Genomic DNA, 43,135 nt, shown 5'->3' on the forward strand with positions numbered 1-43,135 from the left:
TTATTACAATAACGATAGAATCAAGTCTAATTTAAACAAAATGAGCCCGATACAATATCGAGCTCATTATTATCAAAATTAATTATAAATTTGTCTAAACTTTTGGGTGCAGTCTAAGATAACAAGACGGCTTTTTCTATAATTCTCTAAAGATCTAGTTTTCTAACAATCTAATCTCTTCTACTTCCGCCCATATAAATGGAAACGTAATACAACAGCGTTGCGATAGATCCCAAAGCAGCCACGACATACGTTCTGGCAGCCCATTTAAGCGAATCTTTCGCTCCAGCTTGTTCTTGTTGCGTCAGCATTCTTTTGTTTTCTAACCAAGCCAATGCACGATTACTCGCGTCATATTCGACCGGTAATGTAACTATCGAAAACAAAGTGGTTGCTGCAAAAATGATGATTCCAATCAACAATAATGATGGAAAAGTTTTCATCATTAAAATTCCGGCAAGCAAAATCCATTGCATGTACGTTGACGCCACATTCACTACGGGCACTAATTTAGAACGCATCGTCAGCCATTGATATCCTACAGCGTGTTGCACGGCGTGACCACATTCGTGCGCAGCAACAGCAGCCGCAGCGGCATTGCGTTGGTTGTAAACTGCCTCACTTAGATTCACGGTTTTATCTACCGGATTGTAATGATCCGTCAAACGTCCCGGAGTAGAGATAACTCTCACATCACGAATTCCATTATCGGCAAGCATTTTCTCAGCGATTTCAGCGCCTGACATTCCGTTTTGTAATTGTAATTTAGAATAATGTTCAAATTTGCTTTTTAGTCTTGAACTAACTAACCAGCTGAAAAGCATAATTGCTCCGGCAAGAATCAAATAACCCATTCCCATATTTTTGTTTTTTAATTGTATCGTTAAAGTTATAAAAGAATCATCAAAATCTGAACCAATTTTTTACAATGTCAATTTGGCATTCTTGAAATGGAACACGGATTACACCGATTAAACTAATTGGCACGGATTTTAATAAATTTAAAAAAAAAATCCAAATCCCAAAAATGATTTTGGAATTTGGATTTTAGAATATTTGTAAATTCGGTTTTACCCCACCAAATTGATAATTTTTCCCGGAACAATAATCACCTTGTTTGGCGTTTTTCCTTCTAATTGTTTGATGGTTCTTTCGTCTTTCATTACAATTTCCTCGATTTGTTCCTTGGTTAAATCCAAAGGTAAAACCAACGTGAAACGCATTTTTCCGTTGAAAGAAACCGGGTATTCTTTACTGCTTTCTACTAAATGTTCTGGTTCGAATATTGGAAAAGCAACTGTTGCAATTGAACCTGTATTTCCTAATAACGACCATAATTCCTCAGCGATGTGTGGCGCATACGGCGAAATCACAATCGCTAATGGTTCCAGAATTGCACGCGAATGACAGTTTTGAGTAGACAATTCATTCACACAAATCATAAACTGAGAAACCGAAGTATTGAAAGAGAAACCTTCAATATCTTCCGCTACTTTCTTGATGGTTTTGTGTAATGATTTTAAGTTGTCTTTGGTTGGTGCGTCATTGGTCACAATCAAACCATTATCATCAAAATACAAACGACACAGTTTTTTCAAGAATCCAAAAACTCCTGAAATTCCCGCAGTGTTCCAAGGCTTGGCTTGTTCCAAAGGCCCTAAAAACATTTCGTACAAACGTAAGGTATCGGCTCCGTATTCGTTACAAATATCATCCGGCGTTACGACATTGTATTTGGATTTCGACATTTTTTCGATTTCGCGCACAACACAAAACTTGTCATCTTTTTCGTATATTGGTTTAGCATGCAAAAACTCAGGTTGCCATTTTCTAAACTTATCAATATCAAGTTCATCAGATGAATTTACAAAACTAACATCTACGTGAATCTTACTAAATGTTGGAGTTGAAGTACCTGTTAGATTTAATATTTTTTCTACTACCTCATCATGCTTCTCAGGATTAAAGAAATCTTCTACAATACCTTTTGACACATATACATCAGTTCTTTGATCAACTCTATACGCAAACGCACTCATTCCCAAAATCATTCCCTGATTAATCAGTTTTTTGAATGGTTCTTCGGTTGGCGCAAAACCTTTGTCTTTTAGGAATTTATTCCAAAAACGAGAATACAATAAGTGCCCAGTTGCGTGTTCGCTTCCGCCAATGTATAAATCCACGCTTTCCCAATACGCCAATGCGTCTTTGCTTGCAAATTCATTCTCATTGTGTGCATCCATATAACGCATCCAATACCAAGAACTTCCCGCCCAACCTGGCATCGTGTTCAATTCTAAAGGAAATATTGTCACATTATCTACTAACTGAGTACTAACTACTGAACACTGAACACTATCCCAAGCCCACGTAGTTGCATTTCCTAAAGGCGGCAAACCTTCTTCGGTTGGTAAATATTTCTCTACTTCCGGCAAAATAATTGGCAAATGTTGCGCATCAATCATTTGCGGCAAACCATTCACATAATATACTGGAAACGGTTCTCCCCAATAACGCTGGCGAGAGAAAACGGCATCACGCAAACGGTAATTCGTTTTTCCTTTTCCTTGGTTTAATTTTTCTAATTCTTCAATTACTTTTTGAGTTCCTTTTTTGTAACCTAATCCATTTAGAAAATCAGAATCTACCAATTGGAAACCTTCTTTGGCTCCAAAAGCACCTTCAGATATATCTTTATCAAAAATGTTTTTGATTTCCTGCATTCCGTTTTGACCTTTGAAGAAATTCGCAAAAGCATAATCTCTTTCGTCGCCACATGGAACTGCCATAACCGCGCCTGTTCCGTAACCTGCCAAAACATAATCCCCAATCCAAACCGGAATAGGTTCTTTCGTAAACGGATGTTCCGCATACGCACCCGTAAAGACACCTGAAATGGTTTTTACATCAGCCATACGTTCTCTTTCGGAACGTTTTGACGTTTTTTCTATATAAGCATCTACTTCTGCTTTTTGTTCTGCAGTTGTAATTTGAGAAACTAATTCGTGTTCCGGAGCCAATGTCATGAACGTAACTCCAAAAATAGTATCAGGACGTGTTGTGAAAACATCTATATATTGTTGCTCACTTTCGACTTTTGACTTTTGACTTTCGACTTTAAAAGAAACAGTCGCTCCAACGGATTTTCCAATCCAGTTTCTTTGGCTTTCCTTGATGCTTTCGCTCCAGTCAATGTCATTCAACCCTTGTAACAAACGTTCCGCATAAGCCGAGATTCGCATGCTCCATTGCGTCATTTTTTTACGAACAACCGTAAAACCACCACGCTCAGAAACACCATTTACGATTTCGTCATTAGCCAAAACCGTTCCTAATCCCGGACACCAGTTCACCTCAGTCTCGGCTAAATAAGTCAATCTATATTGCAGCAAAATTTTCTCCTGCTGTTCTTTTGCGAAAGCGTTCCATTCATTTGCTGAAAAAGCCTCTATATTTTCATCGCAAACCGCATTGACATTTGCATTTCCTTCTTTTTGGAAAATCGAAACCAAAGTCGAAATATCTTCTGCTTTATCGCTGTTTTTGTTGTACCAAGAATTGAATAATTGGATGAAAATCCATTGCGTATGCTTGTAATAATCCGAATTTGAAGTACGGACTTCTCTACTCCAATCGAAGGAAAATCCAATTTTGTCCAATTGTTTTCTGTAGCCGGCAATTTTATTTCCTTCTTTATCCATTCCCCCGTCAATATTTACCGAAGTCGTATCCTCAGGACGTTGCCCCGTTTGTATCGCATATTGTTCCGCAGGCAATCCAAAACTGTCATAGCCCATTGGGTGCAACACATTAAAACCTTGGTGCCTTTTGTATCTTGAATACACATCAGAGGCGATATATCCCAGAGGGTGTCCTACGTGTAATCCCGCTCCAGATGGATAAGGAAACATATCAAGTACGTAATATTTAGGTTTTTCTGAGTTGTTTTCGGCTTTAAACGTTTCGTTGTCTAACCAATATTTCTGCCATTTGGCCTCTATTTCGTTCGGATTGTATTTCATTCCTTTTTTTATTATTTTTTTAATGGAGTCATGCTGTCGCACACTCAAGTCATATTGTTAGATTCAAAGTAACTCGGTTACTAAGTTGCTGTATTATATTTGGAGAAATGATTATTTCAAGGTGCCAAATTTACGTTTATTGTACGAAAGTTGAAACTTTGAGCGTTATTAACTTTAAATAAAGAAATTCTTTATTATTTTTACCCAATAATTTCAGTAAACTATGAGTTCTTCCTTTGATAAATTTCAAAAACGCAGATTAATTTCCTCTTATTTTTCAGTAGTGCTAAGTGTATTCTTGGTTTTATTTTTATTGGGTGTATTGGGTCTTTTTATCATAAATTCTAAAAAACTGGCTGACGATTTCAAAGAAAATATTGCCATGACCGTTTTTTTCAAGAACGAAGCGAATGACAGTATTTTGAAGGCTTTTGGAACTGAATTAAAATCGAGCCGTTTTGCAAAATCATACGATTATGTAACTAAAGAAGCTGCCGCAAAACAACATACGGATATTATAGGAGAAGATTTCATGGAATTTCTTGGTGAAAATCCACTTCAAAACTCTTACGATATTCACCTGAAAGCCGATTATGTAATCAAGGACAGTATAGCAAAAATAGAAACCCGCTTGCGCAAAAATGCTATGGTTTCGGATATTGTGTATGACAAGCAATTAGTGAATCTAGTGAATGACAACATCAAAAAAGTAAGTATGTGGATTCTAGTAATCAGCGGATTTTTGGCCGTGATTGCTGTATTGCTAATTAATAGTTCATTGCGTTTATCCATACATTCCAACCGATTTATCATTAAAACAATGCAAATGGTAGGCGCAACCAAAGCTTTTATCAGAAAACCATTTGTGGTACGAAGTATAAAACTGGGAATGATTGGCGCAGGACTTGCAATTATTGCATTAATTGGCGTTTTGATTTACGTTCAAACTAATTTTCCAAATCTTGGTATACTTGACGATAAAGCTTTAATTGCATTGGTATTATTAGCTGTTTTAGGAATTGGAATATTGATTACCTGGTTAAGCACGTATTTTGCAACACAACGTTTCTTGAATTTAAGAACGGACGACCTTTATTAATTGAAGATAAAAAAAAGCATTATCATTCAGCATTTTTAGATGCTGAACTAAATTCAGCATAAATGAAAAATAACGAACAGCAACCAGAATTTCTTTTTGACAAAATAAATTATAAAATTCTATTACTTGGAATTGGAGTAATTGCCTTAGGATTTATTCTAATGGCTGGCGGAGGAAGTGATGACCCAAATGTTTTCAATGAAGACATCTTCAATTTCAGAAGAATTCGATTGGCACCAACTACCGTTTTAATCGGTTTTGGAATTACCGTTTATGCCATTCTTAAGAATCCAAAAAAATAGTAAACAGTGACTAGTAATAAGTTGCAGTATAAAGCAAACTATATCAACTGAACACTAAAAACTGAACACCGATCACTATATAATGAATACATTACAAGCATTTTTAATTGCTGTTATCGAAGGATTAACAGAATATCTTCCTGTTTCTTCAACAGCTCACATGGTTTTTCTAAGTTCATATTTTGGAATTCAAGAAGATGATTTTGTGAAACTATTCCAGGTTTCCATTCAATTTGGAGCCATTCTGGCCGTTGTCGCTTTGTATTGGAAGAAATTTTTCGATTTCTCTTCAAAAAGTGTTGCTATCAATTTTTACATAAAACTTATTTGCGCCGTAATTCCAGCTTTGGTTTTAGGGAAATTATTCGATGATAAAATCGAAGCGGTTCTTGGAGACCCTATTCCTATTGCGATTGTCTTAATTTTAGGCGGAATCATTTTATTATTTATAGACAGTCGTTTTCAAAGTCCTACGGTTCTTCAAGAAGAAGACATTACTATTAAAAAAGCAGTAACTATTGGTTTTTGGCAATGCTTAGCCATGATGCCCGGAACAAGTCGTTCTGCCGCTTCCATAATTGGTGGTATGCAACAAGGGTTAACGCGTCACGCTGCAGCAGAATTCTCATTCTTTTTAGCGGTTCCAACGATGATGGCAGTAACATGCTACTCTGTATTCTTGAAAACCTACGAAACGTCACAAATGAAAGGCTACGAATTGATTTTAAAGTCAAACGAAAACATTCAATTGTTCTTAATAGGAAATGTTGTTGCTTTTATTGTTGCCGTTATTGCCATTAAATTCTTCATTGAAATCATCAAAAAATACGGTTTCAAACCTTGGGGATGGTACCGAATAATAGTAGGTATTTTTTTATTGATCTATTTTTCATACTTAAAATAATTCCCATTGAAAACAGCCGAAGATTTCCAAAACGGACAAATTTTACTCATTGACAAACCCTTGAATTGGACTTCTTTTCAGGCGGTAAATAAAATGAAATGGGCTTTAATCAGTAAAGTTAATCTTCCAAAAAAATTCAAGATTGGTCATGCCGGAACTTTAGATCCTTTGGCAAGCGGATTATTGTTAGTTTGTACCGGAAAATTCACCAAAAGAATCACCGAGCTTCAAGGTCAAGCCAAAGAATACACAGGAACGTTCTATATTGGAGCCACGACGCCTTCCTATGATTTAGAAACCGAAATCGACCAAACTTTCCCAACAGAACATATTGACGAAGCTTTGATTCAAGAAACCGTAAAACAGTTTTTAGGAGAAATAGACCAGAAACCACCCATTTTTTCGGCTATAAAAAAAGATGGCGTACGCTTATACGAACATGCTCGCGCTGGAGAAACAATAGAAATTGCGAGTAGAAAAACAACCATTCACGAATTTGAAATCACTCGAATTGCTCTTCCAGAAATAGATTTCAGAGTCGTTTGCAGCAAAGGAACTTACATTCGTTCCCTGGCTTTTGATTTTGGAAAAGCCATGAATTCAGGCTCCCACTTAACCGTTTTGCGCAGAACAAAAATTGGCGATTATAATGTGGCAGATGCAATGGACGTTACTTTATTTGAGGATAGTCTTACTTCAGAATAATACCAAAAGCAAAAACACATGACAAATCCAATATTAAAATTGAATTTGCGATGTGTTTTTTCTAAAGTTAAAGTAGTTTTAATCCATACTCTATTTGTCTACGAGGCTCACGCCGATTGTTTAATAATTAGTTGCTTTTTTACCCCCAAATAGTAAATGTGACAAATAATCATAAAACTTTTCAAATCGATTTTTCATGATGATGTTTTTTAAGTTGTGAAACAATATTTAAACACCATTAAAAAAGTAAATTAACAATAGACCTGGTTGGCAGTCACCAATTTACAAATTTTTTTTCGATACACAAAAAAATTAACAAAAAATAAACTTAATTATTTTACCCCAATAAATACTGAACCTCAGGTGACTTTGCATTGAAAATTTTGCTTCAAAACAATGATTTCTTGCTCTATACTAAAGCATTTTTCGGCAATTATAATGCATCCAAAGTTATGAATATTGCCGCTTTTTAAAATTCTATTGTTCCAAATCAAGCATCAAGTTAACCAACTCATTTTGGGTACTGATTCCTTTATCATGCAAATACCACAATTGCAAGTTGGTTTTTGCCGTTTCATCAATAACCCCAAATTCTTTTTTATAATCCGTGATTAAATTGGTTGCACCTATGGGTCTTGGCCCCCACTTTCCTAGAACACTTCCTGTTGCTTTCTCTACGACAATCACTATTGGAATTGATTTCTTTTTATTGGTCAAAAACAACTTCATCAACTCCTCATTTTCATCACGCAGAACAATTTTCAATTCTATTTTACCGGAATCGATCGCCATTTTATTGATAATTGGCAGGAGTTGGGCAGCATCACCACACCAACCTTCGGAAATTACTAACCAAATATATTCGCTTTTTAAGCTCTTTAATTTCAGACTATTTTCATCGGTAATTTTCATCGTTTTGTCCAAACGATTCATTCGGGTTTCATTCAACTCAGTGTAATGGGTTAAATTTTCCGATTGTTCATTACCTGTTGATTTTCCTTCAAGTAATAAATCTGAAACTAGCTTTCTATACTCCGCATAAGAGTGACTATTAAACAACGCTTTAGCTACTGGAATTTTCATAATGAATTATTTGTTTTTACAAAGTTACCATAAAATTGGAGCATAAATATGACATATGTCACTTTCAATTCCACAAAAAGAGTAATTTTATCACAAATAAAAAAGATGGATTTAAAAACAAAATCAATAGGATTAGTACTTTCCGGTGGAGGTTCTAAAGGTATAGCCCATGCTGGTGTGATTAAATTTTTAGAAGAGAAAAACATTCGTCCGTCTCAAATGGCAGGAACAAGCGCAGGCTCAATTGTTGGTGCCATGTATGCTTGGGGAAAAACTCCCGAAGAAATTCTGGAATTTTTCAAATCGATATATCTTTTTCACTGGAAGCATTTAACCTTCAAAAAAGCCGGATTGATTGATTCCGAATCTTTCAAATCTTATTTTCACACTATTTTTAAGGATGCTACATTAGGTGATTTGAAAATCCCGATTCAAATTACGGCTACTGATATGGTTCGTGGAAAATTAAAAATATTTGGTCCGGAAACAAAGATCATCGATGCCATTTTAGCTTCTTCTGCATTTCCCGGGATTTTGTCTCCGTATGAAATTAAAGGAAAAATATACAGTGACGGCGGGATATTGAATCATTTTCCCACTGATATTTTACAAGGACAATGCGACACATTAATAGGTGTTTATGTGAGTCCGATTCAAAAAATTGAAGCCAAAGATTTAAGTTCAATCAAAGCAGTAACTACACGAGCCTTTGATATCCTTTCGGCAAATTCAAATCTGCATAAATTCAATATTTGTGATTGGGTTATAGAACCCAAGGATTTATGTCTCTATAGTACCTTTGAAACCAACAAAGTAAAGATGGATGCCGTGTTCAACATTGGCTATCAAGCCGCAAAAAAAGCGTACGAAAAACTTAATTTATAAAATTTCAGCAACATTATTTTAAAAAAAAAGAAAATTCTATATTTGCACCAATCAACTCAACACACACATGAAATACAAAAGAATTCTTCTAAAATTAAGTGGTGAAGCTTTAATGGGCGACCTGCAATACGGAATTGACCCAAAAAGATTAGCTGAATATGCTGACGAAATCAAGCAAATTCATGATAAAGGAGTAGAAATAGCCATTGTAATAGGTGGTGGAAATATTTTTAGAGGAGTTGCTGGAGCTAGTGCAGGAATGGACAGAGTGCAAGGCGATTATATGGGAATGCTAGCAACCGTTATCAATGGTATGGCGTTACAAGGCGCTCTAGAAGAAAAAGGTATGAAAACCCGTTTGCAAACGGCGTTGAAAATGGAATCTATTGCAGAACCTTACATCAAAAGAAGAGCCGATCGTCATCTTGAAAAAGGGAGAATCGTAATTTTTGGAGCAGGTACTGGAAATCCATATTTCACTACAGACACTGCTGCAGTATTGCGTGGTATAGAAATCAATGCCGATGTAATCCTAAAAGGAACTCGCGTAGATGGTGTGTATGACTGTGACCCAGAAAAAAATGCATCAGCAGTGAAATTTGATTTTATTTCTTTTGAAGATGTTCTTAAAAAGGGATTAAATGTAATGGACACCACAGCATTTACATTAAGCCAAGAAAATAAATTACCAATCGTAGTTTTCGACATGAACAAAGTAGGAAACTTATTGAAAATCTGCGATGGAGAAAATATAGGAACCGAAGTAAATATATAAATAGACAAATTAGATTGTTAGACTTTTAGATTGTCAGACAGTCTAAAGATCTAAAAATCTAAAAATCCAAAGATCTAAATTATGACTGAAGAAATTGAATTTATATTAGATAGTACTAAAGAATCTATGACAGGTTCTATTGCGCATTTAGAAAAAGAATTTTTGAATATTCGTGCAGGAAAAGCATCTCCGGCAATGTTAGGGAGTGTTTTTGTGGATTATTACGGATCTGCGACGCCGCTTTCTCAAGTATCAAAAATTAGTGTTCCTGATGCCAGAACAATCACATTGCAACCTTTTGAAAAAAATATGCTGCAAGTAATTGAAAAAGCAATTATGGTGGCAAACATTGGTTTTAATCCAATGAATAACGGTGATGTAATTATCATTAGCGTTCCCGCACTAACTGAAGAAAGAAGACGTGATCTTGCCAAACAAGCCAAAGTAGAAGCTGAAGACGCCAAAGTGGGGATTCGAAATGCAAGAAAAGATGCTAATACTGAAATCAAGAAATTAGAAAGAGAAGGAACATCAGAAGACATTTGTAAAAGTGCTGAAGAAGAAGTTCAAAACTTAACCAATACTTTCATCAGAAAAATAGATGAGCTTTTGGTGGTGAAAGAAGCTGAAATCATGAAGGTGTAACTCCTTTTCAAATTATATTAAAAATCCGTCTCGTTAGTTTTACGAGACGGATTTTTTTATTGTTATTTTTGCCATACCAAAACGAGATTATACCCGTTTTGCAGTAAACCCTATTTATGAAGCAATTGTGTTTGTTCTTCTTTTTTTTAACGCTTTCGCTACAGGCGCAATTTCAGGTAAATGGAATTGTGAAAGAATCTAACACCAACAAACCGTTGCCGTTTGCCACCATTACTACAAATAATGGCCTAAATACCATCTCTGATGTAGATGGAAAGTTTAGTCTCGCAACAGCAATTCCCTTTACAGCTTTTGATATTTCTTATATTGGTTTCACCAAGGCTAGGATTGCCATTGAAAAAAACAAAAATTATTATGTGGTTGTTCTTTCCCAAAAAACGGATAATTTGAATGAAGTGAGAATTTCAAATGAAAACCCGGCTTTGGCAATTATCCGGAAGGCAATCAAAAATAAGAATAACAACAATCCACAGAAAAAACTTCGCAGTTTTGAATTTAAATCCTACAATAAACTCATTGTAACCGCTAATCCTGACTCTATTGATGGAAGAATCGATTCCGTTTTTGTCCAAAAATCTATTGGAAAACAATTCTCGAAAATTGACTCTTCTGATTATAAATTTAAAGACGTCATACGCCAACAGCATCTTTTTCAAACCGAAAAAGTGTCACAATATCAATTTGCCAATAGTACATTAAAAGAAACCATATTAGGTACTAAAATGGCTGGTTTTAAGCAACCCGTTTATGAAATCATTGCTTTTAACTTACAGTCCTTCTCTATTTACGATTCCAGTTACGAGCTTTTTGAAACCAAATACAACAGTCCTATTGCCAATGATGCGCTAAAAGATTACAACTATAAACTCTTGGATTCACTTATCATTGACGGCAGAAACACCTATATGATTTACTTCAAAAACAAGAAAAAAAGAAAAGCATCAGGACTGGAAGGTGTACTTTATATTGACCAAAATAATTTTGCTGTTGCCAAAGCGGTAATGCGCATAAAAGGCGTTCTTGACATTAGCGGAATTCATGATTTTAAGTACATTCCTACTGAAAAATTATGGTTTCCAACGGACAAAACGTTTAAAATTGTAAAGGGCAAAAATGATGACGATATAAAAATTCTTGGCGGAACGATTCAATTTGATGGCGATGTAGAACAAGATTTTAAAGAACGAAAAAAAGTTGCTTCAGACTTTACTTATTTGCTTTCGCACACGAATAATTTTGAAATTCAATATAACATTCCGATACAAATTAAAAAATCGGCGATTTATATCGAAATCAAAGACGATGCGATTAACAAACCAGGACATTTTTGGAACACTTACAGAAAAGACAGTTTAGACAGTCGAAGCCAAAAAACCTATTTGGCACTAGATAGTATTTCAGTTAAAAAACGAATTGAAAGCCGCATCCGTTTTGGACGAAAAATCATCAACGGATATTTACCAATAGGAAAATTCGATTTAGACTTACGTAAATTATTCAGTTATAATAATTACGAAGGATTCAGATTGGGAATTGGCGGAGTCACCAATGAACAATTTTCAAAAAAATTCAGAATCGAAGGCTACACCGCTTATGGAACTAAGGATGGGAATTTCAAATACAATTTAGGAATGGCGACTCGGGTTGGCAAATTTTCCAATTCCTGGATTGGCGTTTCCTATACCGATGATGTTCGGGAAATTGCAAGCACCGTGTTTACAATTGATAAAAAAGCGTTCAAAATCTATGATCCAAGACCAATAAACATCAGTACATTTTACAATTATGTGAGTTGGAAAACATTTATAGAGACAAAAATCATTCCGAAAACAGAAAGTTTCTGGGAACTTTCCCGTGCCGCAATAGAACCAAAATTCAATTATATATTCAACCTAAACGAGAAATTATACTCGAGTTATGTAATGACAACCGCAATGGTTTCTTTGCGTTGGAATCCATTCAGCGATTACATGCAAACGCCTACGGGACGAATTGAAGTAGAAAAACGTTTCCCGAAATTCACTTTTCAATACACACAATCCCTGCCTAAGATTATGCAAAATGATTTTGAATTCAGCAAATTTGATTTCAAAACAGAGTATGAAAAGAAATATTTAAACGGGCAAAAAACAAGTCTACTTTTCGAAGCCGGTTATGCTCTTGGTGATGTACCGCTGACACATTTATACAATACGTCTCCTAATAATATTACCAAAGAAACCATCATGCAGAGAATCACTTTTGCAGGAAAAAACAGTTTTGAAACCATGTTTTTCAATGAATTTTTCTCCAGTGAATACGCTTATTTTCAATTCAAACATGGCTTTAGCCGCGTAACATTATTCAAAAAAGTAAAACCTTCCTTAGTTCTTGTTTCCAGAATGGCTTGGGGAAATTTACGCAAACCGGAACAACATGTTGGATTGGATTACAAAACCTTGGACAAAGGTTATTTCGAATCTGGAATAGAGTTAAACCAAATTTATAATGGCTTAGGATTAGGCGGATTTTACCGTTACGGTCCAAACCAGCTGAGTAAATTTCAAGATAATATTGCGGTAAAAATAAGTTTCGTCCTTAATCTGGGACTTTAATGGCTCGAAACGAATTTCAAACCAATAATCGAACTGATTAAAGTGGTAATGAAAAATATTCGCCAGAAATCGGCCGGTTCTTTAAATACAAAAATTCCAACAAGAACTGTTCCTACTGCCCCAATTCCTGTCCAAACCGCATAAGCCGTTCCAATAGGCAATGTGTGTGTGGCTTTGTAAAGCAACACCATACTTATTACCAAGCATATTAAGAATCCGCCCAACCATAATGTTGATGTCATTCCTGAACTTTCTTTGGCTTTGCCCAAACAAGTCGCGAAACCCACTTCAAAAAGACCGCCTATAATCAATAAAATCCAGTTCATGTTAATGCTTTATAATTAATACCGAAGGAACACCGCTCAACCAAGTACTTCTGGAATCAACGAGTTCTTTCCAGCTTTCAAGACTGATTAACATTAAATCCTGTTGATCCAAAAATTCCTTTTTAATTATTTTATTGGTTATCAAACTAATGTTGTTTGGATGTTTTTGTTCCAAAGAATCTATAGCGCTATTCATCACAAAATTAGTCGTAAGATGCCCATTTACATCCAAAAGAATAATTTTAGAATTGTTATTGTAAATTAATTTTTGCACATAATCAATCAAAAAGGAATCTTCTGGGCTGAAAATTGGAATAAAAACATGGTTTACTTGCTGCAAATCTTTATCGATCAAAATCCCTATTGGCATCTTGGTTTTAGAAATAATCTGTCTGGTTCTTTCGTCAAAAGGGGAATTTTCAAACAAGCCTTCTTTTCCGGTGAACTTATCTATCAATCGATCCGGATTGATTATTCTTGTTGTAAAACCAATTACTTTTCCAAGAATGGTTCCTTCAAATATTGATTTTCCCAAACCTATCAGCAGTAAATCATAATCCCCTTGATTGGCAACATCGGCAATCTCGGTTTCAATATCCATCGTTGCTTTAAAAATGGTGGTAATATCCTGTTTGAGCAGTTGGGATTCTTCAACAATAGGGTAAAAACTATTTTTCTCTTTGTCTTCCATATTAAAAGTATGCACCTCATCACTTAAAGATAAATGCATCACGGTAATACTGGAAGTGTTTTTTTGCCTTTTTATTAAACTATTGGCCAATCGCAACAAGGATTTTCCCTTTTCGTTGTTCCCAAATGAAATTAAAATTCGATATTTATTATGGTTTGTTTGTTCTATAATTTCAACACCATCTTTAGTTTTAAAGATATAATTGATTAAATCCAAAGCAGGTCCCGTCATAAAAGTAGTAACCAAAGCCATGATTACCATCATTGTAAACACTTCGGGAGTTAAAACTTTAAGTTCTAAACCGATGTTTAAAACAATCAATTCCATCAATCCTCTGGTGTTCATCAAGGCGCCAATAGTCAAACTGTCTCGCCAATTCTGACCTACAAATTTGGCTGCTAAAGCACTTCCTAAAAATTTTCCCACTACTGCTACCAAAATAATAAAACCGGTAACTTTCCATAAGTAAGGATCATTAATAAGGCCAATTTCGGTTTTCAAACCCGTGAAAACAAAAAACAAAGGCAGTAAAAGTATCAACGCAACATCCTCTACTTTTTCTATGAATATCGTTCTGAATTTTGGAACATCCGGCATAATAGCTCCCGCCATAAACGCTCCAAAAAGTGCATGAATACCAATCACTTCAGTAGCATAGGACGAAAGAATCAGTACCAGGAAAAAGATTGCCACAACCGGTTTGATTATAGTATCTTTTGAACCATACAAATCCCCAATTCTTTTCAAAAATGGTTTTACAATAAAAATCATGGCTACAACATAAAGTACTGCCAACATAATAATGTATAATGAACTGACGAAAGTTCCCGCTTTTACAATTGCAATTACCACGGCCAGAATACACCAAGCGGTAATATCATCGGCAGCGGCGCATGTAATGACAATAGCACCTAATTTTGTTTTATGAATTCCTCGTTCCTGAACAATTCTTGCTAAAACCGGGAAAGCAGTTATACTCAAGGCTATTCCCATAAACAAACTGAAAGCAAGGAATTTCACTCCTTCGGGAGCAAATCGATTGTAAACAAAATAAGCCAATCCAATCCCAAGTGCAAAAGGGATAACGATACTGGCATGACTGATTACCACCGCTTCATTGGCTTTGTTTTTCAGCACTTTCAAATCGAGTTCCATTCCTATGACGAACATAAAAAGTATCAATCCTATCTGACTCAAAAACTTTAAATTCCCTAAGGATTCAGCCGGAAATAATGCCCCGGAAAATTCAGGAAAATACAATCCCAATAAGGACGGTCCAAGAACAATTCCCGCAATAATCTCCCCGATTACTGATGGTTGTCCAATTTTCTTGAAAATCCAACCAAAAACTCGGGCAACAAGTATTATCGTTATAATTTGTGCCAAAAGGATGGCTAAAGGATCCTGAAAATTGTGTTGCATAGAAGCTATAAAATCACCCCAAGAACCGTTTCCGCTTTCAGGCGTTACAATAACTTCACTTGCTTCTAATTTTTTTCCTTTACTAATAATCCAATACATTAATGCAGTGAAACCGCCTGTTACACCTAAATAAAACAATGTATTTTTATAATTCTTCATATCCATTTTTATGTATTCATGCTCAACTCTAAAAAAACAAAGATGAGAAATTCAAATGTATAATTTATATCCCACAAAATTATTTAATTGTAAAATAAAAAACCGGCATAATCAGTCCCATAAAACAACAAAAAGTTTTAGTTAAAACAAATGATTTATAGTGGTTTTGACTACCTTTACCGCCGTTAAATATGAATTATGATTAAGTGGTTTAGTTTAGGATTTTGGGAATTAATAGCCCGAATTGTCCTTAGAAATAGAATTTTGATGTTATCCATTATTGTAGCGATAACAGCTCTTTTAGCAATGCAATGGAAGAATATCCACTTCACCTTTACCGAAGCCAATTTATTACCGGATGACAATATTGTAAACATTCAGTACAATGCCTTTTTAAATAAATTTGGTGAAGAAGGAAATCTAGTCATCATAGGTGTAAAAGACAATGCCATATTTACCCCAAAAGCTTATGCTTCCTGGAGTAAACTGATGAATACCCTGAAAGGAGACCAAGCGGTAGATTTAGTAATTTCATTAAATGACTTAAAGAAATTACAAAAAAATGATTCGTTGGCAACCTTTGAATTGGTTCCTTTTGTGGACCAAAGCAAAACCGTTGACCCAGCCTATCTTCAAAAAATAAGGAAAGAACTTTTCAATGATTTGCCTTTTTATGAAGGGTTGCTTTTCAACAAAAGATCGGGAAGCATTCGCTCTGCGGTTTACATGGATAAGAAAATTGTAAACACAGCGGCACGAAAAGATTTTATTCTCGATAAATTAGTTCCTGCAGTTGAAACATTCGAAAAAGAAACCGGAATCGACCTGCGTGTTTCGGGAATGCCTTACATCCGAACGCTGAATGCAAAAACCATTACAGATGAAATAAGCATCTTCATTGGCGCCTCATTATTAGTCACCTCATTGCTTTTCTTCTTCTTTTTTAGAAGTTTTAGAGCCACCTTAATATCAATGGTAATTGTTATTATCGGGGTGATGTGGTCCTTTGGATTTTTAGGATTATTAAATTACGAAATCACGGTTTTAACGGCATTAGTTCCTTCATTAATTATTGTTATCGGGATTCCAAATTGTATTTTCCTGACCAATAAATACCATCAGGAATACAAAGTTCACCACAATAAAGCCAAAGCATTACAGCGTGTTACTACCAAAGTGGGAATGGCAACACTTATGACAAATCTTACCACAGCTATTGGTTTTGCTACGTTTGTCGCTTCAAATAATCAATTGTTATTAGAATTTGGGGTGGTAACTTCCATCAATATCATGGCACTTTTCTTTTTGTGTATCATTGTTATACCTATTTTTCACAGTTATATTCCAGCCCCAAAAGAGCGTCACATTGAGCATTTAGACCGAAATTATGTTAAGGTTTTCATGGATTGGATTCTGAGAAACGTAAAATACAATCGCTTTTCGATTTACGTCGTTGCAATTCTACTTTTAGTAATTAGTATTATCGGAATATATGAAATGCGTATTTCCGGCAGTTTGATTGAAGACATGCCTAAAAAAGAAGCCTTTTTTGAAGATATTGTTTTCTTCGAAAAAGAATTTGATGGCGTGATGCCGCTGGAAATCATGATTGACACCAAACGTAAAAAAGGAGTAATGAGATTGTCTACGCTGAGGCGAATGGAAGAACTCGAGGAAACCATTGACGAAATCCCGGAATTGTCAAAACCCATTTCTATTGTCAATTTGGTTAAATATTCCAAGCAAGCATACTACAACGGAAATCCGGAATATTATGAATTGCCCACGTCACAAGAACAGTCTTTTATTTTGTCATATGCTAAAAATGCTACAAAAAACTCGAAAGACAATCTGATGAAAAGTTATGTGGATTCTACTGGACAATTTGCCCGAATCACAACTTTTATGCGCGATGAAAACGGCGATAATATTGCCAAAATTGAAGCTGAAATTCGTAAAAAAGCAGATAAGCTTTTTCCACCAAGTCAATACAACGTTAGCATTACCGGAAAAGCATTGGTTTTCCAAAAAGGAACCGGTTACCTGCTGGATAATTTACTTTCCTCTTTGGTTTTTGCCTTTTTCCTAACCTCACTTTTGGTGGCGTTTATGTTCCGTTCGTTCAAAATGGTACTGGTTTCTATTATCCCGAATTTATTGCCTTTGTTGCTGACGGCAGGAATTATGGGCTTTCTGGACATTCCGCTGAAACCATCAACGATTTTGGTTTTCGGAATCGCGTTTGGACTTTCGGTAGATGATACCATTCGATTTTTGGCGCAATACCGCGAGGAATTAAAGAAAAACAACTGGAAAATCCGCAAGTCGGTTTACGCCACATTTACAGATGCCGGTTTGAGCATGTTTTATACTTCTATCGTGTTATTTTTTGGATTTTCGGTATTTATGTTGTCCAGTTTTGGAGGAACAATTGCTCTTGGCGGATTGATTTCGTTGACCTTATTATTCGGAATGCTGTCGAATTTGATGTTACTGCCGGCTTTGGTATTGACGTTGAATAAAACATTGGCAAACGAACAGGAATTCATCGAGCCTAAAATTGACATCATCGAACATACCGATGAGGAGATTGACAATTTCGAAAAGAATAAATAAGAAAATTAGGCGCTTTTTACTTCGTTCGTCCGCTTACACTACAATCTTTTTCAATCCTGTCAGGGTTCAAAATCCTGACAGAATTAGTTGTAAAGTAGATATAAAATAAGACATAAAAACAGCTTTTTTTTTATGATCTGGGTTTATTAAGTCCTCGATCGTAAAGGACTATGCTTCCTGCGACTGATACATTTAAACTTTTTTCGGATTTGAATTTTACGAGGTAATGACATTTGGCAATGGCTGCTTTTGATAGTCCGTTATCCTCAGCGCCCAATAGATATACGCATCGTCTTGGATGTTCAAAAGTCTCTAAATCAGTTGCGTTTTCATCTAATTCGACACCTACTAACCGCGCGCCTTTAGGCAAGTTTTTATAGAAATCCTCAAAAGTTTCATAATGAAAATAAGGAATTGACTTTACAGCATTATGCGTATCGCAAGCCTGCTTGGCGTAGCGATTACCAATTGTAAAAATATAACTTGCACCAAGATTTTGTGCTGTGCGCCATAATACACCCAAGTTCTCAGGAGTTTTACCGTTTTGAATCCCAATACCAAAATACTCTGTAACAAAATTGTCGTTCATAAGGCAAAAATACAAACTGTTACTAGGTTTGTCAAGTTTTTAAAATATTTATGCGTGCTGTCTTTCGTTCATCGTGTCGTTTTTTATTGGGACAGCTTCTTTTTTACTTGAAAACCTGAAATTCCACCGCTACCTAGCCCCGATAGTAGCGGCATCCTTTTACTTTTTGCTGCAAAAAGTAAAAGATATAGCGAATAGCGGGAAATAGCTCCTGATTACCCTATTTCTTACAATGACTTTTCAAACAAATCATTTATATTTGCAGTTCAGTTACAAGACAATTTTTAATATCAATTATATACATAAAATGAGACATACAAAAGTTAAAGACTTACTAAACAGCACAACAACGCTTCATGAAGTAAATGCAAAAGGATGGGTGAGAACTTTTAGAAACAATCAATTTATTGCCTTAAACGATGGCTCGACCATTGATAATATACAATGTGTTGTCGATTTTGAGAACACGCCAGACGAGACTCTGAAGAGAATTACGACTGGAGCAGCGATTTCGGTTACAGGAACTTTGGTAGAAAGTAAAGGTGCTGGACAGAAATTTGAAATTCAGGTAGCTAAACTAGAAATCCTAGGAGATTCAGATGCGGAGAAGTTCCCGATACAACCAAAAAATAAACCGAGTTTGGACTTCTTGCGTGAAAATGCGCATTTAAGAGTTCGTACTAATATGTTTGGAGCGATTATGAGAGTGCGTTCAGTATTATCGTATGCGGTTCATAGTTATTTTCAAGAGAAAGGTTTTGTGTATGTAAATACGCCAATCATTACAGGTTCGGATGCTGAAGGTGCCGGTGAAATGTTTAAAGTTACCGCTTTGCCATTTGACGGAACACCAAGAACTGAAGACGGAAAAGTGAATTACAAAGAAGATTTCTTCGGGAAAGAAACGAATCTTACGGTTTCGGGACAATTGGAAGGAGAGACTTTTGCAATGGCTTTGGGTCAGATTTATACTTTTGGACCAACCTTTAGAGCTGAGAACTCGAATACTTCTCGTCACCTTGCGGAATTTTGGATGATTGAGCCGGAAGTGGCGTTCAATGATTTGAATGACAACATGGATTTGGCCGAAAACTTTATTCAGTATGTAATCAAATACACAATGGACAAATGTCCGGAGGATTTGAAATTCTTGGAAACACGATTATTAGACGAAGAGAAATCGAAACCAGTTGCAGAGAGAAGCGAAATGGCTTTGCTTGACAAATTAAACTTTGTTTTGGAAAACAATTTCAAACGTGTTTCATACACGGAAGCAATTGACATTTTAAGAGATTGTACGCCAAATAAAAAGAAAAAATTCAACTATATCATTAACGAATGGGGTGCTGATTTACAATCAGAACACGAACGTTATTTGGTGGAGAAACACTTTAAATGTCCAGTAATCTTGTTTGATTACCCGGCAAATATCAAAGCATTTTACATGCGTTTGAACGAAGACGGAAAAACGGTTCGCGCGATGGATATCCTTTTCCCAGGAATTGGAGAAATCGTGGGTGGATCTCAAAGAGAAGAACGTTTTGATGTTTTGGTAGAAAAAATGAAAGCCTTGGGAATTGACGAAGAAGAATTGTGGTGGTATCTTGATACTCGACGATTCGGTTCAGCGGTTCACTCTGGTTTTGGACTTGGATTCGAAAGATTGGTATTATTTGTAACAGGAATGACAAACATTCGTGACGTAATTCCTTTCCCTAGAACACCAATGAATGCGGAATTCTAAAAATTTGTTTCAGGTTTAAAGTTTAAAGTTGTCGAAAGTTCTGCAACCTTAAACTTTAAACCTTAAACTTTTAAACAATAAAAATGCTAAAGCAATTTCTAAATTTAAAATTATCACAGAAATTATCTCCTCAACAAATTCAGTTGATGAAGTTAATTCAATTGCCTACGCAAGCTTTCGAACAACGTTTATTGGAAGAAATGAACGAAAATCCAGCTTTGGAAGCCGGAAAAGAAGAAGATGAGTATGAAAAGGACGAGTTCGAAAACGAAGATTATGATGATTATGATGATTCGGAATCCGATAGAATTGAAGCCGAAGACATCAACATTGACGAATATTTAAGCAACGACGAAACTCCAGATTATAAAACACAGGCCAACAATTACAGTGACGACGATGAAGATCGCGAAACGCCTTTTGCTGCGCCAGTAAGTTTTCATCAGGATTTAATCAATCAGTTGAACACCTTTATCCTGAATGATGAAGAGCGCGAAATTGCCGAATTTCTGGTAGGAAGTATCGATGATATGGGTTATATCCGCAGAAGCGTTCCTGATATGGTGGACGATATGGCGTTTACCCAAGGTATTTACACCGATGAAAAAATGGTGGAGAAAATGCTGCAGGTGATTCATGAACTGGAACCATCCGGTGTGGGAGCGCGTGATTTGCAAGAATGTTTATTGTTGCAATTGAAACACAAAACACCAACGGAATACGTAGAGCTAGCCACTGATATTATCGAAAATCAGTTTGATGCGTTTACCAAAAAACATTACGACAAGCTGTTACAAAAATACAATGTTTCGAATGAGCAACTTAAAAAAGCGATTCACGAAATAGAAAAACTGAATCCAAAACCAGGCGGGTCGTTTACCGGAAACAACAAAGTAACGGAAAATGTAGTTCCTGATTTTGCCATCAGAATTGTGGACGGCGAACTGGAACTGACCTTAAACGGACGAAATGCTCCTTCCCTGCACGTTTCCAAAGATTATCAGGAAATGATGCAAACCTACAAGGATTCCCGTGATAAATCAGCGCAGCAAAAAGATGCGGTGCAGTTTATCAAGCAAAAACTGGATTCGGCTAAATGGTTTATTGATGCGATTCGTCAACGTCAGGAAACGCTTTTTGTAACCATGAATGCAATTATGCATTATCAGGAAGAATATTTCTTGGATGGTGATGAAACCAAGTTGAAACCGATGATTCTGAAAGACATTGCCGATATGGTAGGTCTTGATATTTCGACGATTTCACGTGTGGCTAACAGCAAATATGTGGAAACGCCTTATGGCACGAAACTGATTAAAGAATTCTTCTCGGAAGCGATGAAAAATGATCAAGGTGAAGATGTTTCGACATTGGAAATCAAAAAAATTCTTCAGAATACTATTGAGGAAGAAGACAAGAAAAAACCACTTCCAGACGATCAATTGGCCGAAATTCTTAAAGAAAAAGGCTATCCAATCGCGAGAAGAACCATTGCAAAATACAGGGAACAACTCGATATTCCGGTAGCGAGAATGAGAAAGAAAATGTAAGAATGTTGATTTTAGAATACTGATTAACGATTTGAGATTTAGTGTTGCTAAAAAAACAATGTTTCTATAAAAAGACAAACCCTTTCGGAGTTCTAAACTCTGAAAGGGTTTTTAATTTTCAAAACTTTAATATTTCAATCATGTCTCGGCTCCCTCTCCTTTGGAGAGTCCCGAAGCTTCGGGAGAGGAGAGGATTTCTATTTTTTCTCCTGATCCTTCTTCATCGCATGATAATAAGCGGCACGGCTTAACGGCTCGTATTCTTCGGTTTCGCCTAACATAACCAGTTTATCATTGTCAGTTTTTCGGAAGCTGTAATTGGCAAGATTTCCGGTGCGGGTACAAACGGCATGTACTTTGGTAACATATTCGGCAGTTGCCATTAAAGCCGGCATCGGACCAAAAGGATTCCCTTTGAAATCCATATCTAATCCGGCAACAATTACTCGTATTCCCTGATTGGCCAAATCATTACAAATTTTGACAATTTCGTCATCAAAAAATTGTGCTTCGTCAATTCCTACGACATCACAACCTTGCGCCAAAATAGCAATATTTGCGGCAGCAGGAACGGGCGTAGAACGGATTTCATTGGCATCGTGCGATACGACCATTTCATCATCATAGCGCGTATCGATTGCCGGTTTGAAAATTTCTACTTTTTGCTTGGCAAACTGCGCTCTTTTCAAACGACGGATCAATTCCTCGGTTTTACCCGAAAACATGGAGCCACAAATGACTTCGATCCAACCAAATTGTTCTTTATGATTTACTGTATTTTCGAGAAACATTTTGTATTTTTCTGACTTAAAAAATGAATAGTTTTTATTACTTTGTAATGGATAAAACCGACTTAAAAATGTTATACTTTTACGTCGTTTCAAAAGTATAACATTTTTATTGAATCGGAGATTCGCGAGCTCTTATTTAAAAAATAAAATCATGCGAGCAAAGGTTCCTTCTTCCTTATGCTAAATAAAAATAGGAAGATATTTATTAAAAAGACCCGCCTAACACACTATAATTTCAAAAGTTATGAAAAAAAAATTGGAAGCCGATTTAATCAGCATTGCACACAGAATATTACAATTAAAAAATAAATCTGACATCAATCAATTATATCTGGAAACGCAGAAATTATATGAAAAACTTTCTGTCTTACGATTTGTAGACGAGCACTTTAGTGAGGCGAAACCAACTATTGGCGCTACTGAAATAGAGCAAAAAATTGAATCCATTTTTGATAAAACAGAATCGGTTCAACCGAAAGCTAAAGCAGTAATCGAAGAAACTGTTGTCGAAGAAATTGCTGAAACGCCTTTGGAACAAACAACAACTGCTGATGAATCTGAATCTGAAACAAATATTGTGGAAGAAGAAACTGTTGAAGTTCCTTTAGAAGGAACAATTTCTAATGAAGAAATAACTCCGGAAGAAGAACCCATTATGGAGGAAGAAATAGTTGCTGAGGAAAAAGAAACTTCGGAACCTGAAAAAGCAACGTTCACTCCGGCTTTTGAATTATCTCACGAGGAGGAAGTAGAAACGGAAGTGGAAGCTCCAAAGAAAATGGAACCGGTACAAATTTCTTTCGAAGATTTATTGGGTGGGAATTACCATGATACCCAATTTGTAAAAGTGCAACAAATTGAAAATATTCCCACTGCAGTAGTAATCGAAACTCCAAAAGAAATCGTTGCGGAGGAAGAAAAAACAGTACCTGTCAAAGAAGAAGCTGTTGAACCAAAAACAGTTTCGCTGAACGAAAAATTAGCCAAAGGAATCAACATCGATTTGAATGATCGAATTGCTTTTATAAAACACCTTTTTGGAAACAGCAGCGAAGATTACAACCGTGTTTTAAATCAATTAATCACGTTTGATACGTTCTACGAAACCAGAGATTTTATTCAGGAAATGGTAAAACCGGACTACAACAACTGGGAAGGAAAACAAGAATATGAGGAACGTTTTATGGATATTATAGAGAAGAAATTCTTGTAAACTTTCTGAATATACATTTGAACAAATACAGATTTTCTATAGAATTTGTATTTAATTATTTTATCTATGTCAAAATTATACATCGTTCCTACGCCTATCGGCAATCTCGAAGATATGACTTTTCGAGCGATTCGGATTCTTAAGGAAGTCGATTTGATTCTCGCCGAAGACACGCGTACGAGCGGAAAATTGTTAAAGCATTTCGAGATTGGCACACACATGTACAGCCATCACATGCACAACGAACACAAAACCATCGAGAGTTTAATTTCGAGATTGAAAGCCGGAGAAAATATCGCCTTGATATCAGATGCGGGAACGCCTGCCATTTCGGATCCGGGTTTTTTATTGACTCGCGCTTGCGTTGAAAACGGAATTGACGTAGAATGTTTGCCTGGTGCAACAGCATTTGTTCCTGCATTAGTCAACAGCGGCTTACCCAATGACAAATTTGTTTTCGAAGGGTTTTTGCCTGACAAAAAAGGACGTCAAACCCGATATTTAGCATTAGCGGAAGAAACAAGAACGATGATTTTATATGTTTCCCCCCACAAATTAGTAAAAACTTTAGCGGAATTCATCACCTATTTTGGCGAAGACCGTCAAATATCGGTTTCCAGAGAATTATCCAAACTGCACGAAGAAAATGTTCGCGGAACAGTTAAAGAAGTGGTCGCTCATTTTGATAAAATAGCGCCAAGAGGAGAAATTGTCGTCGTAGTCAGCGGAAAAACAATCACTAAAGAACCTAAAAAAAGTAAATTTTCGGAAGAAGAATAACCTATAAAAATACCATGAATTTAGAATCCTTTTTAGAAAAATTAAAGCAGACACCAGAATCCATCGCTTTTGCAGAAACCATTGCAACAATTGAAGAAAACTACGACTTTACTCCAACGGCATTTGAGAACGGTTTGCAACACAATGCAGCTGGAGAAAATTCAGGTTCCTGTAAATTATTTGCTTTCGCCGAAATTCAAAACCTATCAGAAGCAGAAACATTAGCTTGTTTTGGAGCATATTATTACGAAGATGTTTTAAAAAATCCAAACGGAACTGATCATCAAAACATTCGCAATTTCATGAAAACCGGTTGGGATGGAATCGCATTTTACGGTAGTGCTTTAGTATTGAAATAAAAAAGTTAAAACGTAAATTCGTAAATTAAATCGACAGACATAATTAACGGAATTAGCGGTAGTCACTTTTTCGAATTCCTAATTTTTTATAATCCCAAACCAATATGCGTTGGACCCTTAAATCAAAACCTTCCGAAGATACCGTGAAAAATTTGGCGAAAGCTTTGAATGTGGAGGATTTTGTAGCCACTTTATTAGTGCAACGCGGCATCGAAACTTTTGAAGATGCCAAACGGTTTTTTCGCCCAAGTTTAGATGATTTGCACGATCCATATTTGATGAAAGATATGGAAAAAGCAGTTGCCCGAATCGAAAAAGCGATTGAAAACGAGGAAAATATCCTTGTTTTTGGCGATTATGATGTAGATGGAACCACCGCAGTTTCACTCGTTTCTTCCTATTTAAAAACCTATTATCCAAACGTGGCGACCTACATTCCCGATCGTTATGACGAGGGTTATGGAATATCCTTTAAGGGAATTGACTTTGCTGATGACAATGGATTTTCACTCATCATTGCTTTGGATTGCGGTATAAAGTCTATCGATCATGTGGCTTACGCCAAAGAGCGAAACATCGACTTTATCATTTGTGACCACCACAGACCGGGAGATTTTTTACCCGAAGCCGTTGCCGTTCTCGACCCAAAACGAGACGACTGCACCTATCCTTATGATGAATTGTGCGGTTGCGGAATAGGCTTCAAGTTGATTCAGGCATTGGGGAAAAACAGAAACCAGACAATCGATGATTTGATTCCGTATCTGGATTTAGTTTCGGCTGCAATTGCTGCTGATATCGTCCCGATGACCGGAGAGAATCGAGTGTTGGCTTATTTTGGATTGCAAGTCATCAATTCTGACCCAAGACCAGGAATCAAAGCCATCATTCACCAAATAAAAAAACAAACCTTAGATATTACCGATGTTGTTTTCATCATCGCACCCAGAATAAACGCTGCCGGACGCATCAAACACGGCAATCATGCGGTGGAATTATTAACCGAATTTGATTTTGAGCAAGCTCAACAATTTGCTTCTGAAATCGAGGCGTATAATTCGGAGCGAAAAGATTTAGACAAATTAATCACCAAAGAAGCGTTAAAACAAATTGAGGAAAACAATGAAAAAGAGCGTTTTACTTCCGTAGTTTTTCAAGAAGATTGGCACAAAGGAGTGATTGGAATTGTCGCTTCAAGATTGATTGAAACATATTATCGTCCGACACTTGTTTTTACCAAAAGCGGGGACAAATATGCTGCTTCGGCACGTTCCGTAAAAGGATTTGATGTCTATAATGCACTCGAAGCCTGTACCGAACATTTGGAACAATTTGGTGGTCATATGTATGCTGCGGGAATGACGTTGAAGGAAGAAAACTATCAAATCTTCAAAGATGCTTTCGAAAAAGAAGTCGAAAGAACCATTCATCCGGATATGTTGACGCCCGAAATTGCGGTTGATGCCGAAATTGATTTTGCGGATATCACTCCAAAATTAATTAGAATCCTGAAACAATTTGAACCGTACGGCCCACAAAATATGACTCCAATTTTCCTGACCAAAAACATCAAAGATACCGGTTATGGAAAACCGCTTGGACAAGAAGACGAACATTTAAAACTTTTTGTTAAACAATCCCGAAGCCTCGGGACCGAAGGCATCGCTGCAATTGGTTTTAATTTGGGAAACAAAATCGAACTGACTACCCATCAAAAACCTTTTCAAGCCGTGTATTGCATTGATGAAAACGAATGGAAAGGTAAATTAAGTTTGCAATTGCGATTGCGAGATATTAAACAATGATTCTGTTGCTATGAAAAAAAATGACCCATACTCTGCCCTGCGCTATAAAGAATTCAACATTTTTTTATTATTGCGTTTTGCCATGGTTTTTGGCTGGTCGATGCAGTTTATCGTGATTGAATGGGAAGTATACAGTTTGACCAAAAATCCGTTATCGTTAGGAATCATTGGATTAATGGAAGTCATTCCAGCTATTTCGATGGCATTATTTGCCGGACACATTGTTGATCAAAAGGAGAAAAAAGGATTGCTTTTCAAATGCATTTTAGGGTTTTCAATCATTAGTTTGGGCTTGTTTTTATTTACGTGGCCACCGTTTATCAAAGATTTTTCTACCCAAACTATTTTATACTCCATTTACTTTTTCGTGTTTCTAGGAGGATTGGTCCGTGCTTTTCTTGGCCCGACGATATTTTCTCTTTTGGCATTGATTGTTCCTAAAAAAATATATCCCAATGCTGCCACTTGGAGCAGTTCAGTTTGGCAAATAAGTTCGGTTTTAGGACCTGCAGTAGCCGGTTTTTCCATCAATTGGATTGGCGTTCACTGGTCAATGTCGATCGTTTTGGGATGTTCACTTTTTGCGTTAATCGCTTTAACCCAAATTGCAACGAAGCCTATTTTGAATCCAAAAATTGGGGAACCTATTATGGAAAGTTTGAAAGAAGGTGTGAAATTTGTTTTCAACAATAAGACGATTTTAGGCGCTTTATCATTAGATATGATTGCCGTTCTTTTTGGTGGAGCCGTTGCTTTATTACCCATTTTTGCACAGGATATTTTGAAAGTAGGGCCGCAGGGATTTGGTGTTTTGAGAGCCGCTCCTGCTGTTGGCGCTTTTTTGATGTTGATAATCTCCGCTTATATTCCTTTTACTAAAAATGCGGGTATGAAACTGCTGTCGGCAATTTTTGCGTTTGGGATTTGTATTATCGTTTTTGGACTTTCGTCGATTTTTTGGTTGTCAGTTGCGGCTTTATTTTTAAGCGGTGTTTTCGATGGGATTTCGGTGGTGATACGCCAAACTATTTTGCAATTGAAAACTCCCGATCACATGCGAGGCCGAGTTGCAGCTGTGAATTCTATATTTGTAGGTTCCTCTAATGAATTAGGAGCTTTTGAAAGCGGCTTAACTGCAAAGCTGATGGGAACTGTTAGCGCAGTGGTCTTTGGCGGAAGCATGACATTGATTACCGTATTTCTTACCGGAGCCGTATCGCCTACTTTTAGAAAACTAGACTTACAAAAAGATATTGAAGAACACGAAAAGAGCGAGTAATAAATAGTTTTTTAGAAAAAAACACTTGCTATAGCTCGTCGGTAAAATAATCTCAGGATTACATACCGACTTTTTTTTATGTCTTTTTTATGTTTTATTATTTAGAATAAATATAAATAATACTTATATTTGTTTCAAACTGATGACAGATGCAAGAAATAAAACAAATATATCATAACAATTTAGGTACTTCTTTTTACTGGAGAAAGGATAATGGCATTGTACTGGACAAAGTCCAACTGGTTTTTAGAGAAATGGGTTTTTATTTTACCCAACAGGAATTGCAACTATTTAAGCGCTGTATTGAGGACAGCTATATCCAAAATAAATGTTGCGAGGATTGTGAACTGAAAAACAAATGCCATAAATTTTTACTAAAAACGCCTTGTTCCCAAATTGATTTGGCCGTTTCCATGGAAGAATTAGATGCCGTAAAAGATTTGGTGGAAGGCACTTTGTTTAAAATAAATCTGGATGATTATTTGTATGGGGAAGGAATGAATTGAGGTTAAAATTTAGATTTTAGTTACAAGTTACACTCCTAGTTTTTATGAACTCTTTAATGCAAGAATAACACAATGTTAAAAACATTTGCGTATCATCTGTATGAATCCTACTTATCTTGTTAAATGATTGACAGTTAATAATTTTTATCTATATTTGCACTATGACAACTGATTTCTATATACAATTCGATGAAGACAGAACGGTAAATGCTGTTCTCTATATTACTTCAAAATTGAGTAGAAAGGATTTTCATAAAATTTTCAAAATTCTTTTTTTTGCTGATAGAGAACATCTTCTAAAATATGGAAGAACCATAACTGGTGACAACTATATTGCAATGAATGATGGTCCAGTCCCATCTAATCTCTATGATATTTTTAAATCTGTTAGGGGAAATGGTTTCTTCAAAGATAAGGGACATTTTTCGAAATATTTTTCAGTAGTAGAGGGTTGCTTATTAAAAGAGAATGTTGAACCAAATTTCAATAAGTTATCAAAAACGGATTTAGACCAATTGAACATTTCTTTAGAAAAATATGGAAATATGCCATGGAATGAAATTCGTGAATTATCTCATGGACAAGCGTGGATTAATACTGTAAATAATTCTTCTATATCTTTTACAGATATTTTAAAAGAAATTGAATCCGACGAGAGTTATATTAGTTATCTCAAAGAACAAAACTTATTGAAAATGCATCTTCAATAATAATGGGCTCTTTTAAAGATTTATTAGGTAGTGGACAAATACAAAAATTATTTAACGTTGGATTAGGAAAAGGCGACGTCTTTATAAGTGATTTTGAAGGAATTGATCACTTAAAAATGTTTATTGTTATTGGAATTTCTAAAAATACAGTTTTAACTTGCTCTGTATTTATAAATTCAGAAGTTCATCCATTTATTGCAAGAAATCAAGAACTTTTATCACTTCAAATTCCCATTCTTAAAAGCGATAATCCATTTTTAAATCACGATTCTTATGCATCGTGTAATAGTCCAATAAAATCATCCACCACAAATATTCAAAATAAAATAACTGATAAATCTTGCCGTGTTATTGGCAAAATATGCGAAAAAGACGTAACTACTATTACAGCAACTTTAGTAAATTCGGGTGTTCTTTCACCAGAGGAAATTGAATTATATTTTAGATAATTATGGAAGATTACAGAAAAATAGCAGAAAAAGCAGTTGAAGGTAAAAAAGAATTGATGCCTATCCATAATGGCACTATAGATGAATACAAATCACGACTAATTGTTTTTAGAGAAGTCATAGAAGAAGTAGATGTTATCCTTAAAGATTTAGGCAATCGATATATTGAGGAAAACCGCTGTAATTCCGAACAAACTGAACAAATTAGAGAAATTAATAAAACAATAATTTCCTCGCTTATCAAACATTTCACTTCGAATAAATAGTATTTTAACGTAAAGGTTTTTGGATTTAAATTTCGCAAACTAATTCCATCATACCTGACCTTGTAACCCGTAATGCACTCTAAATAAAATACATACAAAAATAAAATACTAATAGAGAGCCTCCAACATCTTTGTACGTTTTTTTATACAATCTAAAAAAACAAGAAGTAGAGAAAAACCTTGAAAATTATTAATACTTTTTGATTTCGAAATTCTCGCCATCAAAAACACCATAGGTAAAATACGTAATCCAGTCACCCAGATTCACATACTCGGCATTTTCTCCTACGGTTACTTTCATAGGCAAATGACGGTGGCCAAAAATAAGGTAATTGTAGTGTTTGCTTTCTAATTTCCTTTTGGAATAAAGAATCAGCCATTCATTGTCTTCGCCAAGAAAAGTCACATCTTCATCACCAGAAATAAGTTTGTTTTTTACGGAAAGGTATTGCGCCAGTTTCACGCCAATATCCGGATGAAGCCATCTAAAAAGCCATTTGAAAAACGGATTTGTAAATATTTTTTTCATGCGTTTGTATCCTAAATCTCCAGGACCTTTTCCGTCGCCGTGGCCAATAAGGAATGTTTTATCTCCAAAAGTGTATTCTTGATTGTCATGAAACACGGGAATATTCAGTTCTTTCTGGAAATAATCTTCCATCCATAAATCATGGTTTCCTACGAAAAAATAAATAGGGATTCCGCTGTCTCGGATTTCGGCGAGTTTGCCTAAAATACGAATAAATCCTTTTGGGACTACGGTTTTGTATTCGAACCAAAAATCAAATAAATCGCCCAATAGAAAGATAGCTTCGGCATCGTCTTTTACCTCATCGAGCCAAGCCACAAATTTTTGTTCTCTCGGAAAACTCAATTCAGGTGTTGGCGCGCCAAAATGTTGATCGGAGGCGAAATATATTTTTTTGTTATTGGGTAATTGCATGAAGTTACAGTATGGATTTCATATTATCACTGGCAAACCATTCTGCAAAAGAAGATTCGGTTTCTTGTAATTTCAAAGAGAAAAGAGTGATTCCTTCCGGTAATCGGCTGATGATTCTTTGAGAAAAATCGACTACCATATTTTCGCTTGTTGGTTGGTAATCTACCAAAATAACGTGGTGTCCGCGGCTCATTAATTCGTTTGCCAATTCGATATGAGGAGTCGTTCCGTTGAAAACAGTTGCATGGTCAAATTGATCTACAATTTCTTCTTTTACAATTTTCTTTAAATCCGTAAAGTCAATCACCATTCCAAATTTCACATTGGAACGATCTGTAATTGGAGTTCCAATTACCGTTACTGACAATTTATAACTATGTCCGTGAACATTTTTACATTTCCCGTCATAACCGTATAAGGCGTGTCCGGTTTCGAAACTAAATTGTTTTGTAATTCTGATATTGCTCATCGGAGTTTAATTTTGATGCAAATTTAGCAAATTGATATGAGAAATGAGATGTAAATCTTGGTATTTGGATTCCACTGAAGTCTAGCCCTGATGATCCCGAAGCTTCGGGAGGCATCCTTTTTATATGGTGATTTTTCTTCACCTTATAAAAAGATATAGTGAACAGCAGGAAATAGCTCCTGAAAAAATTACTTTTTGAATTGAGACAACGCTTTTCTGGTAAAATCAGAAAGCACCAATTTACCCGAAATCGCGGCGCGTTCCAACAACAATGAGTCCCAATGTTGCGTTCCTTCCCACAAAACCTTTTTCATTTCCAGTAAAGCTTCGGGATTATAACTGGATAATTTAGCGCTGAAATCAGCTATTGCGGCATCCAGTTCTTCAACGGTTTCAAAAGTATTGGCGTACAATCCTTTGGCTGCGGCCCAATCAGCGGTTTTCCATTCGTGGGCTGCGAGCGTCATTTCGGCCATTGCCGTCTTTCCGATTTTCTTGGAAACTACGGGCTCTATTACAAAAGGACCAATTCCGATTGCCAATTCTGATAGTTTTATAGAAGCATTTTTTGTTGCCAAAGTATAATCACAAGCGGACGCAATTCCTACGCCGCCACCAACTGCTTTTCCGTGAACGCGGCCCACAATAAGCTTGGAACAAGAACGCATCGCATTGATTAAATGCGCAAATCCAGAGAAAAACAGGGTTCCTGCTGCTTCATCAGAAACAGCCAAAAGTTCATCAAAAGAAGCGCCTGCACAAAAAGCTCCCGAGCCTTCACTTTCTATAACAATCACCGAAACGGCTGGATTTGTGCTTAAAATAGCGAACTCATTTGTTAAACGATTCAATAATTCTCTTGGAAAAGAATTGCTCGAAGGATGACCAAATGAAATGGTTGCGATTTTATTTTCGATTGTTGTGAAGAGCGAACCTGTTGGGTTTTCTGATGCCATAGCGGGGATTTTGATGTAAAGTTAAAAAAAGTAAAGGAGGATTTGACTTTTTTTCAAATAGAATGGATTTGTATTTTGAAATTTGCTTTTTGGAAAATTTATATGTTATATTTGCGAACACGTTTGGGGGATTAGCTCATTTGGCTAGAGCGCTTGCCTGGCAGGCAAGAGGTGATCGGTTCGAATCCGATATTCTCCACAAAATAAAACCGTAAAATCTTTTAATTAAGAGTTTACGGTTTTTTATTTTTAGAAATTGTTTGATTGTGTTATAAGACTGCTATAAACTATTTTGAATAATCTATTTTCCCTACTTGTCGCATCACACGTACAATTTTAGCTTTTCGTCTGTTGATATACGAAGAAGAACTGGTTGCCGAATATTTTCTTGGATTGGGTAAAATTGCGGCTATTCCTGCTGCCTGCATCGGCGTAAGACTACTAGCTCCTTTTCTATACCAATGTTCTGCGGCCGATTGCGCTCCATAGACACCATTTCCCATTTCTATACTGTTCAAATATACTTCCATGATGCGTTCTTTTCCCCAAATGATTTCGATTAAAACAGTGAAATACGCTTCAAGTCCTTTTCTCAAATAACTTCGGCCTTGCCAAAGAAATACATTTTTGGCCGTTTGTTGCGATATGGTGCTTCCTCCTTTTATTCTTCGTCCTCTTTCATTGCTTTTATATGCTTTTTGCATGGCGACAAAATCAAAACCATTATGTTTCAGGAACGTTCCATCTTCACTTGCGATTACGGCTTTTTGAAGATTCATCGAGATGTTTTCGATTGGTTCCCAGTCGTGGCTGAAAAAAACTTCTTTCCCGGCTGTTTTGTTTTCAATCGTTCGAATCACCATTAAAGGCGTAAACGGAACCGGAACAAATTTAAATAGTACCACAAAAAACAAAGAGAGTCCAAAGAACCATAGCAATGCTTTGAATAAAAAACGAGTTATTTTGCTCATAAGAGAGGTAGGTTCTTTTTTAACGGGTTGTCTTGATTTTCTTGGTGTTATTTTCGTTGCCATTATATTAAATCTGCTAATTCTGTTCCAATTAAACTTCCTATTGCTACTCCCATTCCGCCCAATCGTACGCCACAATAGACATTGTCAGATAATTGTGAAACAATGGGACTTTTGCTGTTACCAATACCCATGATGCCGCTCCAACGATGTGCAATTTGGAAATCCTGATGAGGCAAAATTACTTCTTTTAATAATTGTTCCAATTTTTTTTGGACGATTTCTGTTTGTCCAAATTCGGTTGTGTTCTCCGTCTCAAAATCCAGGTTTCTTCCACCACCCAATAATATTCTGTCGCCAATATTCCTGAAATAATAATACCCTCTATCCAAGTGAAAAGTTCCTTTTATATCTAAGTTTTTAATGGGTTCCGTGATTAAAACTTGCGCTCTGGCCGGCTTAACAGCTCCAGTTGTCAATGTATTTGCAAAACCGTTAGTCGCAAACAATATTTTTTTGGTACTAAAACTGAAATCACCAAGTGCCACTTCCACTCCATTTCCCTTATCGAAATAAGAAGTAACGGTTTGTTGGTTAAGAATTAAAATATTTTTAGAAACTGCTTCTTTCAACAAGGCCTGCATCATATTTCCGGTATCTATTTGTGCTTCAAAAGGATTGAAAACTAAATATTCCTGTATGCCGTTGAACCCAAAACGGTCTACTTCTTTGGCAAAAACATCCGCCTTAAATAGTGGTCTTAAAATTTCATTGATGAAGGGCAATTTCCCAACACACTCACTGTAACAACTTTCGTCGTCTTTTAAAAACAACTCATAACCACCATATGGTTTGAAATCTATGGTGTCGTCACCGAGTCTTTTTCGCAATAATTGCAAACCTTTCCAACGTTTTTGGATTAGATGAATCACTTCTTCCTCTGAATGGGATTTTAAATCATCTATAATTTCTGAAAGGCTTCCGAAACACGCAAAACCGGCATTTTTCGTACTCGCTCCCTGCGGTAACATTCCTTTTTCCAACACTAGAATTTTGCTTTCGGGGAATCTTTCGCGCAAGCGTAATGCAGCATGCAAGCCCACAATACCGCTTCCTACGATAGTATAATCTACATCAGTAAACCAGTTTTTTAATTCCCAATAGCTCAAATCCATGTTCAATTTTTTTCATAAAAATAATAATTTTTTGGATTTATTCTGAATTTATTTCAGGAGCTAATCCTGCTATCCGTTATAAATAAATTCACTGAACTCCAAATTAAAATAAAAGTAGTGTGACGTAATCTGGGCTAAAAAGCAAGTGTTAAAAACGAAAAAACATCAAATTAAATTGGCTAATTTTAGCATTCGAAAAAATCAATTATTTAAATGAAAAAAATACTACTTATACCCTTATTAATGATGAGTTTAACTGCTATGGCACAAAATGTAATGACTCCAGAACTACTTTGGAAACTAGGAAGAGTAACTCCTTTAGGTATTTCCAAAGATGGAAAAAATATAGTTTACAAAGTAACAACTCCTTCTGTTCAAGAAAATAAATCGGACACAAAATTCTACATTTTACCCGTAAATGGTGGAAATCCAACCGAAGTAAAAGAGACTAAAGATCTATTAAAAGACAAGAACATTTCTCCAGACGGGAAATATATTGTTTACAATGAAGAAGTAAAAATCGAAAAAATTCACGGAAAAGATTTTTATCCTGAACTGGAAAAATCAGATGTTCAAATCTACGATGGCTTGAATTATCGCCATTGGGACACCTGGAACGAAGGTAAATACAACCATGTTTTTTACAAAGAAAACAAAGAAGGCGCAGTGGGAATTGACATTCTGAAAGGAGAAAATTTTGACAGTCCACAAAAACCTTTTGGTGGAGACGAAGATTACATTTGGTCACCAGACAGCAAAAGTATCCTTTATGTAAGTAAGAAAAAATCAGGGACCGAATATGCAGTTTCTACCAACACCAATATCTTCGAATACAATCTGGAAACTGGAAAAACTAGCAATCGAACCGAAGAAAATCTAGGATATGATATTGCTCCTCAATTTTCTCCTACAGGAAATTTGACTTGGTTACAAATGAAACGAGACGGTTATGAAGCCGATAAAAACGACCTGATTGTTAGTTTCAAAGGAATGAAAATGAACCTAACGGCAAATTGGGATGGTACGGTAGATCATTTTATCTGGAGTAGTGACGGGAAAAAAGTCTATTTTGTGGCGCCGATAGACGGTACAAAACAATTGTTTGAAGTTAATTTTCCGGGTCTTGCAAAAATAGTAATTACCGTTCGTCAAATCACCACTGGAGAATTTGATGTCAATGATTTAGTTGGTTTTTCTGGTGACAACATTATTGTAACGAGAACTGATATGAATCATGCGGCGGAAATTTTTTCCTATAATTTAAAGAAAAATACTTGGAAACAATTGTCCAATGTCAATACAGCAACGTATAATTCTTTGGCGTTAAGCAAAACCGAAAGAAGATATGTAACGACTACGGACGGTAAAAAAATGTTAGTTTGGGTGGTACTTCCGCCTAATTTTGACGCCACAAAAAAATATCCAACACTTTTGTATTGTCAAGGTGGGCCACAGTCTCCATTGACACAATTTTATTCTTACCGATGGAATTTACAGTTGATGGCTGCCAATGGGTATATTGTTGTTGCTCCAAACCGTCGCGGTATGCAAGGTCATGGCGTGGAATGGAATGAGCAAATCAGTAAAGATTGGGGCGGACAAGTAATTGATGATTACCTATCGGCAATTGATGATGTAGCGAAGGAAAAATATGTTGATGCAACACGTTTAGGATGTGTTGGCGCCAGTTACGGCGGATATTCTGTTTTCTATTTAGCCGGAATCCACAACAACCGATTCAAAACTTTTATTGCCCATGACGGTATTTTTAATACCCAAAGCATGTATGGAACTACCGAAGAAGTTTTCTTTACCAACTGGGATTTTGGCGGTGCTTATTGGGAAAAAGATAATGCTGTTGCACAAAAAGCTTATACAACATTCAATCCAATGACGCTGGTAGAAAAATGGAATACCCCTATTTTAATTATTCAAGGCGGAAAAGATTTTCGTGTACCAACTGGACAAGGACAAGAAGCTTTTCAAACGGCACAATTACGAGGAGTAAAAAGTAGATTTTTGTATTTCCCCGAAGAAAATCATTGGGTATTAAAACCTCAGAATGCTCAGGTTTGGCAAAGTGAATTTTTCAAATGGTTGAAAGAAACTTTGTAGATTTATATATCGATAGAAAACAAAAAACCTCACTAAAAAGTGAGGTTTTTTTATATTTTGAATATTTTACTATTCCGGATCGTTCATTTTGAAAGTATCCATAAATGCAGTTGTGTACTCTCCTGCTATGTAACGAGGATCGTCCATCAATTGTCTATGAAACGGAATTGTCGTTTTTATTCCTTCGATTACAAATTCATCCAAGGCTCTTCTCATTTTACTAATGGCTTCCTCACGAGATTGAGCAGTAGTAATAAGTTTTGCAATCATTGAATCGTAATTTGGCGGAATAGTATACCCTGAATACACGTGAGTATCTAAACGAACTCCATGTCCACCTGGCATATGTAATGTTGTGATTTTCCCCGGAGACGGACGGAAATCATTATAAGGATCTTCTGCATTAATTCTGCATTCAATCGCGTGTAATTGTGGCAAGTAATTTTTACCCGAAATAGGTATTCCAGCAGCAACCATAATTTGCTCACGAATCAAGTCATAATCAATAACCTGCTCTGTAATTGGGTGCTCTACTTGAATACGGGTATTCATTTCCATAAAGTAGAAATTACGGTGTTTATCTACCAAAAATTCTACTGTTCCAGCACCTTCGTATTTAATGTATTCAGCTGCTTTTACAGCTGCTTCACCCATTTTTGCACGCAACTCATCTGTCATAAATGGAGATGGAGTCTCTTCGGTTAATTTTTGATGACGTCTTTGAACGGAACAATCTCTTTCAGAAAGATGACAGGCTTTTCCGTAAGAATCACCTACTACTTGAATTTCAATGTGGCGTGGCTCTTCGATTAATTTCTCAAGATACATTCCGTCATTTCCAAAAGCTGCCGCAGATTCCTGACGTGCACCTTCCCAAGCTTTCAACAATTCATCTTCTTTCCAAACGGCTCTCATTCCTTTTCCACCACCACCAGCAGTTGCTTTAAGCATTACTGGGTAGCCAAAATCTCTTGATAATTGTAAGGCTTGCTCGTACGATTCTAAAATTCCTACTGAACCTGGAACACAAGGAACACCTGCTTCAATCATCGTAGCTTTTGCAGAAGCTTTATCTCCCATTCTATCAATCATTTCTGGAGAGGCTCCAATGAATTTGATACCATGCTCTTGACAAATTTTAGAAAATTTAGAATTTTCAGAAAGGAATCCGTATCCTGGGTGTATTGCATCTGCATTTGTAATTTCGGCAGCGGCAATAATATTTGACATTTTTAAATAGGACAAGTTGCTTGGAGGTGGTCCAATACAAACCGCTTCATCGGCAAACTTTACATGTAGACTTTCGGCATCTGCAGTAGAATAAACGGCTACTGTTTTTATACCCATTTCCTTGCATGTTCTAATTACGCGTAACGCAATTTCCCCTCTATTGGCAATCAATATTTTTTTAAACATCTTTATTTGAAATTTTAAATGTTGAATTTTAAATTTTAAATTACTTCAAATAACGAAAACTCATCATTCAAAATTTATAATTTATAATTTATAATTTCTTATGATGGATCTACTAAGAATAACGGTTGGTCAAATTCTACTGGAGACATATCGTCAACCAATATTTTTACAATTTTACCAGAAACTTCAGATTCAATTTCATTAAATAATTTCATGGCTTCAATTACACAAAGTACGTCACCTTTAGAAATTGTTTTACCTACTTCAACAAACATTGGTTTATCTGGAGATGGTTTTCTGTAAAAAGTTCCAATAATTGGAGATTTTATGGTGATATAGTGCGCATTTTCTACTACTGGAACTTCTGGAGCTGCTGCAACCGGAGCAATTTGTTGCGGTGCTGCTGCTTGTGGAAGTGTAGCTTGAGCTGGCATTTGTTGAACATACGTGGTCTCAGTTACATTCCCTTCTAAAGTTGTTCTGATGGTAATTTTTACATCATCCATCTCTAATTTAACTTCTGCAACTCCTGAATTTGCTACAAACTTGATTAGATTTTGAATTTCTTTTAAATCCATAATTATTTGTTTTTAGTTTAAATTTATTTTTTATCGTATGCCCATTTTAGATATATAGATCCCCAAGTGAATCCACCTCCAAAAGCAGCCAAAATTATCGTATCTCCTTTTTTGAATAAATGTTCAAAATCATTAAGGACTAATGGTAAAGTCGCAGAAGTTGTGTTTCCGTATTTTTCAATATTCATCAGCACTTTAGAATCTTCTAAATTCATTCTATTTGCTGTTGCATCGATAATACGTTTATTGGCTTGATGAGGAACTAACCAATCAACATTTTCATTGGTTAAATTATTTCTTTTCAGAATTAATTCACTTGAATCAGCCATATTGGTTACAGCATATTTAAATACTGTTTTTCCATCTTGAATAATATTGTGTTTATTATCTCTTACCGTTTCGTAAGAGGAAGGAAGTAGAGAGCCACCAGCATCAATCTTTAAAAAATCTCTTCCGATTCCATCACTGCGTAAGTATTCGTCTTGCAACCCTAATCCTTCATAATTAGGTTCAAACAATACTGCTCCAGCTCCGTCTCCAAAAATGATACAAGTTGATCTATCTGTGTAATCTACGATAGAAGACATTTTATCAGCACCAATTAAAAGTACTTTCTTGTATCTTCCGGACTGTACGTACGCTGCTGCAGTTGACATACCAAATAAGAAACTGGAACATGCTGCTTGCAAATCATATGCAAAAGCATTTAAAGCTCCTATTTCGGTTGCTACATATACACCTGTTGCAGCAACAGGCATGTCTGGCGTTGCAGTTGCCATTATCAACAAGTCTATTTCTAGAGGGTCGATATTGGCTTTAGCTAATAAATCTTGTGCAGCTTTTATTGCTAAAAAAGAAGTTCCTTTACCCTCTTCTTTGAGGATTCTTCTTTCCTTTATTCCTGTACGAGAGGTTATCCACTCGTCATTGGTGTCAACCATGGCCTCAAGAGCTTTGTTAGTTAAAACAAAGTCTGGAACATAGGCTCCAACAGCGGTTATTGCGGCTGTAATTGTATTCATTGTATGCGATTATTTTTTGTCAAATGTTGCCATTTGAAAAATTTTTAAAAGACTTGAAAATTACAAAAAAAATTCCATTTTCATTTGATTTGGAACTTCTTATTTAACGAAAATTATAAACAACAAAAAAACTCTCACGATGTGAGAGTTCGAATATCATTTACAAAAATGTATTAAGCAACAGCTACAGATTTATCTATAACAACTTGCCCTCTGTAATACATTTTACCTTCATGCCAGTAAGCTCTATGGTATAAATGCGCTTCTCCTGTGATAGGACAAGTAGCAATCTGCGCTACAGTAGCTTTGTAATGTGTTCTTCTTTTATCTCTTCTTGTTTTGGAGATTTTTCTCTTAGGATGCGCCATTTTACTATATTATTTATCCGTTAATAGTTGCTTTAATTTGTCCCAACGCGGGTCAATATTTTCTTCTTGTTTATTCTCTTTTTTTACTTCTTTTACTATAAGTTCATTAAGTTTAGTCAAAGCTTCTGTTTTTAAACTTCCATCTTTAACTCCTGGATGAACTCGTCTTAGAGGCACTGACAACACTATCATTTCATAGATATATTGTGCAATATCTACTTCAAACTCTCCATGAGGTAAAATCAACAATTCTTCATTGTCATTATTATACTCCTCGCCAAAACGAACTATTAATTTCATTTTGCCTTTAACAGGTAAGTCAAAATCTTCGCTTGTTAAATCACAAGGTACATTTACGACTCCTTTATGCTTAAAACTTAACTCTAACAGCGTACTTTTTTTCTCTAAAACTACATTTACTTTGATATTTGAATCTTGATATTCATTATAATCAAAGATTTCAAAGAACGAATTATTTATTTGATACTCAAAATGATGTTTTCCTAGCTTTAATCCTATAAAAGGTATTAAAAAATCTTTTGTCTTCTTCATTTCAACAACAATTTGACCCTAAACTTCGGGAGTGCAAAGATATAAAATTATTGCAAATCTAATAATGTTATTCACTTTTTTTTGTTTACAACTGTTTTTCTTTTGTTTTCAATGGCTTCACACTGATTTCGGCATATTGATTTCTCGAATGATAAATATCAATCGCAAGATATACAGCCTCTTTGAATGAGTTAAAATCAGCCACTCCTTTTCCAGCAATATCGTAAGCAGTACCATGATCCGGCGAGGTTCTTATTTTATTCAAACCCGCAGTATAATTCACGCCATTACCAAAAGATAATGTTTTAAAAGGAATTAATCCTTGATCGTGATAGACCGCTATAATAGCATCATACTTCTCGTATTGACTACTTCCAAAAAAACCATCCGCAGCAAAAGGACCAAAAACCAAAGTGCCTTTGTCAAATATCTTTTTCAATGTTGGCTTTATAACCAAATCATCTTCGGTACCAATAACACCTCCATCACCACAATGCGGATTCAACCCTAAAACAGCTATCTTAGGCTTATTAATACTAAAATCCTGTATCAATGATTGCTTTACCGTTTCGATTTTTCTTTTAATCAATTCTTCCGTAAGATGAGAAGCCACTTCACTTAACGGAATATGATCCGTCAAGAGCCCTACTCTTAAATTATCCTGAACCATCAACATAAGTGCATTTCCCTCAAGCTCTTGGTCTAAATAATCCGTATGCCCAGGGAATTTAAAATCCTCTGATTGGATATTATACTTATTTATAGGCGCAGTAACCAATACATCTACAAGACCATCCTTTAAAGCTTTGGTAGCCGCAACAAATGATTTTATAGCATATTCACCTGCCTTAGGATCATTTACTCCAAGATTCAAATCAACTCCTTCTCTCCAAACATTTAAAACATTAATCTTTCCAGGAACAATTTGATCCAGTTTATCAATTCCATGCAATAAAGACGCAGATTGAAAACTTTTCTTTACAAAAGACAACAACTTAACATTAGCAAAGATAACAGGAGTACACAACTCTAACATACGAGAATCCTCGAATGTTTTTAAAACAACTTCGCTTCCAATACCGTTTAAATCTCCTATAGAAATCCCAACGATTATATTTTCTGCTTTTTTCATCATGACCTAACGTTATTTATTGCTAATTTTGAAGTGCAAATTTAGTAAAATAAAACAAGAAATGTTTACAGGAATCATAGAAACCCTTGGCACCATCCAAGAAATAAAAAAAGAGAACAGTAATGTTCACATAACGATGAATTCATCGATTACGAGCGAACTACAAATTGACCAAAGCGTTGCTCATAACGGAATTTGCCTTACTGTTGTCGCTATCAATGATACTTTCTATACCGTGACCGCCATAGACGAAACGATAAAAAAAACAAATCTAGCGGATTGGAAAGTTGGAGACAGCGTTAACTTAGAAAGAGCAATGAAACTTGGCGACAGACTTGACGGACACATTGTTCAAGGACACGTAGACCAAACGGGAACCTGCATTACTGCAGAACAAACCGATGGAAGCTGGCTTTACACCTTTGAATACGACGAAAAACTAAACAACATTACCATCGAAAAAGGTTCAATTACCGTAAATGGTGTAAGCTTAACCGTGGTGAATTCTAAAAAAAATGAATTTAGCGTAGCCATAATCCCTTACACGTATGAGCACACTAATTTCAAAACCTTTGAAGTTGGCACAAAAATAAATCTTGAATTCGATGTAATTGGCAAATACGTTTCTAGACTATACGCTAACAAATAACTTGCAACGACACTAAAAACAAAAACCCCATTTAAATTGGGGTTTTTGTTTTTAATATATTGGTGTAAATGATATAAATTCCAAATAATAATGAAATTGCAATTATTATAACACTATTCTCGTCAATAGACAATCCAGGTGGTGGTGGCGGTTTTTTTGACGTAGGTGCAGGAGGACCAGAACCTCCAGGACCAGCAAAAACATCCACAATCCCAAAAAGGAAAATGATTAAAAAATAAAAATTATTTGACTCAATTTTCATCGGCTTCAAAAATAGTAAATTTACTGAAATAAAAAAATCTATAAAATCACAAATAAGAAAGTCTTATCCCTAACATCATAACAAAGATACGTGTTTTAGTCCAACTTGGTTTTTAATAAAATATGTTTATCCGTATTAACACCTAATTTTTTTGTATCTTTAAAATCTAAACAGATTTGATATGAATATTTTAGATTTTTATAAAGAGTATCCAGATGAATTGAGCTGTAAAGTCAA

General features: G+C 35.8%; 41 protein-coding genes and 1 tRNA gene. 23 read left to right on the top strand and 19 right to left on the bottom strand.

Annotation, left to right across the window (positions count from 1 at the left end; all coding sequences use genetic code 11):
- Positions 1–170: 170 nt before the first annotated feature.
- Both QLS31_RS13770 and QLS31_RS13775 read right to left on the bottom strand, forming a co-directional pair.
- Positions 171–860 carry a zinc metallopeptidase gene (locus QLS31_RS13770; RefSeq protein ID WP_208858952.1) on the bottom strand — a complete coding sequence of 230 codons (690 nt, stop codon included), beginning with the start codon at positions 858–860 and terminating at the stop codon, positions 171–173.
- Between the two features lie 210 nt (positions 861–1,070).
- Entirely contained in the window at positions 1,071–4,022 is a 2,952-nt protein-coding gene (locus tag QLS31_RS13775; protein ID WP_282744332.1) for a class I tRNA ligase family protein, read from the bottom strand.
- A gap of 223 nt (positions 4,023–4,245) precedes the next feature.
- Here QLS31_RS13775 and QLS31_RS13780 point away from each other — a divergent pair, with 223 nt between their 5' ends.
- From QLS31_RS13780 to truB, 4 genes are all read left to right on the top strand, one after another.
- Positions 4,246–5,121, top strand: coding sequence for a permease-like cell division protein FtsX (locus tag QLS31_RS13780; RefSeq protein ID WP_099714207.1), 876 nt, complete (start codon positions 4,246–4,248; stop codon positions 5,119–5,121).
- 62 nt (positions 5,122–5,183) lie between these two features.
- Positions 5,184–5,423, top strand: coding sequence for a DUF3098 domain-containing protein (locus QLS31_RS13785; RefSeq protein WP_099714206.1), 240 nt, complete (start codon positions 5,184–5,186; stop codon positions 5,421–5,423).
- A gap of 82 nt (positions 5,424–5,505) precedes the next feature.
- The gene (locus tag QLS31_RS13790; protein ID WP_282744333.1) at positions 5,506–6,327 is read left to right on the top strand and encodes an undecaprenyl-diphosphate phosphatase; all 822 of its coding nucleotides are present in this window, start codon (positions 5,506–5,508) and stop codon (positions 6,325–6,327) included.
- 6 nt (positions 6,328–6,333) lie between these two features.
- Complete coding sequence (gene truB / locus QLS31_RS13795; RefSeq protein ID WP_099714204.1) at positions 6,334–7,032, top strand: tRNA pseudouridine(55) synthase TruB; 699 nt, start codon at positions 6,334–6,336, stop codon at positions 7,030–7,032.
- A gap of 477 nt (positions 7,033–7,509) precedes the next feature.
- Here the strand turns inward: truB and QLS31_RS13800 are convergent, their stop codons facing one another.
- Entirely contained in the window at positions 7,510–8,115 is a 606-nt protein-coding gene (locus QLS31_RS13800) for a thioredoxin family protein (protein ID WP_282744334.1), read from the bottom strand.
- Between the two features lie 105 nt (positions 8,116–8,220).
- On the opposite strand from QLS31_RS13800, the gene QLS31_RS13805 reads away from it, so the two are divergent.
- The 4 genes from QLS31_RS13805 to QLS31_RS13820 all read left to right on the top strand — a co-directional run bounded on the left by QLS31_RS13805 (position 8,221) and on the right by QLS31_RS13820 (position 13,035).
- On the top strand, positions 8,221–9,000 hold the full coding sequence (locus QLS31_RS13805) for a patatin-like phospholipase family protein (RefSeq protein ID WP_282744335.1): 780 nt from the start codon (positions 8,221–8,223) through the stop codon (positions 8,998–9,000).
- Positions 9,001–9,067: 67 nt separating this feature from the next.
- Complete coding sequence (pyrH, locus tag QLS31_RS13810; protein WP_282744336.1) at positions 9,068–9,775, top strand: UMP kinase; 708 nt, start codon at positions 9,068–9,070, stop codon at positions 9,773–9,775.
- 81 nt (positions 9,776–9,856) lie between these two features.
- Entirely contained in the window at positions 9,857–10,420 is a 564-nt protein-coding gene (frr, locus tag QLS31_RS13815; RefSeq protein WP_282744337.1) for a ribosome recycling factor, read from the top strand.
- Positions 10,421–10,536: 116 nt separating this feature from the next.
- Entirely contained in the window at positions 10,537–13,035 is a 2,499-nt protein-coding gene (locus QLS31_RS13820) for a DUF5686 family protein (protein ID WP_282744338.1), read from the top strand.
- Here the strand turns inward: QLS31_RS13820 and QLS31_RS13825 are convergent.
- Both QLS31_RS13825 and QLS31_RS13830 read right to left on the bottom strand, forming a co-directional pair.
- Positions 13,032–13,361, bottom strand: a complete 330-nt coding sequence (locus QLS31_RS13825) for a multidrug efflux SMR transporter (RefSeq protein ID WP_282744339.1) — start codon at positions 13,359–13,361, stop codon at positions 13,032–13,034. The genes QLS31_RS13820 and QLS31_RS13825 overlap by 4 nt on opposite strands.
- 1 nt (position 13,362) lies before the next feature.
- Positions 13,363–15,633 carry a cation:proton antiporter gene (locus QLS31_RS13830; protein ID WP_121343383.1) on the bottom strand — a complete coding sequence of 757 codons (2,271 nt, stop codon included), beginning with the start codon at positions 15,631–15,633 and terminating at the stop codon, positions 13,363–13,365.
- A gap of 198 nt (positions 15,634–15,831) precedes the next feature.
- Here QLS31_RS13830 and QLS31_RS13835 point away from each other — a divergent pair, with 198 nt between their 5' ends.
- Positions 15,832–18,249, top strand: a complete 2,418-nt coding sequence (locus tag QLS31_RS13835) for an MMPL family transporter (protein WP_282744340.1) — start codon at positions 15,832–15,834, stop codon at positions 18,247–18,249.
- Positions 18,250–18,379: 130 nt separating this feature from the next.
- On the opposite strand, the gene QLS31_RS13840 is transcribed toward QLS31_RS13835, so the two are convergent.
- Positions 18,380–18,838 (bottom strand): RNA methyltransferase, encoded by a 459-nt coding sequence (locus QLS31_RS13840; RefSeq protein ID WP_113634124.1) that lies wholly within the window; start codon positions 18,836–18,838, stop codon positions 18,380–18,382.
- A 307-nt stretch (positions 18,839–19,145) separates the two neighbouring features.
- On the opposite strand from QLS31_RS13840, the gene asnS reads away from it, so the two are divergent.
- Together asnS and rpoN are read left to right on the top strand one after the other, a co-directional pair.
- A complete protein-coding gene (asnS, locus tag QLS31_RS13845) occupies positions 19,146–20,582 on the top strand; it encodes an asparagine--tRNA ligase (RefSeq protein ID WP_282744341.1) in 1,437 nt (478 codons plus the stop codon).
- An 83-nt stretch (positions 20,583–20,665) separates the two neighbouring features.
- Positions 20,666–22,132 carry an RNA polymerase factor sigma-54 gene (rpoN, locus tag QLS31_RS13850; protein ID WP_282744342.1) on the top strand — a complete coding sequence of 489 codons (1,467 nt, stop codon included), beginning with the start codon at positions 20,666–20,668 and terminating at the stop codon, positions 22,130–22,132.
- A gap of 197 nt (positions 22,133–22,329) precedes the next feature.
- On the opposite strand, the gene QLS31_RS13855 is transcribed toward rpoN, so the two are convergent.
- Complete coding sequence (locus QLS31_RS13855; RefSeq protein ID WP_099714192.1) at positions 22,330–22,923, bottom strand: thymidine kinase; 594 nt, start codon at positions 22,921–22,923, stop codon at positions 22,330–22,332.
- 244 nt (positions 22,924–23,167) lie between these two features.
- Here QLS31_RS13855 and QLS31_RS13860 point away from each other — a divergent pair, with 244 nt between their 5' ends.
- From QLS31_RS13860 to QLS31_RS13900, 9 genes are all read left to right on the top strand, one after another.
- Positions 23,168–24,136: a hypothetical protein gene (locus QLS31_RS13860; RefSeq protein ID WP_282744344.1), complete on the top strand. Its 969-nt coding sequence runs from the start codon at positions 23,168–23,170 to the stop codon at positions 24,134–24,136.
- A gap of 66 nt (positions 24,137–24,202) precedes the next feature.
- On the top strand, positions 24,203–24,916 hold the full coding sequence (gene rsmI, locus QLS31_RS13865) for a 16S rRNA (cytidine(1402)-2'-O)-methyltransferase (protein ID WP_282744345.1): 714 nt from the start codon (positions 24,203–24,205) through the stop codon (positions 24,914–24,916).
- A 14-nt stretch (positions 24,917–24,930) separates the two neighbouring features.
- On the top strand, positions 24,931–25,275 hold the full coding sequence (locus QLS31_RS13870) for a HopJ type III effector protein (RefSeq protein WP_099714189.1): 345 nt from the start codon (positions 24,931–24,933) through the stop codon (positions 25,273–25,275).
- Positions 25,276–25,379: 104 nt separating this feature from the next.
- Complete coding sequence (recJ, locus tag QLS31_RS13875) at positions 25,380–27,080, top strand: single-stranded-DNA-specific exonuclease RecJ (RefSeq protein ID WP_282744346.1); 1,701 nt, start codon at positions 25,380–25,382, stop codon at positions 27,078–27,080.
- A 10-nt stretch (positions 27,081–27,090) separates the two neighbouring features.
- Positions 27,091–28,359, top strand: coding sequence for an MFS transporter (locus QLS31_RS13880; RefSeq protein WP_282731881.1), 1,269 nt, complete (start codon positions 27,091–27,093; stop codon positions 28,357–28,359).
- A gap of 149 nt (positions 28,360–28,508) precedes the next feature.
- Positions 28,509–28,865 carry a hypothetical protein gene (locus tag QLS31_RS13885; protein WP_282744347.1) on the top strand — a complete coding sequence of 119 codons (357 nt, stop codon included), beginning with the start codon at positions 28,509–28,511 and terminating at the stop codon, positions 28,863–28,865.
- A gap of 161 nt (positions 28,866–29,026) precedes the next feature.
- On the top strand, positions 29,027–29,575 hold the full coding sequence (locus QLS31_RS13890) for a Panacea domain-containing protein (protein ID WP_282744348.1): 549 nt from the start codon (positions 29,027–29,029) through the stop codon (positions 29,573–29,575).
- 2 nt (positions 29,576–29,577) lie between these two features.
- A complete protein-coding gene (locus QLS31_RS13895; RefSeq protein ID WP_282744349.1) occupies positions 29,578–30,024 on the top strand; it encodes a hypothetical protein in 447 nt (148 codons plus the stop codon).
- A gap of 2 nt (positions 30,025–30,026) precedes the next feature.
- On the top strand, positions 30,027–30,290 hold the full coding sequence (locus tag QLS31_RS13900; protein WP_282744350.1) for a hypothetical protein: 264 nt from the start codon (positions 30,027–30,029) through the stop codon (positions 30,288–30,290).
- A gap of 190 nt (positions 30,291–30,480) precedes the next feature.
- Here the strand turns inward: QLS31_RS13900 and QLS31_RS13905 are convergent, their stop codons facing one another.
- From QLS31_RS13905 to QLS31_RS13915, 3 genes are all read right to left on the bottom strand, one after another.
- Positions 30,481–31,233, bottom strand: a complete 753-nt coding sequence (locus tag QLS31_RS13905) for a UDP-2,3-diacylglucosamine diphosphatase (protein ID WP_282744351.1) — start codon at positions 31,231–31,233, stop codon at positions 30,481–30,483.
- 4 nt (positions 31,234–31,237) lie between these two features.
- Complete coding sequence (locus QLS31_RS13910) at positions 31,238–31,702, bottom strand: 6-carboxytetrahydropterin synthase (RefSeq protein ID WP_099714184.1); 465 nt, start codon at positions 31,700–31,702, stop codon at positions 31,238–31,240.
- Positions 31,703–31,890: 188 nt separating this feature from the next.
- Positions 31,891–32,658 carry an enoyl-CoA hydratase/isomerase family protein gene (locus QLS31_RS13915; RefSeq protein ID WP_282744352.1) on the bottom strand — a complete coding sequence of 256 codons (768 nt, stop codon included), beginning with the start codon at positions 32,656–32,658 and terminating at the stop codon, positions 31,891–31,893.
- A gap of 125 nt (positions 32,659–32,783) precedes the next feature.
- Here QLS31_RS13915 and QLS31_RS13920 point away from each other — a divergent pair.
- Positions 32,784–32,857 (top strand) — tRNA-Ala (locus tag QLS31_RS13920).
- Between the two features lie 88 nt (positions 32,858–32,945).
- Here QLS31_RS13920 and mtgA read toward each other — a convergent pair.
- Both mtgA and QLS31_RS13930 read right to left on the bottom strand, forming a co-directional pair.
- The gene (mtgA, locus tag QLS31_RS13925) at positions 32,946–33,692 is read right to left on the bottom strand and encodes a monofunctional biosynthetic peptidoglycan transglycosylase (RefSeq protein ID WP_282744353.1); all 747 of its coding nucleotides are present in this window, start codon (positions 33,690–33,692) and stop codon (positions 32,946–32,948) included.
- Positions 33,692–34,804 (bottom strand): FAD-dependent oxidoreductase, encoded by a 1,113-nt coding sequence (locus QLS31_RS13930; protein ID WP_121342960.1) that lies wholly within the window; start codon positions 34,802–34,804, stop codon positions 33,692–33,694. Before QLS31_RS13930 ends, mtgA begins: the two co-directional genes overlap by 1 nt.
- Before the next feature lie 213 nt (positions 34,805–35,017).
- Between QLS31_RS13930 and QLS31_RS13935 the strand changes: the two genes are divergently transcribed.
- On the top strand, positions 35,018–36,919 hold the full coding sequence (locus QLS31_RS13935) for a S9 family peptidase (protein ID WP_282744354.1): 1,902 nt from the start codon (positions 35,018–35,020) through the stop codon (positions 36,917–36,919).
- A gap of 69 nt (positions 36,920–36,988) precedes the next feature.
- Here the strand turns inward: QLS31_RS13935 and accC are convergent, their stop codons facing one another.
- The 6 genes from accC to pdxA all read right to left on the bottom strand — a co-directional run bounded on the left by accC (position 36,989) and on the right by pdxA (position 41,990).
- Positions 36,989–38,335, bottom strand: a complete 1,347-nt coding sequence (gene accC, locus QLS31_RS13940) for an acetyl-CoA carboxylase biotin carboxylase subunit (RefSeq protein WP_099714178.1) — start codon at positions 38,333–38,335, stop codon at positions 36,989–36,991.
- A gap of 98 nt (positions 38,336–38,433) precedes the next feature.
- Positions 38,434–38,913, bottom strand: coding sequence for an acetyl-CoA carboxylase biotin carboxyl carrier protein (gene accB, locus QLS31_RS13945; RefSeq protein ID WP_099714177.1), 480 nt, complete (start codon positions 38,911–38,913; stop codon positions 38,434–38,436).
- A 23-nt stretch (positions 38,914–38,936) separates the two neighbouring features.
- On the bottom strand, positions 38,937–39,935 hold the full coding sequence (locus QLS31_RS13950) for a beta-ketoacyl-ACP synthase III (protein WP_282715151.1): 999 nt from the start codon (positions 39,933–39,935) through the stop codon (positions 38,937–38,939).
- A gap of 173 nt (positions 39,936–40,108) precedes the next feature.
- Positions 40,109–40,303 (bottom strand): 50S ribosomal protein L32, encoded by a 195-nt coding sequence (gene rpmF, locus QLS31_RS13955; protein ID WP_007137315.1) that lies wholly within the window; start codon positions 40,301–40,303, stop codon positions 40,109–40,111.
- 9 nt (positions 40,304–40,312) lie between these two features.
- Positions 40,313–40,855: a DUF177 domain-containing protein gene (locus tag QLS31_RS13960; RefSeq protein WP_282744355.1), complete on the bottom strand. Its 543-nt coding sequence runs from the start codon at positions 40,853–40,855 to the stop codon at positions 40,313–40,315.
- Between the two features lie 85 nt (positions 40,856–40,940).
- On the bottom strand, positions 40,941–41,990 hold the full coding sequence (gene pdxA / locus QLS31_RS13965; RefSeq protein WP_282744356.1) for a 4-hydroxythreonine-4-phosphate dehydrogenase PdxA: 1,050 nt from the start codon (positions 41,988–41,990) through the stop codon (positions 40,941–40,943).
- 58 nt (positions 41,991–42,048) lie between these two features.
- On the opposite strand from pdxA, the gene QLS31_RS13970 reads away from it, so the two are divergent.
- Positions 42,049–42,636: a riboflavin synthase gene (locus QLS31_RS13970; protein WP_282744357.1), complete on the top strand. Its 588-nt coding sequence runs from the start codon at positions 42,049–42,051 to the stop codon at positions 42,634–42,636.
- A 31-nt stretch (positions 42,637–42,667) separates the two neighbouring features.
- Here the strand turns inward: QLS31_RS13970 and QLS31_RS13975 are convergent, their stop codons facing one another.
- A complete protein-coding gene (locus QLS31_RS13975) occupies positions 42,668–42,898 on the bottom strand; it encodes a hypothetical protein (protein WP_282744358.1) in 231 nt (76 codons plus the stop codon).
- Positions 42,899–43,135 lie beyond the last annotated feature (237 nt).

Origin of the sequence: Flavobacterium sp. XS2P24 (assembly GCF_030010285.1) — a bacterium.
Lineage (GTDB): Bacteria > Bacteroidota > Bacteroidia > Flavobacteriales > Flavobacteriaceae > Flavobacterium > Flavobacterium algoritolerans.

Coding starts and splice junctions, on each gene's coding strand:
- accC (WP_099714178.1), bottom strand. CDS start 38,335: ATGTTTAAAAAAATATTGATTGCCAATAGAGGGGAAATTGCGTTACGC.
- QLS31_RS13770 (WP_208858952.1), bottom strand. CDS start 860: ATGGGAATGGGTTATTTGATTCTTGCCGGAGCAATTATGCTTTTCAGC.
- QLS31_RS13970 (WP_282744357.1), top strand. CDS start 42,049: ATGTTTACAGGAATCATAGAAACCCTTGGCACCATCCAAGAAATAAAA.
- QLS31_RS13885 (WP_282744347.1), top strand. CDS start 28,509: ATGCAAGAAATAAAACAAATATATCATAACAATTTAGGTACTTCTTTT.
- rpmF (WP_007137315.1), bottom strand. CDS start 40,303: ATGGCGCATCCTAAGAGAAAAATCTCCAAAACAAGAAGAGATAAAAGA.
- QLS31_RS13950 (WP_282715151.1), bottom strand. CDS start 39,935: ATGAATACAATTACAGCCGCAATAACCGCTGTTGGAGCCTATGTTCCA.
- QLS31_RS13830 (WP_121343383.1), bottom strand. CDS start 15,633: ATGAAGAATTATAAAAATACATTGTTTTATTTAGGTGTAACAGGCGGT.
- QLS31_RS13775 (WP_282744332.1), bottom strand. CDS start 4,022: ATGAAATACAATCCGAACGAAATAGAGGCCAAATGGCAGAAATATTGG.
- QLS31_RS13960 (WP_282744355.1), bottom strand. CDS start 40,855: ATGAAGAAGACAAAAGATTTTTTAATACCTTTTATAGGATTAAAGCTA.
- QLS31_RS13935 (WP_282744354.1), top strand. CDS start 35,018: ATGAAAAAAATACTACTTATACCCTTATTAATGATGAGTTTAACTGCT.
- rsmI (WP_282744345.1), top strand. CDS start 24,203: ATGTCAAAATTATACATCGTTCCTACGCCTATCGGCAATCTCGAAGAT.
- QLS31_RS13930 (WP_121342960.1), bottom strand. CDS start 34,804: ATGGATTTGAGCTATTGGGAATTAAAAAACTGGTTTACTGATGTAGAT.
- QLS31_RS13860 (WP_282744344.1), top strand. CDS start 23,168: ATGAAAAAAAAATTGGAAGCCGATTTAATCAGCATTGCACACAGAATA.
- recJ (WP_282744346.1), top strand. CDS start 25,380: ATGCGTTGGACCCTTAAATCAAAACCTTCCGAAGATACCGTGAAAAAT.
- accB (WP_099714177.1), bottom strand. CDS start 38,913: ATGGATTTAAAAGAAATTCAAAATCTAATCAAGTTTGTAGCAAATTCA.
- asnS (WP_282744341.1), top strand. CDS start 19,146: ATGAGACATACAAAAGTTAAAGACTTACTAAACAGCACAACAACGCTT.
- QLS31_RS13900 (WP_282744350.1), top strand. CDS start 30,027: ATGGAAGATTACAGAAAAATAGCAGAAAAAGCAGTTGAAGGTAAAAAA.
- QLS31_RS13915 (WP_282744352.1), bottom strand. CDS start 32,658: ATGGCATCAGAAAACCCAACAGGTTCGCTCTTCACAACAATCGAAAAT.
- QLS31_RS13780 (WP_099714207.1), top strand. CDS start 4,246: ATGAGTTCTTCCTTTGATAAATTTCAAAAACGCAGATTAATTTCCTCT.
- QLS31_RS13890 (WP_282744348.1), top strand. CDS start 29,027: ATGACAACTGATTTCTATATACAATTCGATGAAGACAGAACGGTAAAT.
- QLS31_RS13895 (WP_282744349.1), top strand. CDS start 29,578: ATGGGCTCTTTTAAAGATTTATTAGGTAGTGGACAAATACAAAAATTA.
- frr (WP_282744337.1), top strand. CDS start 9,857: ATGACTGAAGAAATTGAATTTATATTAGATAGTACTAAAGAATCTATG.
- QLS31_RS13855 (WP_099714192.1), bottom strand. CDS start 22,923: ATGTTTCTCGAAAATACAGTAAATCATAAAGAACAATTTGGTTGGATC.
- QLS31_RS13975 (WP_282744358.1), bottom strand. CDS start 42,898: ATGAAAATTGAGTCAAATAATTTTTATTTTTTAATCATTTTCCTTTTT.
- QLS31_RS13790 (WP_282744333.1), top strand. CDS start 5,506: ATGAATACATTACAAGCATTTTTAATTGCTGTTATCGAAGGATTAACA.
- QLS31_RS13820 (WP_282744338.1), top strand. CDS start 10,537: ATGAAGCAATTGTGTTTGTTCTTCTTTTTTTTAACGCTTTCGCTACAG.
- QLS31_RS13905 (WP_282744351.1), bottom strand. CDS start 31,233: ATGCAATTACCCAATAACAAAAAAATATATTTCGCCTCCGATCAACAT.
- QLS31_RS13840 (WP_113634124.1), bottom strand. CDS start 18,838: ATGAACGACAATTTTGTTACAGAGTATTTTGGTATTGGGATTCAAAAC.
- QLS31_RS13870 (WP_099714189.1), top strand. CDS start 24,931: ATGAATTTAGAATCCTTTTTAGAAAAATTAAAGCAGACACCAGAATCC.
- QLS31_RS13785 (WP_099714206.1), top strand. CDS start 5,184: ATGAAAAATAACGAACAGCAACCAGAATTTCTTTTTGACAAAATAAAT.
- QLS31_RS13800 (WP_282744334.1), bottom strand. CDS start 8,115: ATGAAAATTCCAGTAGCTAAAGCGTTGTTTAATAGTCACTCTTATGCG.
- pyrH (WP_282744336.1), top strand. CDS start 9,068: ATGAAATACAAAAGAATTCTTCTAAAATTAAGTGGTGAAGCTTTAATG.
- rpoN (WP_282744342.1), top strand. CDS start 20,666: ATGCTAAAGCAATTTCTAAATTTAAAATTATCACAGAAATTATCTCCT.
- QLS31_RS13910 (WP_099714184.1), bottom strand. CDS start 31,702: ATGAGCAATATCAGAATTACAAAACAATTTAGTTTCGAAACCGGACAC.
- pdxA (WP_282744356.1), bottom strand. CDS start 41,990: ATGATGAAAAAAGCAGAAAATATAATCGTTGGGATTTCTATAGGAGAT.
- QLS31_RS13825 (WP_282744339.1), bottom strand. CDS start 13,361: ATGAACTGGATTTTATTGATTATAGGCGGTCTTTTTGAAGTGGGTTTC.
- QLS31_RS13880 (WP_282731881.1), top strand. CDS start 27,091: ATGAAAAAAAATGACCCATACTCTGCCCTGCGCTATAAAGAATTCAAC.
- QLS31_RS13835 (WP_282744340.1), top strand. CDS start 15,832: ATGATTAAGTGGTTTAGTTTAGGATTTTGGGAATTAATAGCCCGAATT.
- mtgA (WP_282744353.1), bottom strand. CDS start 33,692: ATGGCAACGAAAATAACACCAAGAAAATCAAGACAACCCGTTAAAAAA.
- QLS31_RS13805 (WP_282744335.1), top strand. CDS start 8,221: ATGGATTTAAAAACAAAATCAATAGGATTAGTACTTTCCGGTGGAGGT.